Here is a 55,605-nt window from a genome sequence, read left to right as displayed (position 1 = left end):
GGCCCGCTGGCCTGCACCGGATGCGGCACCAGCTCGACCCCGGGCAGGGTGCGGCGCAGCTCCAGCAGGGCGCGGGGCATGTGGAAGGCGGCGGTGACGACGCGCAGCGAGGCGATCTGCCGCGCCTGGACCCATTCCGCAACCTCCGCGCCATTGCCGCGGGTGCTGGTGGCCTGGCGGCCGACGGTGATGCGGGTCTCGATCTCGGTCGCCTGCGGGTCCAGCCCGGCATGGCGCATCAGCTGGTCGAGCGCCGCGTCGCGGCCGACGCCGGAGATGATCAGCCAGCGGCCCTCGCCCTCCTGCAGCAGGCGCAGGCCGGCCTCGACCCGCTGCGGCCCACCGGTGAGGACGGCGATGCCGTCGGTCGGGCGCAGCGGCCGCTCCGGCTGCGCCCGGCTGAGCCCGGCGAACAGCGCGAAGCCGCCGGTGAAGAGCATCAGCGCCAGGACCGGGGCCATCCACAGCCGGCTCCAGGCGCCCTGGCGGCTGCCATCGGGAAGCGGCGGCGTCACGGCAGGCGCTTCAGCCAGCGCCGCACGCTGAGCTGGGCCGTCGCCCAGCCGATCAGCCCGGCGACCGGCGGCAGCAGCGCCAGGTCGAACCAGGGCAGCGCCGTCCAGGGCTGCACCTGGCCGCCGGCCAGCGGCGCCGCCAGGTTGGAGAGCGCCGCCAGCGTCGGCACGGCGATCGCGGCGCCCGCCAGCGCGCCGCCGGCGGCGAGCAGCCCGATGCGGCGGGCGAAGCGGCCGGCGATGTCGCCCTGGGTGGCGCCGAGATCATGCAGGATCTCGATCGCCTGGCGGCGCGAGGCGACGCCGGCCCGCGTCGCCACCGCCACCACCGCGACGGCAACGCCGGCGACCAGGGCGAGCACCGCCAGCGCCACGCCCTGCACGCTGCGCGCCAGCGCCGCCAGGCGGGCGACCCAGATGCCGTGCGATTCCAGCTCGGCGCCGGGGACCGCCTCGGCCAGCCGCTCGCCGATCGGCGCCGGGTCGAGCGCCAGGTTCTTCAGCCGCAGCTCCAGCACCGCGGGCAGGGGGAGGGAGGGCACCTCGCCCAGCCAGGGGCGCAGCAGCTGCCGCATGCGGTCGCTATCGACCGGCTCGGCGCTGGCGACCTCCGGCATGGCGCGCAGCACCTCCAGGGCGCGGTCCATCAGGCCGGCCTGCTCGGGCGGCAGCTGCACGGTGACGGCGGCTGCCGCGCCATGCTGCCAGCGGTCCTTCAGCGCCTCGGCGCCCCGGCTGCCGGCCAGCGCGATCGCGGCCAGCAGCGCCATGGCGGCGACCAGCCCGGGCAGCAGCCGGTCGGACAGCGCCCGCTTCAGGCCGAGCGGGTCGCGGGCATAGCGGCTGCGGCGCTCAGCCATGATGCACCACGCGGCCGCCCTCCAGCACCAGCGAGGGGGCGGGGAACTGCGCCACCAGCTCCTCGCTGTGGGTGGCGACGACCACCGTGGTGCCCAGCCGGTTCATCTGCGTCAGCAGCGCCAGCAGCCGGCGCGCCTGCAGCGAATCGAGATTGCCGGTGGGCTCGTCGGCGACCAGCAGGGCCGGGCGGGTGACGACGGCGCGGGCGATGGCGACGCGCTGCTGCTCGCCGCCCGAGAGCTGCTGCGGCAGCGACAGCTCCTTCCCCTGCAGCCCGACCCAGCGCAGCATTTCCGTCACGTCCGGCCGCAGGCTGGATTCCGAGCGGCCGGCCAGGCGCAGCGGCAGGGCGACATTGTCGAAGGCCGAGAGATAGGGCAGCAGGCGGAAATCCTGGAAGACCACGCCGATGCGGCGGCGCAGCGCCGGCAGCGCGGCACGGCGCTCGGGGCGGACGAGGGTGTCGAGCACCTCCAGCTGGCCGCGCGTCGGCAACTGCGCCAGATGCATCAGGCGCAGCACCGAGGACTTGCCGGCGCCCGAGGCGCCCAGCAGCCAGGTGAAGCTGCCCTCGGGCAGGGTGAAGGTCAGGTCGGACAAGGCCTCGGGTCCCGCCCGCCCATCGGGGGAGGGATAGCGCAGTCCGACCGCGGTGAAACGCACCATGGCCAGCAAATGCCACGGCCGGCCGCAGCCCGCCACCCGCCTTGGTTGACGAACAGTTGCAGCCAGGGCTTGCAGCCCGGCCGCGGCCCCGGCATAGGCGCCGCATGCGCATCGAATGCCCGGATTGTGCCGCCGCCTATGACGTGCCGGAAGCCCTGGTGGCGCCCGGCCGCGAGGTGCGCTGCGTGCGCTGCGCCCATGCCTGGGTGCCGCGGCCCGCTCTGCTGCCGGCGCTCGCCGAGGAGGCCGCGGCGGAACCGGTCGAGGCCCTGCCGCTGCGCAGCGAGGCGCCGCGCCTGCCGCCGGCCCGGGCCGAGGAACAACTGCCGGCGGTGATCCCGCCGCCGCCCCGCGCCTCGCGCGCGCCGGTGGTGGTGGCCTGGATCGCCTCGCTGCTCCTGGTCGCGGGGGGGTGTGTCGCGCTGTGGCACTACCGGCTGGCCATCGTCGCGGCCTGGCCGCCCTCGGCGCGGCTGTTCGGCTGGATCGCCGGGGTGATCGGCTAAGGCTGGGGGCGCCGCCCCCAGACCCCCGCCGGGGTGACAGGGTCACCCCGGACCCCGCCATTCCTTTAAAAATCTTTAGATCAGCGCCTGCCACAGCCAGACCGCCGCGACCCCGGCCAGGATCGAGACGCTGAGATTCCGGGTCTTCCACTGCACCAGGACCACCGCCGTGGTGCCGAAGACGCCGGCCGGGCCGATGCGGTCCAGCGCCAGGGCGACATAGGCGATGAAGATCGGCCCCGGCAGGTTGCGCAGCATGGCGTCGATGAAGGGCGGCGGACGCACGGCGCGCAGCACCGCATAGCCGCCGGCACGGCAGAGATAGGTCACCAGCGCCATGCCGATGATCGCGGCGAGGACGTCCCAGCGCAGGCTCATCGCGTCTCACGCCAGGCGGCCAGCGCCGCCCCCGACAGGGCGCCGGCCAGCAGCGGCAGCGGCGCCGGCACGGTCAAATGCTGCGCCGCCAGCGCCACCGCCGCGGCCAGTGCCCAGGGTGCCAGGTCGCGCCCCGGCCCGCGCCACAGCGGCACCAGCAGCGCGGAAAAGGCGGCGATCCCGCCGAAATACAGCGGGTGGCCGGCCGGCAGCTGCACCGCGCCGCCCAGGACATGCCCGGCCGCCGAGGCCACCATCCAGCCCACCCAGAGCGACAGCCCCATCCCCAGCAGGAAGCCGGCATCGCGGCCGCCGGCCCGCTGCTCGGCCATGGAGAGGGCAAAGGAATGGTCGACCAGCGTCGCCAGCGATCCCCAGAGCCGCCAGCCGCGCAGCCTGTCCAGCCAGGGCGCCAGCGCCGCGCCCATCGGCGCCATGCGGAGGTTCACCACGCCGGCGGCCAGGATCACCGCCAGCACCGGCACCGGATCGGCCCACATCTCCAGCGCCAGCAGCTGGGCGGCACCGGCATAGACGATGCCCGACATCAGCAGCGTCTCCAGCAGGCTGAGCCCCTTGCCGGCGGAGATCACGCCGACCACCAGGCCGAAGGGCAGCATGCCGATCCACAGCGGCAGCGCCATGCGGGCGCCGCGCCGGATGCCCAGGCGGGTGAAGACCACCGGCTTGTGCGGCGGGGTGGCGGTCATCGGGGTCTCAGCCACCGGGGTCTCAGCCACGGCGGGCCGCGATCAGCCGGTCCTCGGCCTCCTCGCGCGCCATGTCGAGGGCGCGGCTGGCGATGTCCTGGCTGAAGCCGGCCCGCGCCAGCGCGCCCATCGCCTTCATCCGCGCGGCCAGGTCGGGCGGCTCGGCGGCGAAGGGGCCGGCGCGGCGGCGCTTCAATTGCCCCAGCGCCGCGGCCAGCTCGTCGAGCGGGGCTTCCTCCAGCACGCTCTCGGCGGTGTCGGGGGTGACGCCGCGCGCCGCCAGATGGGCGCGGATGGCGCGCTGCGAGCGGCCGGCCTGGTTCAGCCGGCGGGCCCGGCTGGCGGCGAAGGCGGCATCGTCCACCGCGCCGGCCTCGGTCAGCTTCCGGGCGATCTCGGCGATATCGGCGCGGGCCTGGATGATGGCGGCGGCGATCTGTTCGCGGTCCTGGCCCTCGGCCTCGGCGCGGCGGGCCCAGCGGTCGACGCGGCGCGCCAGCACCCGCGCCAGGCCGAGCTCGGTCGCCGCGAAGCGGGCGAGGTGCTGCAGCGCCGCCTCGCGCAGCCGGGCCGCATCGGGCGCGCGTCCGGCCGGAGGCGGCCCGCGTCGTTCCTGCCGTTTCTGCATGACAGGGGGCTTTTGGCACGCGGCCGCGCGCCGGTCAGGGGGCACGCGCAAAAAAAGCCCCGGGAGGATCCTCCCGGGGCGCTTCGTCCGTCCTGTTCCGCTGGCCGGTTACGGCCGCGGATTGCCGTTCTGGGCCGGGCCCGGGATCGGCGTGCTCTGGCTCTGGCCGGTCACCGGCGGGTTGGCGCCGGGGGCGCCCATGCTGGTGGCTTCCGGGGCGCGCGGGCGGTCGATGCCCGGATTGCCGCTCTGCGCCGCGCCGGGCACGCCGGTCATCGGCGAGGCGGGGTTGGCGCCATCGGCACCGCGGGTGGTCGGCACGGTGGCGGCGCCGGAACCCGTGCCAGGCACGCGCTCGCCGGCGACCGGGCCCTGGCCGGTGCCGGGACCGCCGCCGGTGCCGCCGGTGCCCTGCGCCATCGCCGCACCGGACAGACCGATCAGGGCCGCCGCCGTCAGAGCCAGCATCGAGTTCCGCATCTGCATTCCTCCTTCGTGAACGGGGGGCGCCTGGGGGCGCCGCTGGCCTGGATAACGGCGCGGCCAGGGCAGAGTTTCGGAAAATGCGATGGCCGCCTTTGACCGGGGGCGCGGATTGCGGCAGACTTTCCGTTTCCTCAGCCGGCCGCGCGATGGGCGTGCGGCCTGCGGGAAGACCGCCGCGGGCGAGGCCCCGCGGCAATCCGGAGAGCGATAAGCGTGATCCCCGCCCTGATGCCGACCTACAACCGTGCCGACCTCGCTTTCGAGCGGGGCGAGGGCGCCTGGCTGTGGACGACGGACGGGCGACGAATGCTGGATTTCGGGTCGGGCATCGCCACCACCAGCATCGGGCATGCGCATCCGCACCTGGTGCAGACCGTCGCCGAGCAGGCGGCCAAGGTGATGCACGTCTCCAACCTCTACCGCGTGCCGCAGGCCGAGCGCCTGGCGGCCCGGCTGGTCGAGAACTCCTTCGCCGACAGCGTCTTCTTCTGCAATTCGGGCGCCGAGGCGAACGAGGGCATGATGAAGGCCGTCCGCAAGTACCATGCCGAGAACGGCCACCCCGAGCGGTTCCGCTTCGTCTGCTTCGAGGGCGCCTTCCACGGCCGCACCCTGGCGACGCTGGCCGCGACGGGCAATGCCAAGTACCTGGAGGGCTTCGGCCCGCCGGTCGAGGGCTTCGACCACGTCCCCTTCGGCAACATGAACGCGGTGCGCGACGCTATCGGCCCGAACACCGCCGCCATCATGATCGAGCCGATCCAGGGCGAGGGCGGCGTGCGCCCGGCCGACCTGCGCTTCCTGCGCGAGCTGCGCGCCGTCTGCGACGAGTTCGGCATTCTTCTCGCCCTCGACGAGGTGCAGACCGGCATGGGGCGCTCCGGCAAGCTCTGGGCCTACCAGTGGGCCGGGATCGAGCCGGATGTGATGTCCTCGGCCAAGGGCATCGGCGGCGGCTTCCCGCTCGGCGCCATCCTGGCCAAGGAGAAGGTCGCCCAGTACCTGAAGCCGGGCACCCATGGCACCACCTATGGCGGCAATCCGCTGGCCTGCGCCGCCGGCAATGCCGTGCTCGACGTCATCCTGGCGCCGGGCTTCCTGGACCGCGTCGACCGCGTCGCCCGCTACCTGTGGCAGGGCATGGTGGCGCTGGCCGCGCGCCATCCGGAGGTCGCCAGCGGCGTCCGCGGCGCCGGGCTGCTGCTCGGCCTGCAGCTGACGCCGGCGGTGTCGAATGCCGCGCTGCAGGCGGCCGCGGTGGATGAGGGGCTGCTGACCGTCGCCGCCGGGCAGAACGTGCTGCGCGTGGCGCCCTCGCTGATCATCACCGAGGCCGAGGTGGATGCGGCGCTGGCCATGCTGGACCGCGCCGCCGCGAAGCTGACGCCGGCGGCCGCTCCGGTGGCAGCGCAATGAGTGCCGCGCTGAAGCCGGTGGGTCGCGTCGATGCGAAGGGGGAGGGGGCTGCGAAGCCCCCTCGCCACTTCCTGGAGCTGTCGGATTTCGACCCGGCGACGCTGCGCCACATGCTGGACCTGGCGGTCAGCACCAAGCGGGGCGAACTGAAAGAAAAGCCGCTGGCGGGGAAGAGCATCGCGCTCATCTTCGAGAAGCCCTCGACCCGCACCCGCGTCTCCTTCGAGGTGGGCATCCGCCAGCTCGGCGGCGATCCGCTGGTGCTCTCGGCCAAGGACATGCAGCTCGGCCGCGGCGAGAGCGTGGCGGACACCGCCCGTGTCCTCTCCCGCTACGTCGACGCCATCATGCTGCGCACCGACAGCGTGGCCAAGCTGCGCGGCCTCGCCGAGCATGCCACCGTGCCGGTGATCAACGGCCTGACCGACGTCTCGCATCCCTGCCAGCTGATGGCCGATATCCTCACCTTCGAGGAGCATCGCGGCCCGATTGCCGGCAAGGTGGTGGCCTGGACCGGCGACGGCAACAACGTGGCCCAAAGCTTCATCCAGGCGGCCGCGCGCTTCAACTTCACCCTGCGCCTGGCCACCCCGCCGGAGCTCGCCCCGCCGGCCCAGCTGGTCGACTGGGCGCGGCGCGAGGGTGCCACGATCGAGCTGCATGCCGATCCGGTCGCCGCCGTGCAGGGCGCCGACTGCGTGGTGACCGATACCTGGGTCAGCATGTCGGACGAGAAGGAGGGCGGCCCCACCGCCCGCCACAACATGCTGATGCCCTACCAGCTCAACGCTGGCCTGCTGCAGCACGCGGCGAAGGATGCGCTGGTGATGCATTGCCTGCCGGCGCATCGCGGCGAGGAGATCACCGAGGAGGTGATCGAGGGGCCGCAGAGCGTCGTCTTCGACGAGGCCGAGAACCGGCTGCACGCGCAGAAGGGCGTGTTGCTCTGGGCCCTGGCCGGGCTGTGAGCTGACGGCCCTTCGGGGTTCCTGACGGCCGCGAAGGGCGCCCGGCGGAAGCCGGGCGCCCTTTTGCATGGCGCCGCGCCGGCTCCGCGGGCAACGGCCCGGTCAGCGATGCGTGCCGATTCTCTCCTCCTTCATCCCGCTGCGGCAGATTGGCACCGGTGGGCGCGGCGATGCGTGGGCTCCGCCCGTCCTCCGCTGCCCTGTCCGCCCTTTCAGCCGGGAAGCTCCGATGGTCCTGCTCCGCCTGCTCGCCGCCCTGCCGCGACGCCTGGGTGTCGTGACCTGCCTGCTGGCGGTGACGCTCTGCGCGGTGCTGATCACCGCCGAGGTGGTCTCCACCGCCCTGGTCGCCGAGGTCCGCCGCGACACGCTGCAGGACGCCCAAGCACGGCTGGAGAGCAATCTCGGCACCCTGAAGGCGCTGCTGGCGCAGCAGGGCCGGGAATGGTCGCTGCGCGACGGCCAGCTGCTGCTCGACGGCCGGCCGCAGAACGACCGCCACGAGCTGGTCGACACCGTCAAGCAGGTGGCCGGCGGCGTCGCCACCCTCTTCGCCGGCGACACCCGCATCGCCACCAACGTGCTGACGCCGCAGGGCGGCCGCGCGGTCGGCACCAGGCTGGCGGCCGGTCCGGCGCGCGACGCCGTGTTCGGCCGCGGCGAGACCTATCGCGGCACCGCCACCATCCTGGGCACGCCGCACCAGACCATCTACGAGCCGATCCGCGACGCCGCCGGCCAGGTCATCGGCCTGCTCTTCGTCGGCCAGCCGCTGGCCGCGGTCGAGGCGCGCCTCGAGAAGCTGGAGCGGCAGCGCCTGCTGATCGGCGGCGGCATCGCCGTGGTGATCGGCCTGGCCGCCTGGCTGCTGACCCGGCTGGCGCTGCGCCCGCTGAAGGGGCTGGCCGCCGCCGTGCATGCCATCGCCGAGGGCCGGCTGGATCTGGAGCCGCCCTGCACCGACCGCCGCGACCTGCTGGGCGAGATCGGCCGCGCCGTGCAGCGCCTGGCCGAGGATGGCCGCCAGGCCCGCCGGCTGGAGGAGGCCGCCGCCGCCAGCCGTGTCCGCGCCGGCGAGGAACGCCGCGCCCTGCAGGAGGGCCTGGCCGGCGAGGTCGAGCGGGCGGTCGGCGGCATCGCCACCGGCCTGGCGGAGGAGGTGGCGCGGCTGAACGGCGCCGCCGCGCTGCTGGCCCAGGGCACCGCACAGGCCGAGCGCGATGCCGGGATGGTCGCCGAGCGGGCGCGCAGCGCCACCGAGAATGTCGGCGCCGTCGCCGCCGCCGCCGAGGAACTGGCCGCCAGCATCACCGAGATCAGCCGCCGGGTGGCCGAGGGCGCCGGCGTGGCGCGCGAGGCGGTGGTCGCCGCCCGCGCCTCGGACGCCACCGTGGCCGGCCTCTCGGCCGCCGCCGACCGGATCGGCGATGTCGTCCGGCTGATCGCCGATATCGCCGGCCAGACCAATCTGCTGGCGCTGAACGCGACGATCGAGGCGGCGCGCGCCGGCGAGGCCGGCAAGGGCTTCGCCGTCGTCGCCTCCGAGGTGAAGACCCTGGCCAGCCAGACCGCCAAGGCCACCGAGGAGATCGCCACCCAGATCGGCGCCATGCGGGGCGCCACCAGCCAGGCGGTGCAGGCGGTGCGCGGCATCGCCGCCGCGGTCGGCCGGATGGACGAGGTGAGCGCCGCCATCGCCGCCGCCGTCGAGGAGCAGGGGGCGGCGACCCAGGAGATCGCCCGCAATGCCGCCGCCGCCGCCGCCGGCACCGAGGGCGCGGCGCAGAGCACGGTGGCGCTGAGCGAGCATGTCGCCGCCGCCGCCGCCGCGCTGGAGGGGCTGCGCGGCGCGACCGGCGCGGTCGGCCAGCAGGGCGAGGCGCTGCAGCAGGAGCTGTCCGGTGTGGTCCGCCGGCTGCGCGCCGCCTGAGCCTGCCGCGCCGGCGTTTTTTGCGGCCCTGGCCCCCCTCGGCGACCGCCGCTAGAGACACCATCTAGAGCGTGATGGCTTGAGGCGGAATCGCCGATAAGCCTGAATCACGCGATCAGACAAAGCGCTGGAGCAGATTGCCTGGCTCCTTTCGCAGGCAATCTGCTCCGGTGGCCGGACAGGAAGAGGGTCAGGATCGATGCGGGTCGATGTGGCGATCGTGGGCGGCGGGCCGGCGGGGCTGGCCCTGGCGACCTCGCTGGGCGGCAGCGGCCTTGCCGTCGCCGTCATCGAGCAGCAGCCCGAGGCGGCGCTCGCCGAGGCCGGCTTCGACGGGCGTGAGATCGCGCTGACCTATCATTCGCTGGCCATCCTGAAGGCGCTCGGCGCCTGGGACCTGCTGCCGGCCGAGAGCATCTCGCCGCTGCGCGAGGCGCGGGTGCTGAATGGCGGCTCCGGCTATGCGCTGCGCTTCGACACCAGCGGGCGTGCCGAGAGCGAGCTCGGCAAGCTCGTCTCCAACCACAGCCTGCGCCGCGCGCTCTACCGCACGGCGGTGGACCGGCCGGGCGTCACCCTGCTGGCCGGCCGCCGGGTGGCCTCGCTCTCCACCGAGCTGGAAGGCGCCAACATCGTCCTGGAGAACGGCGAGACGATCACGGCGCGGCTGCTGGTGGCGGCCGACAGCCGCTTCTCGCGCGCGCGGGAGGCGCTCGGCATCGCCGCCGAGCGCCGCGACTTCGGCAAGCGGATGATGGTCTGCCGGCTGCGCCACGAGGCGCCGCATGACGGCATCGCCACCGAATGGTTCGACTATGGCCAGACCATCGCCATGCTGCCGCTGAACGGCCGGGAATCCTCCGCCGTCATCACCCTGCCGCCGGACGAGATGGCGGTGCTCGAGGCGATGGACGAGGCGGCCTTCGGGCAGGAGGTGGCGCGGCGCTACCGCCAGCGCCTGGGGGCGATGCAGCTGATCAGCAGCCGCCATGTCTATCCGCTGGTTGCGGTCTATGCCGAGCGGTTCTGCGCGCCGCGGGCCGCGCTGGTCGGCGACGCCGCGGTGGGGATGCATCCGGTCACCGCGCATGGCTTCAATTTCGGCCTGCGCGGCCAGGCGGCGCTGGCCGGGCTGGTGCTGGCGGCGCACCGCGCCGGTGGCGATATCGGCGCCGCGCATCTGCTGCGCCGCTATGCCGCTGAGCACCGCCAGGCGACCCGGCCGCTCTACCTCGCCACCAATGCGACGGCGCTGATCTTCACCCAGGAAGGCCCGGGCGCGCGGCTGCTGCGCAACGCGGCGCTGCGGCTCGGCAACCACCTGCGGCCGGTGCAGCAGCGCATCGTCTCGCAGCTGATGGAGACCCGCACCGCGTGAGCGGCCCTGGGGTGAGGGCGCCCCGCCTGACGGCGCCCCGGGTGACGGTGCGGTGCATGCAGGGCAGGGTGGCGCGGCAGGCATCGAAGGCAGCGCCCTGCTGCACTATCTATGCCGCTGCACTGAACCAGGCCCCTGCCGCGTGAACGACCCGACCTCCCCCTCCGCCACCCCCGATTTCCTCAACCATGACCGCCCGCCGGTGCCGTCGCTGACGGTGCCGCGCGGCGTGCAGCCCTTCCACCTGGACAACAAGCCGGTGCGTGGGCGGCTGGTGCGGCTCGGCCCGCTGGCCGATGCGCTGCTGTCGCGCCACGACTATGCCCCGGCCGTCGCGGCGCTGCTCGGCCAGGGGCTGGCGCTGACCGCCGGCCTCGCCGCCGCGCTGAAGTTCCAGGGCAGCTTCAGCCTGCAGGCCAAGGGCGATGGGCCGGTCGGCATGCTGCTGGCCGATTGCACCGAGGCCGGCGCGCTGCGCGGCTATGCCCGCGCCGAGGCGCTGCCGGAGGGCGAGGCGCCGCTCGACGCCAAGGCCATGCTGGGCCAGGGCTACCTGGCCTTCACCTGCGACCAGGGGCCGGGGATGGACCGCTACCAGGGCATCGTCGCCATCGAGGGCGACAGCCTGGCGGCGATGACCGGCGCCTATTTCGAGACCTCCGAGCAGCTCGACGCCCGGGTCTGGCTGCATGCGGCGAAGACGCCGGCCGGCTGGCGCGCCGCCGCGCTGATCCTGGAGCGGGTGGCGGGTGCCGGCGGCATCGGCCTCGACCTCGACGCGGCGGCGCAGCAGGATGCCTGGGAGACGGCGCTGGCCCTGGCCTCGACGGTGACCGAGGCGGAGATGCTGGACGATGCCCTGGCCCCCGACCGGCTGCTCTACCGGCTGTTCCATGCCGAGGGGCTGATGCTCGACCGGCCGCGGCCGCTCTCCTATGGCTGCCGCTGCTCGCGCGCCAAGCTGGCCTCGGTGCTGGCCGGCTTCGGCACCGACGACCTCGACCACATGGCCGAGCAGGGGGTCATCACCATGACCTGCGAGTTCTGCAATGTCGGCTTCCGCTTCCAGCGCGAGGACATGCAGCCCGCGGCGGAAGGCTGAGGGCCTGCCGGCCGGGCGTGACAGGGAACGTCCCGGCCGATAGGAGCAGCAGGGACAATCTGCAGCCAGGGGTGGGCGAGGCCGCACCACCCGCGACGGGGGAGTTTCGGGTATGACCAAGCTGATCGGCGATGGCGAAGCCGGGGCTCCCCCGGCGCTGACGCGGCGGCGCGGGCTGCTGGCCGGGATGGCGCTGCTGCCGCTGCTGGCCGCCTGCGCCGGTGGCGATGCCCAGCCGGCGCTGCAGCCGCCGCCGGGCTATCGCCACCTGACGCCGCTGCAGCTCAACGTGCTGGACATCGAGGTGGTCGAGCCGGGGCCGATGCGCGCTGACCCGCCGGCGCCGCTGCTGCCGGCGGAGCTGGCGGCGCGGATGGGGCGCGAGCGCCTGGTCCCGGTCGGCACCAGCGGCCGCGCCCGCTTCCTGGTCGACAGCGCAACGCTGATCCGCGAGCGGGCCAGCGCCGGCGGGCTGTTCAGCCAGGCCACCGAGCGGCTGACCGTCGCCATCCGCATCCGCGTCGAGGTGCTGGGCAATGACGGCCGCCGCGTCGGCTTCGCCGAGGCCGAGGTGCGCCGCAACGCCACGGTGATCGACGAGGGGCCGGCCAGCCGGGCGCGCGCCGCCGACACCATCGTGCGCCAGGCGCTGGACGACCTGAATGTCGAGTTCGAGTTCCAGCTGCGCCGCAACCTGCGCGACTGGATCATGAGCGGCGCCCCCGCCGCCCCGCTGCCCGGCCCGGTGCAGCAGGAGAGCCTGGTCCGCCCCGGCACCTGACCGGCGCCTCTCCCTCCGGCATCGCGGGTTTGCGATGCCGGGGAAGGAGCGGCCGCATGCTAGCCAGCGCCGACGGAGGAGCCGGCATGCGCAGCAGGATTGTTCTCGGTTTTCTGGGCGCCCTGGGCGGGGTCAGCGCGGCCGCCGCCGCCGATCCCCGGCCCGTCCCCGCCCCGCCGGCGCCAGAGCGCCTGGTGCGCCATGCCGGCACCGGCCTGGCCGTGGCGCTGCCGCCGGGCTTCACCGGCGAGGTGGTGGAGCCGATGTCCGGCGACGTGCAGATCAACATCGCCTTCGAGGGTCGCGCGGCCTGCCGGGTGGTCTATGCCGCGCGCCGCGGCGCCCGCCCCTCGGCCGAGGCGCTGCGCGCGACGGTCGATACCGAGGCTTGGCGGACAGAGCTCGGGCGTCGCCTGCCGCAGGGCAATGGCGCCCCGGCCCGGCGGTTCGCGCTGGGCGAGGCGGTGGGCGGCAGCGCCACCACCGAGGGTGCGATGCCGATGTCGCTCTATGTGCTGGAGACGCCGCCGGGGCGGACGACGCTGTTCTGCCAGTCGCTGGAGACTCCGGCGCCGCGGCAGCGCTGGGCGACGCTGGCGGCCGGGCTGCGCCCGCCGCGCTAACGGGCGCCCCTGCAGGGCGGGGTCCGGGGTGACACCGTCACCCCGGCGGGGTCGAGGGGCAGCGCCCCTCGCCTCAGGCCTCCGGGGCCGGTGCCCCGTTCTTCACCAGCGCCAGGAATTCGCGGCGCAGCCCGGCATCCTCGCGGAATTCGCCCAGCATCCGGCTGGTCATCATGGTGACGCCCGGCTTGTGCACGCCGCGGGTGGTCATGCACTGGTGCGCCGCCTCGATCACCACGGCGACGCCGCGCGGCTGCAGCGTCTCCTGGATGCAATTGGCGATCTGCGCCGTCAGCTTCTCCTGGATCTGCAGGCGGCGGGCATAGGCCTCGACCACGCGGGCCAGCTTGCTGATGCCGACGACGCGCTCCTGCGGCAGGTAGGCAACATGCACGCGGCCGATGATTGGCACCATGTGGTGCTCGCAATGGCTCTCCAGCCGGATGTCGCGCAGCACGACCATCTCGTCATAGCCGTCCGTCTCCTCGAAGGAGCGGGCGAGCAGGGCGACGGGATCCTCCTTGTAGCCGGAGAAGAATTCCTCGTAGGCGCGGGCGACGCGGGCCGGGGTGTCGAGCAGCCCCTCGCGTTCCGGATCGTCGCCGGCCCAGAGCAGCAGGGTGCGCACCGCCGCTTCCGCCTCGGCGCGCGACGGGCGCTCGGCGGTGAGGTCAGGCTTGGCCAGCTTGGCGGCGGTCGGCAAGGGCAGGTTCACGGGCAGTGTTCCGATTGGTTCCGGGGCGGGCACGCGCCGCATGACATGGCGCATCCCCCGGTTTCATCAATGGGCAAAGCTGCAGCCCTGTATCGGCAGATTTGCAGAAGCCGGTGCTAATGCACCGCGCCGGCCTGGTGCGGGCTGTCCAGGCTGAAGGCGGGGATGGCGATGTCGAAGGGCTCGCCGCTGTCGCGCTCCACCATGTGATAGGCGCCGCGCATGAAGCCGGAGGGCGTCGAGAGCGGCGTGCCGGAGGTGTATTCGAAGCTCTCGCCCGGCTCCAGCACCGGCTGCTCGCCGACCACGCCGGGGCCGTGCACCTGCTGCATCCGGCCATGCGCGTCGGTGATCTGCCAGCTGCGCTTCAGCAGCTGCACCGTCAGGCTGCCGAGATTCTCGATGGTCACCCGGTAGGCCCAGACGAAATGCGACTGCTCCGGGTTGGACTGGTCCTCGAGGAAGAAGGCGCGCACCGAGACGCGGATGTCGCGCGTGGTGGCGGTGAAGACGGGCGGATGGCTCATCGGCGTCAGCCCGCCCGGCGCATGGCCGCGGTGGCGAGGCCGGCGCCGACCAGCATGCCGCCGCCGGTGCGGTTCAGGATGCGGCGCACCGAGGGCCGCTGCACGGCGCCCGAGAGCCGGCCGGCGGCCAGGGCATAGAGCAGCGCGTTCAGCGCCGCGAGGGTCACGAAGCTGGCCACCAGCACCGCCGCCTGCGGCAGGAAGGGCAGGGCGGGGTCGATGAACTGCGGCACGAAGGCGACGAAGAAGGCGATCGACTTCGGGTTCAGCGCGGTGACCAGGAAGGCCTGGCGCCAGGCCTGGCGGGCACCGAGCGGCACGCTGGCGCCCTCGACCGGGGCGCGCCACAGCTTGACGCCGAGCCAGACGAGATAGGCGGCGCCGGCCCATTTCAGCACGGTGAACAGCGCCGCCGAGGTCGCCAGCAGCGCGCCGAGCCCGGCCAGCGACAGGGTCATGGCGGTCAGGTCGCCGGCGGCGACGCCGGCCACCAGCGGCAGCGCGGCGCGGCGGCCGCCGCCCAGCGACTGGCCGATCACCAGCAGGATGGTCGGGCCGGGGATGGCGAGCACCACCGCGGCCGCGGCGAGAAAGGCGATCCAGGTCTCGAGCGGCATGCGCTGTTTTCCTCCGTCCCCCGGCGGGCGGACCGCCCGCGCGGGCCGGAGAGTTTGCGCCGCCGCCGCCGGGCCGTCGAGAGGCCGGCTGCCTCAGCCGGCGGTTCAGCGCTTCCGGCTGCCCGGCGCCTTGCCGGCGGCGGGCGCGGCGAAGAGGTCGGGCTCGGCCGGCCGGGACGGCTTCGCCTTGGGCTTCGCAGTGGCCTTCGCGGCGGCGGCCGGCTTCTTCGGCGCGGGCTTCGCCGCGACAGGCTTCGGCGGCGCTGCCTTCAGCGGCGCTTCCTTCGCCGGCGCGGCCTTCGCCCTGGCCGCCGGCTTGGCGGGGGCGGCGGTCTCCTCGGCCACCATGCGGGCCAGCGGCTTCTTCTTCGGCGCCGGATTGCCGGCCACCGCGTCGAGGGCGGCGGCGAGGTCGTCGACCAGATCCTCGACATCCTCGAGCCCGACCGAGAGCCGCACCGCGCCCTCGCCGATGCCGAGGCGCGCGCGCTCCTCCGCCGGCACGCGCATATGCGTGGTGGTGGCGGGGTGGGTGATCATGCTCTTCGAGTCACCCAGGTTGTTCGAGATGTCGATCACCCGCAGCGCGTCCATGAAGCGGAAGGCCGCCTCCTTGCCGCCCTTCAGCTCGAAGCTGACCAGGGTGCCGCCGGCCGACATCTGCTGCTTGGCGAGCGCGTATTGCGGATGGCTCGGCAGATAGGGGTAGCAGACGCGGGCGACCTCGGCGCGCTCCTCCAGCATCTGGGCGATGGCATTGGCGCTGCGGCACATCGCCTGGACGCGCAGGTGCAGCGTCTCCAGCCCCTTCAGGATGACCCAGGCGTTGAACGGCGAGATCGAGGCGCCGGTGTTGCGCAGGAAGGGCTGCAGCACCTCCTCCACCCACTTCTTCGAGCCCAGCACGGCGCCGCCCAGCACCCGGCCCTGGCCGTCAAAATGCTTGGTGGCCGAATAGACCACGACATCGGCGCCGGACTTCATCGGCTTCTGCAGCAGCGGCGTGGCGAAGACATTGTCGACCACGACGATGGCGCCGGCCTCGTGCGCCAGGTCGCAGACCGCCTTCAGGTCGACCAGCTCGAGCATCGGGTTGGAGGGCGTCTCCAGCAGCACCAGCTGGCAGGGGCGGCGGAAGGCGGCCTTCCAGGCCTCCAGATCGGCGCCGTCGACGAATTCGGTCTCGATGCCGTAGCGCGGCAGCAGGGTGGAGATGATCCAGTGGCAGGAGCCGAACAGGGCGCGGGCCGCAACCACCCGGTCGCCGGTCTTCAGGTGCGACAGCAGGGCGCCATGCACGGCCGCCATGCCGGTCGGCGTCGCGCGGCAGTCCTCGGCGCCTTCGAGGGCGGCCAGCCGCGCCTCGAGCATCTGCACGGTCGGGTTGCCGAAGCGGGAATACTGGAAGTGGCTGACCTCGCCGGTGAAGGTCTGCTCGGCCTGCTGGGCGCTGTCATAGACGAAGCCCGAGGTGAGGTAGAGCGCCTCCGAGGTCTCGTCGAAATTGCTGCGCATCTGGCCGCCGCGGACAAGCTGGGTGGCGGGGCGCAGCGGGCGGTCGGTTGCGGGCTTGGCCATCGGCGGGACTCTCGGGTCAGAAACCACCCGGCCCGGTCGGGCGGAAAGCAGGCAGGCGCGCGCTTCCGCCACGGCCGTTTAGCGCGGTTGTTTAGGCTCGCCGCAAGCTGGCCGGACAAATCGCGAGCACCCCGTCGCCGGGGCGAGCGGACCTTACGCCCCGCTTGCGACCCTTACAAGGGTGGGCTAAGGAGGGTGGCAACGCGGGCGTAGTTCAGAGGTAGAACGTCAGCTTCCCAAGCTGAATGTCGTGGGTTCAATTCCCATCGCCCGCTCCACCTTCCCCCCTTCAGGCGTCGCTCACCGGACTTCGCGGCTCAGGCCGGCTTGCGTCTTGGCCAATGCGCCTTGCCGGCGCGCGGCGGCGTGGCCGAGCGGCCGAGCACCGACTCGATCGCCGCGCAGAAGGCCTCTGGCTCGACCGTGAAGGGCTGTACGAAATCCTGGAGCTTCGGGTCGTGCTCGAAGCTGACCGCCTCGTCCGGCAGCACGAAATGCGTGCCGCGCCGGGCGGTGGCCGGGGTCCGCATCATCGTCGGCGTGTGATAGGCCAGGGTGCGGATGCCCAGCATGCTGGTGGGCAGCATAGCCGCGGTGCCATGCCGCAGCAGCGCCAGGTCGGCGCCCAGCGCCAGCGGGATCTTTTCTTCCACCGTCAGGCCGAAGAGGCGGGTGCTGCGGGTGTCCTCCGGCAGGGTGGCCAGCAGCCGGGCGGAGAGCGCCTCGGCCTCGGCGACGACGCGCTGGCCGCGCTCGCAGAGCGCCTCGCCGGCCCGGGTCCAGCCATCCCATTGCAGGTGCAGCACGCGGCCGGTGGCGGCGGCGATCGCCTGCAGCCGGGCGAGGCCCGCCCGCAGCACCGCTTCCTGGTTGAGGAACAGCGCCTTCTCCAGGTCGAGCGAGACCAGCACGCGCAGCTCGGCCGCATCGCCCTCCGCCGTGCCGGGCGCCGCCAGCAGCTTCAGCCGGTCGGCCCAGTCGAGCGAACTGTGGCGGGTGTCGCGGTAGAGGCGGAAGGTCGACAGGCCGTGGCGCAGCTGATGGCCGACCAGATGCCGGGATTCCAGCCGCTTGCCTTTCGCCGTGCGCAGCGCCGGGAAGATCTTGGCCGGATCGATGAAGCACCAGTCGGCGACGGTCAGCACCGGGTGGCCGGCGGCGGCGAAGGCGGCGACCGGGGCCTCCAGCGCCTCCAGCGCGCCGAGGCTCTGCAGGTAGTAGTGCAGCGGCCGCATGTCGCCGATCACCAGGGCGCGGCGGGCCGGGTCGGCGCCCTGCTGCAGCCAGGCGTGGAAGCGCTCCGGCTGGCCCAGCATCTCGACCAGGCAGGCATGCACCACGTTGCGGCAGATCTCGCGATGCGTGTGCAGGTTGAGGAAGAGGCCCTCGGCCGGGTGATAGAGGCCGTAGGGGAAGGGGCCGAGCAGCACCAGCACCCGGGCGCGGTCCTCGCCCAGGAAGAGGAACTGCATGCGGTGCTTGGTCAGCGCCGCGCGCAGCGGCAGCCGCCGGTCGTCGAGCGGCGAATAGAAGTCGAGCTGCCGCTCGCCGGCCAGGAAGCCGGTGGTGAAGCGGTCGAAATCGGCCAGCCAAGCCGGCTTGTCATAGGCCTGCAGCAGGCGGTCGCGCAGCGCCGCCTCGGCCGCGTCGGCGGGCGGGTCGCCGGCGGGGAAGCTCAGCAGGCGGCAGGCATCGGCCAGCGGACCGGCGCCGTGCGCCGGCGTGGTGTCCGGCTGGGCTTCCGGCTGGCCGGTCCTGAAATGCGGCAGGGCCAGGCTGGTCCAGCGCGACAGGGAATGCGCCGCGGCGAGGCTCGCGCTGGTGGCGGCGGGATCGGCCGGCATGGGCTCAGGCGTGGCCGGCGACGCCGGAGAGCAGCAGCGGGTCGACGCGCAGCTTGGCCAGGGCCCGGCGCCATTTGTCGTCGGGCGGCTCGTTGAACAGCAGGCTCTCGTCGGCCGGCACGTTCAGCCAGGAATTGCGGTGGATCTCGTCCTCCAGCTGGCCGGGGCCCCAGCCGGCATAGCCCAGCGCCAGCAGGCCGAGGCGCGGGCCGCCGCCGCCGGCGATCGCCTTCAGGATGTCGACGCTGGCGGTCAGCGCCAGCTCGCCGGTGACCTGCAGGCTGCCCTCGCTGGACCAGTCGGTGGTGTGCAGCACGAAGCCGCGGCCGCCCTCGACCGGGCCGCCGGCCATCAGGCGGATCTGCCGCTGCGGCGGGGCCGGGCCGACCTCGAGCTGCTTCAGCAGCTCCTCGAAGGAGAGGTTGTCGAGCGGCTTGTTCAGCACGATGCCCATGGCGCCGTCGGCGGAATGGGCGCAGAGGCAGATCACCGAGCGGGCGAAGCGCGGGTCCTGCAGCCCGGGCATGGCGACGAGCAGCTGCCCGCCGAGGTAGCCGGCCTGGAATCCGCCGCGCAACTCGCCTTTCGGGGGCTGGCGGAAGGCTTCCGGAAATTCGTCCTCGCGTGCGCGGCGTGCCATGATGTCTGCAAGATGGCGGCGGTGCGCGGGGCGCGCAAGCGCCGCGGTTGACAGGGCGTGCAGCGCGTCGGAAAGCGGGAGCCCCAACCGGAGAACGCCCCCATGACCATCCAGGCCGGCGAGACGATTCCCGCCCAGAAGCTGACCCAGGCGACCGCCGAGGGCCCGCGCGAGCTGGCGACCGAGGCCCTGTTCGGCGGCAAGACCGTCGTGCTGTTCGGCGTTCCCGGCGCCTTCACGCCGACCTGCTCGGCCAAGCACATGCCGAGCTACCTGACCAATATCGACGCGCTGAAGGCCAAGGGTGTCGACACCGTTGCCTGCATGTCGGTCAACGACCCCTTCGTGATGCAGGCCTGGGCCAAGGACCAGGGCGTCGAGGACCGGGTGGTGATGCTGGCCGATGGCTCGGCCGCGCTGACCAGGTCGCTGGGCCTGGAGCTGGACCTGACCGCGCGCGGCCTGGGCGTCCGTTGCCAGCGTTTCGCCCTGGTGGCGAAGGACGGCAAGGTCGTGCATGTGGCCGTCGAGGCCCCGGGCGCTTTCGAGGTGTCGGGCGGCGAGGCGATCCTCGCCGCGCTCTGAGTTTTTCTGTTTTAACTGACAGAAAGAGAAGGGGGTCCGGGGGAATTCATTCCCCCGGGCTTTCTTTTTAATTGGGGCTTTCTTGCTTTTTCTCGGTGCGCCGGTTGTCGCGCCCGGCGAACCAGATGAGCTCCCGCTGCTCGCGTTGGTCCGGCGACATCTCCAGCCAGGCGTGGAATTCGGCGAGCACCTTGCCGGTGATCGGCGCGACCGGCAGCGAGCGCAGCATCTCCAGGTCGCGGTATTCCAGCTGCTCGAGCTCGCCGGAGCCGGTGATGCTCCCTTCCGCCGCCTCGGCCGGGGCGATCAGGAAGCGGGCGTTGAAGCGGATCGGGTTGGTGGCCGGCGTCACCGCGCGGCAGAGATAGTCCAGCACGTCCAGCCGCGGCAGCCGCCCGCCGAGGGTGAGCCCGGTCTCCTCCTCCAGCTCCCGCGCCGCGGCGATGGCGAGCGCCCGGGCCAGGCGCGGCGGCGCCCGGCGCTCCAGGAAGGCGCGGGTCTCGGGGCGCAGCTCGGTCGCGGCCGGGGCGGCGCGGTCCTCGAAATCGACGCGGCCGCCGGGGAAGACCAGCCGGTTGGGCATGAAGCGCAGCCCGGCATGGCGCTGCCCGGTCAGGATCTCGACCGTGCCGTCGGTCCGGCGGCGCCACAGGATCAGGGTGGCGGCATCGCGGGGATGGACTCGGGCAGGGGGGCGGAGCGTGGAGAGGGCCATGCGGCGCAGGGTTGCACCGGCCGCGTCGCGCGGAAAGATGGCACGTTCTTGACAAGCCGGGGGCGCGAGAGCATCTGCCGCGAAAGCGGACAACACAGGTCCGAATTGAAGAGAGGTCCGCGTGTTGCGGCTGTCGAAACTGACCGATTACGCCGTCGTCGTGCTGGCGCGGCTGGAGGCCGAGGGGGGTGTGCAGACCGCGCCCGGGCTCGCCGCCAGCAGCGGCATCGCCGAGCCGACGGTGGCCAAGGTGCTGAAGGCGCTGGGCCATGCCGGGCTGGTCGAAGGCCTGCGCGGCGCCCGTGGCGGCTACCGCCTGGCGCGGCCGCTGGCCGGCATCCCGCTCTCCGAGGTGATCGTGGCCATCGACGGCCCGATCGCGCTGACCGCCTGCGTCGACGGCGCCACCGGCGGCTGCGAGGCGGAGACGCTCTGCCCCGTGCGCGGCCGCTGGGACCCGGTGAACCAGGCGATCCGCGCTGCCCTTTCCGCCATCAGCCTGGCCGACCTGGCCGGGCCGCGCAGCGCCAGCTGCGCCGGGCACGCCGCCCCGCGCCCGGCGACGAACGCCACCACGACGAACCCCACCCGCGCCAAGCCGGCGCTTCAGCCTGCTGCCGAGTAGGATCCCCTGCCATGCCTGCCGTCACCGAAACCATCGACGCCGTCCAGTCGGTCACCCAGGGAGCCTACAAGTATGGCTTCGAGACCGAGATCGACATGGAGTTCGCCCCGAAAGGGCTGAACGAGGACATCGTCCGCTTCATCAGCGCGAAGAAGGAAGAGCCGGCCTGGCTGCTCGAATGGCGGCTGAAGGCCTTCGCGCTGTGGAAGACCATGGAGGAGCCGCGCTGGCCGGCGGTGAAGTATCCGCCGATCGACTACCAGGACGCCTTCTACTACGCCGCGCCGGTGAAGAAGGCCGGGCCGAAGTCGCTCGACGAGGTCGATCCCGAGCTGCTGCGCACCTATGAGAAGCTCGGCATCCCGCTGAAGGAACAGGCGATCCTGGCCGGCGTCGAAGGCGCGGGCGATACCCCGGCCGAGGGCGGGCGGATGCCGATCGCGGTGGATGCGGTGTTCGACAGCGTCTCGGTCGCCACCTCCTACAAGGACCGGCTGGCCAAGGAAGGCATTATCTTCTGTGCCATCTCCGAGGCGGTGCGCGAGCATCCGGAGCTGGTGCGGCAGTATCTCGGCTCCGTGGTGCCGCAGGGCGACAATTTCTTCGCCGCGCTGAACTCGGCCGTCTTCACCGATGGCAGCTTCGTCTACATTCCCAAGGGCGTTAAGTGCCCGATGGAATTGTCGACGTATTTCCGGATCAATGCGAAGAGCACCGGCCAGTTCGAGCGCACGCTGATCATCGCCGATGAGCGCGCCAGCGTCTCCTACCTGGAGGGCTGCACGGCGCCGATGCGCGACGAGAACCAGCTGCATGCCGCGGTGGTCGAGCTGGTGGCGCTGGACGATGCCTCGATCAAGTACAGCACGGTGCAGAACTGGTATCCGGGCGACGAGAACGGCAAGGGCGGCATCTACAACTTCGTCACCAAGCGCGGCGCCTGCCGCGGCGCGCGGTCGAAGATCAGCTGGACCCAGGTCGAGACCGGCTCGGCGATCACCTGGAAGTATCCCTCCTGCCTGCTGCTGGGCGAGGATTCGGTCGGCGAATTCTACAGCGTGGCCATCACCAACAACTGGCAGCAGGCCGATACCGGAACCAAGATGTTCCATATCGGGCCGCGCACGCGCTCGACGATCATCTCCAAGGGGATCAGCGCCGGGCAGGGCCAGAACACCTATCGCGGCCTGGTCAAGATCAGCCCGAAGGCGACCGGCGCCCGCAACTTCACCCAGTGCGACTCTCTGCTCATTGGCGACCAGTGCGGGGCGCATACCGTGCCCTACATCGAGAACCGCTGCATGACCGCCAAGGTCGAGCATGAGGCGACGACCAGCCGCATCGCCGAGGACCAGCTGTTCTACTGCCGCCAGCGCGGGCTGTCGGAAGAGGATGCGGTCGGGCTGATCGTCAACGGCTTCTGCCGCGAGGTGCTGAAGGAGCTGCCGATGGAATTCGCCGTCGAGGCCCAGAAGCTGCTGCAGATCAGCCTCGAAGGCTCGGTCGGCTAAGGCCACAGGATTTCGGCGCCCCCTGCGCCGCGGACACAGACGAGACGAATGGCGGCGCCTGCCAGCGCCCCCTCGAGGACGGGTTGGAAAAAGAGATGCTGAAGATTGAAGGGCTGCGGGCCGAGGTCGAGGGCAAGGAGATCCTGAAGGGGATCGACCTCGAGGTGCCGGCCGGCGAGATCCACGCCATCATGGGCCCGAACGGCTCGGGCAAGTCGACGCTGTCCTATGTGCTCGCCGGCCGCGAGGGCTATGAGATCACCGGCGGCAGCGTGACCTTCCACGGCCAGGACCTGCTGGCGATGGAGCCGGAGGAGCGCGCCGCCACCGGCCTGTTCCTGGCCTTCCAGTATCCGGTCGAGCTGCCGGGCGTCGGCAACGCCAATTTCCTGCGCACCGCGCTGAACGCCATCCGCCGCTCCAAGGGCGAGTCGGAGCTCGACGCCATGCAGTTCCTCAAGGCGGCGCGCCTCCGCATGAAGGCGCTGTCGATGCCGGAGGACATGCTCAAGCGCGGCGTCAATGTCGGCTTCTCCGGCGGCGAGAAGAAGCGCAACGAGGTGCTGCAGATGGCGCTCCTCAACCCGAGCCTGGCCATCCTGGACGAGACCGATAGTGGCCTCGACATCGATGCGCTGAAGATCGTGGCCGACGGCGTCAACGCCATGCGCGGCCCGGCCTTCTCCTCGCTGGTGATCACCCACTACCAGCGGCTGCTCGACTATATCGTGCCCGACAAGGTCCACGTCCTGATGGGCGGCCGCATCGTGCAGACCGGCGGGCCGGAGCTGGCGCATCAGCTGGAGGCCTCGGGCTACGGCTCGGTGCAGGCGGCATGAATGCGCTGACCGAAGCAGGCGCCCAGGGCTTCCTGCACCGTTTCGAGGGGCTGCGCGAGCGGCTGCCCGGCCAGGGCCTGCCCTGGCTGGCGGCGCTCCGCGCCCAGGCCGCCGAGGTCTTCCGGGCCCAGGGCTTCCCGACCCGCAAGGTCGAGGCCTGGAAGTACACCGACCTCGCGCCGCTGACCCAGGCCGGCTTCGGCGAGCCGCTGACGCCCGTCGACGGCGCCCTGCTGCTGCCGCGCAGCGCCGCGCCGAAGCGGCTGGTCTTCGTCGACGGCCGCTTCCGCGAGGATCTGTCGGACGAGGGCTCGCCGGCGCGCAGCCTGGCCCGGCACCTGCCGCAGGCCGAGGGGCTGCTCGGCAGCATCGCCCGCCTCGATGATCTTCCCCTGGTCGCGCTGAACACCGCGCTGTTCGAGGACGGGGCGCTGATCGATCTCGGCCCCGGCGTCGATGGCGGGGTGGTGGAAATCCTCTCGGTCACCACCGGCGGCCGGCCGGTCGCGGCCCATCCGCGCCATCTGGTGCGGCTGGCCGCCGGCGCCAGGCTGGTGCTGATCGAGCGCGCCTGGAGCCCTGAGCAGGATCCGGTCGCCGGCGAGGGCCGCTACCTGCACAGCCCGGTCTGGGAATTCCTGGTGGGCGAGGGCGCGCACGTGACGCATGCCCGGCTGCAGCAGGAAGGCCGCGCCGGTCTGCACCTGGCGACCACCTTCGCCCGCGTCGAGGCCGAGGGCACCTATGACAGCTTCCTGCTGCATGCCGGCGCCCGGCTGTCGCGCTCGGAGGCGCATGTGGTGCTGGCCGGGCCCAAGGCCTCCGCGCATCTGAACGGCGCCCAGCTGCTGGGCGACGGGCAGCATGGCGATTGCACCACCTTCCTCGACCATGCGGCGCCGGATTGCCCGAGCCGCCAGACGGTGAAGACGGTGCTGGCCGGCAAGTCGCGCGGCGTCTTCCAGGGCAAGATCCACGTCCATCAGGTCGCCCAGCGCACCGATGGCTACCAGATGAACCAGGCGCTGCTGCTGTCCGACCAGGCCGAGATCGACAGCAAGCCGCAGCTGGAGATCTACGCCGACGATGTGAAGTGCAGCCATGGCGCGACGGTGGGCGAGCTGGATGAGAGCCAGCTCTTCTACCTGCGCGCCCGCGGCATTCCGGAAGGCATCGCCCGCTCCATGCTGATCGAGGCCTTCCTGCTGGAAGCCGTCGAGGGCGTCGCCGACGAGACCGCCCGCGCCGCCCTGGCCGAGGTGGTGGCCGGCTCCTGGGAGCGGCTGGCGTGATGGACGGGGCGGCGGTCACCGGCGAGCGGGCAGGGGTCTTCGACCTCGCCCGCATCCGCGCGGACTTCCCGATCCTGTCGCAGAAGATCCGCGGCAAGGACCTGGTCTTCCTCGATTCCGGCGCCTCCGCCCAGAAGCCGCGCGCGGTGATCGAGGCGATGAGCCGGATGCAGGAGACCGGCTACGCCAATGTCCATCGCGGCGCCTACTTTCTGTCGGAAAGCGCCACGGCCGCCTATGAGGCGGCCCGCGGCGCGGTGGCGAAGTTCCTGAAGGCGGCGTCGGAGCGGGAAATCATCTTCGCGTCGTCCTCGACGGCGGCGATCAACCTGGTCGCGCACAGCTATGGCAGCCTGCTGCAGCGGGGCCAGGCGGTGGTGGTCTCCGAGATGGAGCACCATGCGAACCTCGTGCCCTGGTTCATGCTGCGCGACCGCGCGGGCATCGAGCTGCGCATCTGCCGCGTGACCGATGCCGGCGAGCTCGACCTCGACGACCTCGCCGCCAAGCTCGCCGATGGCAAGGTCGGGCTGGTCGCCGTCACCCACATGTCCAATGTGCTGGGCACGGTGACGCCGGCGGCGCAGATCGCCCGCATGGCGCATGAGGCGGGGGCGAAGCTGCTGCTCGACGGCAGCCAGGCCGCGGTGCACCGCGCCGTCGACATGCAGGCGCTGGACTGCGATTTCTACGTCTTCACCGGTCACAAGCTCTATGGCCCGACCGGGATCGGCGTGCTCTGGGGCCGGCTGGAACTGCTGGAGAAGATGCCGCCCTTCCTGGGCGGCGGCGACATGATCGCCGAGGTGACGCTGGACGGCTTCCTGCCGGCCCCCGTCCCGGCGCGCTTCGAGGCCGGCACGCCGCCGATCGTCGAGGCCATCGGCCTGCATGCCGCCATCGACTATGTCGAGGCGATCGGCATGGCGGCGATCGAGGCGCATGAGCGGCGGCTGGTCGACCATGCCATGGCGCGTTTCTCGACGCTGGACGGCATCACCCTGCTCGGCCGGGCGCAGGATCGCGGCGGCGTCTTCGCCTTCGCCCTCGACAATGCCCATGCGCATGACCTGGCGACATTGCTGGACCGCGTCGGCATCGCGGTCCGCTCGGGCCGCCATTGCGCCGAGCCGCTGCACGCCCGATTTGGGGTGGAGAGCACCTGCCGGGCCTCCTTCGGCCTCTACACGACCGAGGCGGAGGTGGATTTCCTGGCGGAGGCGCTTGGCAAGGCGCGGGAGTTCTTTCGCTGATGTTCGACGATCTGCGCGATCTCTACCAGGAAGTGATCCTGGACCACGGCCGCAAGCCGCGGAACTTCCGCCGCCTCGACGATGCCGACCGGCATGGCCGCGGCGACAACCCGATGTGCGGCGACCGCATGGAGCTCTGGGTCAAGCTGGACCCCGAGGGCCGGCTGGGCGACGTCGCCTTCCAGGGCAAGGGCTGCGCCATCTCCATGGCCAGCGCCAGCCTGATGACCGAGACCGTGCGCGGCAAGACCCAGATGGAAGCGCGCGAGCTGGGCGAAAAGTTCCGCGAGCTGGCGATGACGGGCAGCTGCCCCGATTGCGGCGCCAGCCTCGAGGAGGAGATGGAGCGGCTGCAGGTGCTGGGCGGCGTCTCCGAATTTCCCAGCCGGGTGAAATGCGCGACGCTGGCCTGGCACACGCTGAACACCGCGCTGGACAATGCCGGCAAGGAGGCGAGCAGTGAGTGAAGCCGAGAACCTGCCGCGCGCGACCGTGCCGGTGCCCGATGTCGCCGCACCCGCGGTCCCGCCGGCGCATGGCACCTGGACGCCCGAGGGCGCGACGCCGCCGCCACTGACCGAGGATGCGGTGATCGGCGCGGTCGCCACCGTCTACGATCCCGAGATCCCGGTGAACATCTACGAGCTCGGCCTGATCTACGCGCTGGAGCTCGGCGATGACGGGGTGGTCAAGGTCGAGATGACGCTGACCACGCCCTCCTGCCCCTCGGCGCAGGAACTGCCGAGCCAGGTGGAGGAGGCGATCCGCCTGCTGCCCGGCGTCACCGATGTCGCCGTCGAGATCGTCTGGGATCCGCCCTGGGACCCGTCGCGGATGAGCGAGGACGCCCGGCTGGCGTTGAACATGTACTGAGCCGGCGCCACCTGGAGAGCAGCATGAGCACGACCCACAGCCCCACGCCGCCCGCCCGCCGCGCCCTGCCGCCGCTGATGCAGCTGTCGGAAGCCGCGGCCGAGCGGCTGCGCGCCCTCTATGCCGGCGGCCAAGCGGGCAAGCTGCTGCGCGTCGCGGTGCGCACCCGCGGCTGCTCCGGCATGGCCTATGAGCTGGGCTGGACCGACGCCCCGGCGCCGACCGACGAGGTGGTGACCGACAAGGGCCTGACCCTGCTGGTCGACCGCAAGGCGACGCTGTTCCTGATCGGCACCACGATGGATTACGAGGCCAAGGCCATGTCGGCCGGCTTCACCTTCGTCAATCCGAACGAGAAGGGCCGCTGCGGCTGCGGCGAGAGCTTCCACGTCTGACGTGAGGCCCGGGGCGGCGGCGCCGCCCCGGTCGGTGGATCAGACGGCGCTCGACCAGGGCGCCGGCACCAAGCGGTAGCCCTGGCCCTCCTTCACCACATGGCCATTGGCCGGGAAGGGGAAGTGGTAGCCGATGCAGCGGATGCGGTCGGTGGCCACCTGGTCGAAGACGCGGCGGCGCGTCGCCTCGGCCATCTGCGCATCCATGTCGAAGACCAGGTGCCAGCCTGGATTGGCGAGGTTCAGCTCCGGCCGGTTGGTGACATCGCCCAGCAGCATCACCTGGTCGCTGCCGTCGCTCAGCAGGTAGCTGCTGTGGCCCGGCGTGTGGCCATGCGTCGCCACCGCCTTGATGCCCGGCGCCACCTCGGCATCCGGCGCGATCCGCCGCAGCCGCGACTGGTAGGGGCCGAAGCGGCGGCGCACCCCGGCGAAGGCGCCGCGCATCGCCTCCGGCGCCCGGCTGGCATTGCCGTCATCCATCCAGTAGGCCCATTCGGCCTCCGGCACGACCACCTCGGCATTCGGGAAGAGCGGCTTGCCCTCGGCATCGGTCAGCCCGCTGATATGGTCGGCGTGGAAATGCGTGACCACGATCATCGTCACCTGCTCCGGCGCCAGCCCGGCGGCGCGCATGTTCGCCGGGATGTTGCCCGCCGTCGCGCCCAGCTGCCCGCCGGTGCCGGTGTCGAACAGCACCAGCCCGTCCGGCCCCTGCAGGACGGTCACGGTATAGGGGATGTCCAGGTGCTCGGTGGGCAGGAAGGCGTCGCGCAGCGCCTTTTCCACCGCGGCCGGCTCGGCATTGCGGACGAAGCCCTCGGTCGGATTCGGCCGGCGGCCCTGGCCGTCATTGACCAGCGTCACCATCCGGCCGCCCAGGCGGAAGCGGTAGAAGCCGGGCGCCTGCGCGGTGGCCGCGGGGGCTGGCGCAGGGGCCGGCGTCTGGGGCGCCGTCTGGGCCTGGGCGGCGCGCAGCAGGGCCGGGGCCATCAGCATCGCGCCGGCGGCCGGCAGCAATCCGCGTCGGTCCAGTCTCGTCATCCTCGCCTCCTCCTGGGTCATGAAAGCCTGGCAAGGTTGTTGGGAGCCGCCCGGCCCGGATCAAGGTGGCGGATCAAGGTTGCGCTGGTCGCCTTCGTCCTGCGTCCGGCATCTGCTAATCGGGTGACCAGCCTGTAAGGAAGCCGCGTGTCCCGCCCGCCTGCGCCAGCCCCGACTCCTGCCATCGCCCCGCCCGCCCTGCTGCACGACACCGGCCGCGTCGCCGCCCTCTATCGCGACAAGGGCAGCGAGGCGCTGATCATCGCCCTGGCGCCGCGCCAGCCGGCGCGCGACATCTGGGGCGCGGCCTATCTGGCGCGTTTCGGCGTCTCGGTGCTGGGGCTGACCGACTATTCCGCCGGCTGGTTCCCGCAGGGCGACATGGCCGCGCTGCTGCCGAAGCTGCAGCCGGTGCTGGACCGTCATCGCCGCATCATCCTCTACGGCTTCAGCATGGGCGCCTATGCCGCGCTGAAATACAGCGCCCGGCTGCGCGCCGACGTGGTGCTGGCCTTCTCGCCGCAGGCCTCGGTGCATCCGGACGATGTCGGCGATTTCGACTTCCGCCGCAGCCGCGACTTCTACCGCCCCGAGCTGCATGCCGGCATGCGCATCGCCCCCGGCGACATCGCCGGCCAGGCCCTGCTGTTCCACGACCCGCGCTTCGCCGAGGATGCCCGCCACGCCGCGATGATCGAGGAAGCCGGCGCCGTGCAGCGCGTGCTGACGCCGCTGGTCAACCATGACTCGATCGGCTTCGCGGTGGACACCGGCTGGGTGCGGCCGATGCTGCAGGCGGCGCTCGACACCGGCCATGTGCCGGATGCCGTGCTGCGCCCGCTGATCCGCCCGCGCCGCCTGCTCTGCGCCACCTATGCCCGGCAGCTGGCCGGGCTGATGCGCCGCCGCCATCCCGGCCCGGCCGGCGAGGCGCTGGCGCTGCGCGTGCTGCGCCAGGCGCTGATCGCCGGCAATGCCACGGCGCAGATCCGCCTGGACCTCGCGCATTGCCTGCTCGACCACCACCACCTGCCCGAGGCCCGGGCGGTGGTCCGGGCCGGCTTCGTCCGCCCGCCGCGGCCCTCGCAGATGGCGATGCTGGACGATCTGCACCGCCGGCTGCGGCTGCGCGACGGCCAGGACGACCCCGAGCCCGCCAGCTTCCCGAAGACCGACCGCGCCTGGGCCGAGGTGGTGGATTTCCTGGCCGAGCGCCGGCTGGAGACGGAAAGCCTGCTGGCCCCCGCCGCGCTGGCCGCCGTGCTGCCCCATGCCCGCAGCCGCCCGACCGCCCCGGGCGAGCCGCAGCCCGACTGGGTGGTGGTGCGCAAGGGCGGGCTGGTGCAGCTCGGCCGCGCCTTCCTGCGCCGGCTGAACGCCGAATCCGTCCCCGTCTTCGTCAACGGCCAGTTCGTCGTCTGGTGCCGCGAGCCCAGCTTCGGCCTGGTCGACCAGCGCAGCCACCCCGAGGTCGCCGCCATGCTGCGCGACCTCGACGCCCCCTGGGGGAACGAGGAGTAGCTACTTCCCCTTGGCGAAGACGACGACCGCCTCGAGCTGCGCCGACCACAGGAACTGGTCGATCGGCGTCGCCGCCTCGATCCGCCAGCCGCCGCCCAGCAGCGTCTTGGCATCCCGCGTCAGCGCCGCCGGGTTGCAGGAGACATAGACGATCCTGCCGAGGCTGCTGCGGGCCAGCGCCGGCATCTGCTCGGCCGCCCCGGAGAAGGGCGGGTCGAGCACCAGGGCGGCGAAGGCCTCCAGCTCCTTCGGTGCCAGCGGCTGCCGCACCAGGTCGCGCTTCGTCGCCACCACCCGGCCGCCCGATTTGCGCGCCGCCGCATCCAGCGCGGCCACGGCCTCCGGCGCGCTCTCATAGGCCGCCACCCGCGCCGCGGCCGACAAGGGGAAGGACAGCGTCCCCAGCCCGGCATGCAGCTCGGCGATGCGCGACTTGCCGGTCAGCTTCCTCGGCAGCCCGGCCAGCACGGCACGCACGATGGCGGCCTCGCCCTGCGGCGTCGCCTGCAGGAAGGCCCCCGGCGGCGGCGCCACCGGCACCCCGGCGAAGGCGATCGACACCGGGCCGAGCTGCGCCAGCGTCTCGCTGATCGTGCCCTTCAGGCTGGTCCCGGCGATGCGCGGAATGCCCTGCGCTTTGGCGAAGGCGGCCAGCGTGGCCCGCTCCTGCACCCCCGGCGTCCCGTCCAAACGAAGAAGAAGATCCGGCCCGCTATCCAGCAGGTTCAGCATCGCCGAGCCCTCACGCCGCAGGCTGGGCAGGCTGCGCAGCATCGCCCGCAGCGGCTCGAACAGCGCGACCAGGCGCGGGTCCAGCACGAAGCAGGTGGAGAGATCCTCGATCCGGGCGCTGTCGCCACGGGCATGGAAGCCCAGCGCCACGCTGCCATCGGGCCGCCGCCGCAGCGCCAGGTCGGCGCGGCGCCGCGTCGCCGGCGGGGTGACCTCGGTCGCCGCCACCGACGGGTCGCGGAAGCCGGCGCGCTCCAGCGCCTCGACCAGACGACCGCGCTTCCAGGCCGAATAGGGGCCGAGCGCCAGGTGCTGCGTCACGCAGCCGCCACAGGGGCCGTAATGCGGGCAGGGGGGCTCGACGCGCTCCGGGCTGGGCGACAGCACCACCGGGCCCTCGACCTGCACCCGCTCGCCGGGCAGCACGCCGGGGATGAACAGGCGGGAACCGTCGGGAGCGACCGCCAATCCGTCGCCAGCCGCACCCAAGCCGTCAATCAGCACTTCCACGGAACCAAACCCCTAAAACGAGACAAGGGGGGCTTTGCCCCCCTTGGACCCCTCACCAAGAACCTGAGGTTCTTGGATCTCCCATCAAATCAGAACGCGTTCAGGCCGGTCTGGGCGCGGCCCAGGATCAGGGCATGCACGTCATGCGTGCCCTCATAGGTGTTCACCGCCTCGAGGTTCATGACATGGCGGATCACGTGATACTCGTCGGCAATGCCGTTGCCGCCATGCATGTCACGCGAGGTGCGGGCGATGTCGAGCGCCTTGCCGCAGCTGTTGCGCTTGCACAGCGAGATCATCTCCGGCGCCACGCGGTGCTCGTCGAACAGCCGGCCCAGCCGCAGCACGCTCTGCAGGCCGAGCGTGATCTCGGTCTGCATGTCGGCCAGCTTCTTCTGGATCAGCTGGGTCTGCGCCAGCGGACGGCCGAACATCTTGCGGTCCATGGTGTAGGAACGGGCGGCGTGCCAGCAGAACTCGGCCGCACCCAGCGCACCCCAGGCAATGCCGTAGCGGGCGCGGTTGAGGCAGGAGAACGGCCCCTTCAGCCCCTTCACGTCCAGCTTGTTGCCCTCGGGGACGAAGACCTCTTCCATCATGATCATGCCGGTGGTCGAGGCGCGCAGGCTGAACTTGCCCTCGATCTTCGGCGCGGTCAGGCCCTTCATGCCCTTCTCGAGCACGAAGCCGCGCACGTCGCCGGCCTCGTCCTTGGCCCAGACCACGAAGACATCGGCGATCGGCGAATTGGTGATCCAGGTCTTCGAGCCGGAGACCAGGTAGCCGCCATCGACCTTCTTGGCGCGGGTGCGCATCGAGCCCGGATCGGAGCCGGCATCCGGCTCGGTCAGGCCGAAGCAGCCGATCAGCTCGCCCTTCTGCATGCCCGGCAGCAGCCGGTCCTTCAGCTCGGCCGCGCCATAGGCCCAGATCGGGAACATCGCCAGCGACGACTGCACCGAGAAGGCCGAGCGATAGCCGCTGTCGACCCGCTCCACCTCGCGGGCGATCAGCCCGTAGGAGACGTAGTTGACGCCGGCGCAGCCATGGCTGTCGAGGGTCGCGCCCAGGAAGCCCATCTCGCCGAACTCGTTCATGATCTCGCGGTGGAAGACCTCGTGGCGATTCGCCTCGAGCACGCGCGGGAACAGCTTCTCCTGGCAGTACTGGCGGGCCGCGTCGCGGATCATCCGCTCGTCCTCGGAGAGCTGGTCCTCCAGCAGCAGGGCGTCATCCCACACGAAGCTGGGCTTGGCGGTCTGGGTCACGGCATTCATGGGGTTTCTCTCCTGCAGGCGCCTGGCTGCGGCATGGCACGGGTGGGGGCGCGTCCAGGCAAGCCTGGGGGTCGCCCGCGATCCTCGATGGACGGGGCGGAGATTGGCGTCCCCGCCGCCCCGACGCAATGGGGCCGGCCGGCCCCCGAAACGCCGCCGCCGCCCCGGAAGGCGGCGGCGGATCTTCTCAGGCGGCTTCGGCGCCGAGATCGGCCCCGTTGTTCCCCGACTCGGCCGGCGCGGTATCGCGCTGCGGGCGGGGAATCGGGATCAGCATGAAGGCCGGCACCTGGTCGCCGAAGCCCAGCACGGCCGGGCCCAGATCGTCGCGGTCGCGGCGGCGGTCGTCGCGCCGCTCCTCGCGCCGGTCTTCGCGGCGCGGCTCGCGACGGTCGTCGCGGTCGCGGCGCGGCTCCTCGCGGCGGGCCTCGTCACGGGCACGGCTCTCGCGGCGCGGCTCGTCGCGCGGCCGCTCGTCCCGCACCCGGTCCTCGCGCGGCCGCTCGTCACGCCGGCGCTCGTCCCGGCGCTCCTCGCGACGCTCGGCCGGCTCCTCGCGCGGCGGCGTCTCGCCACCCAGATCCTCGACCTCGTCGCGGCGGTTGACACCCCGGCGGACGATTTCCTTCTCGCCCCGGCGGCCCTCGCCCCGGCCTTCGCCGCGACCCTCGGACCGACCTTCACTGCGGCCCTCGGCGCGGTCGCGCCCGCGGCCGCCCTTGGCGTCCTTGCCGGCCGGCTTGCCGCGGCCACGCCCGCCGCGCGGGGCGCTGGCGGCCTCGGCCAGCTCCTCGGCGGTCACCGTGTCCAGCCCGTCGATCTCGATGCGCGGGATCGGCTTGCCGGTCAGCGCCTCGATGGCGGCGACCAGCTTGACGTCGTCCGAGGTGGCGATGCTGAAGGCATGGCCCTCGCGCCCGGCGCGGCCGGTGCGGCCGATGCGGTGCACGTAATCCTCATCGCGGAACGGCACGTCGAAGTTGAAGACGTGGCTCAGCCCGCCGATGTCGATGCCGCGCGCCGCGACGTCGGAGCAGACCAGCAGCTGCAGCTCGCCGGCCTTGAACTTCTCCAGGGTCGCGAAGCGCACCGACTGGGCCAGGTCGCCATGCAACGCGCCGACCTTGAAGCCGTGCTTGGTCAGGCTCTTGTGCAGCACGTCGACGTCGCGCTTGCGGTTGCAGAAGATCAGCGCGTTCTGCACTTCCTGGCTGCGGATCAGCCGGCGCAGCGCCTCGCGCTTGTCGCGCTCCTGCACATAGACCACGCCCGCCGTGATGGTGGTGGCCACCGAGGCGGGGGCGGAGACCGAGATGGTCTTCGGGTTCTGCAGGAAGGCGTCGGCCAGCTTGCGGATCTCGGTCGCCATGGTGGCGCTGAAGAACAGCGTCTGGCGCAGCGGCGGCAGCAGGCTGACGATCCGCTCGACATCGGGGATGAAGCCCATGTCCAGCATGCGGTCGGCCTCGTCGATGACGAGCACCTTGCAGTCGGCCAGCATGACGCGGCCGCGCTCGAACAGGTCGAGCAACCGGCCCGGCGTCGCGATCAGCACGTCGACGCCCTTGTCGAGCACGTCGCGCTGGTCGGACATGCTCTCCCCGCCGATCAGCAGCGCATGATTGAGCTTCATGTGCGTGCCGTACTTGACGAAGTTCTCGGCCACCTGGAGGGCCAGCTCGCGCGTCGGCTCCAGGATCAGGCTGCGCGGCATGCGCGCCTTGGCCCGGCTGCCGGCCAGGATGTCCATCATCGGCAGCACGAAGCTGGCGGTCTTGCCGGTGCCGGTCTGGGCGCAGCCCATGACGTCGCGGCCCATCAGCACGACCGGGATGGCCTGTTCCTGGATGGGCGTCGGGTGGATGTAGCCGGCCTCGGCGACGCCGCGCAGCAGCGGCTCGGACAGGCCCAGATCGTCGAAGGTGGCGCGCGGCGGCGCATCCTCGGCCGGGCCCTCCATCGGGGCGTCGGGGGTCAGGGCGTCGGAAAGCTCGGTGTCGGCCACGCGGGGCGCGGTCATGTCAGGCTGATCGCTCAAGGGCAGTCGGTTCCTTCGCCGGCAGGCGGCGGGATGTGTGCCGGCCTGCCACGCGAGACCCGCGCGGCCCATCTTCCGGCATCCGAGACCCGCATATGCGCCGCTCGCACCGGCTTGGCAAGGTTTTCCCCTGCGCGACGGGGCTGTTCCGCGCCGGCCGGCCGCCCGTTGCCGGAACGCGACGGCGGGCGTAACCCTCCGGGCCATGCCGAACCCCCATACCCTGCTGCTGCTGCCCGGGCTGCTCTGCGACGCGCGGCTGTGGCGCGACGTCATCGCCGGCCCCGAGGGCGCGGGCCTGCGGGACCTGGCCGAGTGCCGGGTCGCCGACCTGACGCAGGATGACACGCTGCGCGCCATGGCGCTGCGCGTGCTGGACGGGGCGCCGGACCGCTTCGCGCTCGCCGGCCTGTCGATGGGCGGCTATGTCGCCTTCGAGATCCTGCGCCTGGCGCCCGGGCAGGTGACGCATCTGGCGCTGTTCGACACCTCGGCCCGCCCCGACACGCCGGAGGCCGCCCGCCGCCGCCGCGGCCTGATGGCGCTGACCCGCACCGGCCAGTTCCGCGGCGTGACGCCGCGCCTGCTGCCCAGCCTGCTGCACCCGGAGGCGGTCGACGGCCCGCTCGGCCATGAGGTGCGCGCCATGGCCGACCGCGTCGGCCGCGAGGCCTTCCTGCGCCAGCAGCTGGCCATCCTGCAGCGCCCCGACAGCCGCCCGCTGCTGCCCGCCATCGCCTGCCCGACCCTGGTCGCGGTCGGCGAGCAGGACATCCTGACGCCGCCCGAGCTGGCCGAGGAGATCGCCGCCGGCATCCCCGGCGCCCGGCTGGCGCGCATCCCCGGCGCCGCCCACCTGCCGACCATGGAGCAGCCGGCGGCCAGCACCGCCCTGATGCGCGACTGGCTGGCGGCCACCGCCTGAGGCACCCGCCGGGCAGGGTGCCGGATCGCGCCGCCGGGCGCACGGCCGCAAGCTCCCGGTAAATCCTGGCCGCTAGCCTCGGCCCATGCCGGGACTGTCGCGACGCGCATTTCTGGGGGCCGGGACCGTCATGGGCCGGGCGCCGGCCGCTGCCTCCCCGGTTTCCGGCGGGGCGGGCGCGGCGCTGGGCGGCGTGCCGCAGGCGGGGGCGGCGCCCTCGGCGGCGCTGCTCGCCGGCTGGGGGCGGTTCCGGCAGGACTTCCTGCGTCCCGAGGGGCGGGTGGTTGATACCGGCAACCAGAACGTCTCGCATTCCGAGGGGCAGGGCTGGGCCATGTTCTGCGCCGAGCGCGCCGCCGACCGCGCCAGCTTCGAGCTGGCCTGGGGCTGGACCCGGCGCTGGCTGACCCGGCCGCAGGACCGGCTGGCGGCCTGGCGCTACATCCCCGACCAGGGCGACTCGGTGCCCGACCGCAACAATGCCACCGATGGCGACCTCTTCATCGCCGCCGCGCTGCTGCTGGCCGGCCGCCGCTGGCAGCAGCCGGGCTTCACCGAGGCCGGCGCCGCGATCGCCCGCGATATCCTGCGCCTGCTGCTGCGCCAGGTCGCCGGCAGCACCCTGCTGCTGCCGGCGCAGCACGGCTTCGAGACGGCGGACAGCGTCACCGTCAACCCGTCCTACTATGCCTTCCCGATCCTCGGCGTGCTGGCGCGGGCGGTGCCGGACCCGGCCTGGCTGGCGCTGGCCGGCGACGGCCTGCAGCTGCTGCGCCGCGCCCGCTTCGGCCGCTGGGGCCTGCCCCCCGACTGGCTGAGCGTGGCCCGCGCCGATGGCGCGCTGTCGCTGCCCGGCCGCTGGCCGCCCCGCTTCTCCTACGATGCCGTGCGGGTGCCGCTCTATCTCTGCTGGGCCGGCCTGGCCGACGAGCCGGCGGCCCTGGCCACCGCCCGCTTCTGGAGCGATCCGGCGCACCGGCAATGGCCGGCCTGGGTCGATCTGGCGACGGATCGCATCGGTCCCTATGCCGCGACGCCCGGGCTGCGCGGGCTGGCCGGCTATGTGCTGGAGCAGCTCGGCCAGGTGCCGCCGACGCGGCCGGCGGCGTCTTTCGCGCCGGATGATTATTATTCCTCCGTCTTAAGATTGCTGACACTGACCGCTCTGTCGGAAAAAGCGTAGAATCTCAAAATTTGTCCGCGTCAGGCTTGCGAATCTGTGGTTTCGTGCGCCGCGACGAGCAGGCATTCTGTGCTCTCCGAAGGAGTTAAGGCGACTGATGGGCCAGGATATCGACGTCGCCCGCGTTGTGGCTGCGCTGAGGGCGCCGGGCATCCGCTACCGGTCATTCGGTAACCAGCCGGTTCGCGATGAGCAGGCGGGCACGTCGGCCACGCTGCGCGACAGCCTGGCCGCCTTCCAGGCCCAGCAGGCCGCCCCGGAACCGCCGATGGCGCGCGCGGCGGACACCGCGGAGCCGCCCGCGGCGACGGCCGGCCTGCCCAATCCGGTGCTGGCCAGCACCGCCCCGCTGGCCGTCGCGACGGCGGCGCCGGCCTCTCCCTTCGCATCCCCCTCGGCACCCCCGCCAGCTCCTCCGGCCGCGCCGGCCGCCTCCCCGCTCTCGCCCCTGGCGGCGCTGCTGGGCCAGCCGCCCGGCACCCCCGCCGCCAAGGCGGCACCTGTTGAAAAGCCTGCTGAAACCGGTGCCGCCGCCGGGCTGCGCCAGGCACCTCTGTCTGGCGTCCTGGCCTCGCTGATGGCGCCCCCGCCGGCCACGGCCGGGGCTGCGGCCCTGCCTGCCACCATGCCGAAGCCGGGCGCCGGCGCCGTGCCGTCGCTGGCCGCGGTGCTGGCGCCGCTGGCCAGCCGTCCGTCGCTGGCAGCCCCGGAAGCCTCGCCCGCCGCGGCTACCGCTGCCGCCGCGCCGCCCGCCGCCGGCCCCGCGCCGCGCAGCCCCGGCAGCGCCGCGCTGCTGGTCGCCTCGCTCTTTGGCAGCGCCGCCACGGCGCGTCCGGGCCAGACTGCGGCGCCCCCTTCCGGGCCGGAAAAGCCGCAACCAGCGGTTGTCCCGGCGGCCGTCACCCTGGCCGCACCCGCCTTGCAGCCGGCGCAAGTCGCGGCCCTGCTGGCGCCCGCCGCCCTGCCGGCCGCGGCCGCCCCGGCGCCGGTGACGCCGGTGATCCCCATGGCGATGGCGCCGCAGACCCCGCTGATGGCGCGCACCGGCGCCGAGGGGGGGCTGGACGCCGCCACCGCGCTGCTGGCGGCGCTGCAGGTCACTGAGACGCAGCCCGCCGCGGCAGCCCCTGGGGGCCTGCTGGCCCAGCTGACCCCCAGCCTGCCGCCGCCGCAGCAGGCCGCGGCGCCCTCGCTGCTGGCGGTGCTGGCCAGCTCGCACGGTGCCGGGCTGCCGGCGGCCGGGCGGGGCGGGCGACTGGCGCCGCTGCCGCCGCTCGACCTCAGCCAGGTGCCGACCACGCTGGGCCTGATGCCGGCCGCCATGCCCCCGCTCGGGCTGAACGGGCCGGCGCCGGCCGGCCCGGCGGCCGCGCCGCCGCCGAGCTGGCTGCCGCCGGCTGCCGCGCCCGAGACCAGGCCGGGGGCGCCGCCAGAGGCGGGGTCGCCGCCGGTCGCGTCGGCGGCCGCTTCGCCGATGCCGCTCTCCGAGCTGCTGCGCCGCGTCGCCCCGGCGGCCGAGCCCGCCGCGCCGCCCGCCTCGCCCACCGCCGACGTGCTGCGCGGCCTGCGCCTCTTCGGCCGGAGCTGAGGCGGAGATGCCGCTGATCCTTTTCGCCTCGCCCAAGGGGGGCGTCGGCAAGACCACCCTGGTCGCCAATGTCGCCGATGCGCTGCGGCGCGAGGGGCGGCCGGTGCTGGCCCTCGACCTCGACCCGCAGAATTCGCTGCGGCTGCATTTCGGCGTGCCGCTGCAGGATGGCGGCGGCTACATGGCAAACCTGCTGCAGAAGCCGGACTGGCGCGCGGCGCTGCGGCCGACCGTCTCGGGCGTGACGCTGCTGCCGCACGGCGCCATCGAGCTGCGCCAGGTGCTGGAGCAGGCGGTGGCGCTGGAGCGCGACCCGGCGCTGCTGGCCGGGCCGCTGCGCGAGATGCTGGCCGATCCGCGGCTGCTGGTGCTGGCCGACCTGCCGCCCGGGCCGTCGCACACCCTGGCCGTCGCCGCGCCGCTGGCCTCGCTCATCGTCACCGTGCTGCAGTCGGAGGCGATCAGCGCCGCCATGCTCGGCGAGGTGGAGAGCGGCCGCTTCCTCGGCGGCGGCACCCAGGCGGCGCTCCAGGCCGGGCGGCTGCAGTTCCTGCTGAACGGCGTCGATCTCGGCGCCCGCCTGTCGCGCGCCGCGGCCGAGGCGGTGGCGCGGCATCTGGGCCCGCGGCTGCTCGGCGCGGTCAGCCAGGACGTCATGCTGGCCGAGGCGCTGGCGCAGCTGCGGCTGATCTACGACCTGGCGCCCGGCGCCGCCGCGGCCGAGGATCTGCGCCAGATCGCCCGCAGCCTGGCGCAGCTGCTGCCGGCCCCGGCGATCGCCGCCGCCGCGCCGCCCGCCTTCGCCGCGCCGCCCGCCACCCCGATCGCCACCCTGGCCGCCAGGCCCACCGCCGGACCGGCGGCGGCACCCGCCATCGCCGCCGGCGCTACGCCGATCTCCCCGCCGGCCGCCCCGCCGGCGGCGCCCGCGGCGCCTGTCGCCGCTGAACCCCCCGCCGCGCCGCGCTTCGGCCTGGCCCAATCCCCCTTCTGGGGTGGACGGTAACCATGCGTCCGATGCGCAACATCCTCTCGCGGGTGCCGCTGCTGGGGCGGCTGCTGTCGCTGCTCGGCGCGGTGATCGGGCTGACCTTCGTGGTCGCGCCGCTCGAGGCCGAGCAGCAGGCCTGGCTGGCGCTGGGCGGCTTCCTGGCCTTCCTGATCGTCAGCCGCGCCCGCTCGCGCGGCGCGCTGTTCTTCCTGATGGCGCTGTCGACGCTGATCTCGCTGCGCTACATCTACTGGCGGGTGACGGAGACGCTGGATTATACCGGCTTCCTCTCCACCTTCCTCGGCACCGGCCTGCTGCTGGCCGAGATCTATGCCGTCGCCGCCCTGCTGCTGTCCTATTTCCAGCAGCTCTGGCCGCTCGACCGCAAGCCGGTGCCGCTGCCCGCCGACACCGCGCTCTGGCCCACCGTCGACGTCTTCATCCCGACCTATAACGAGCCACTCGAGGTGGTGAAGCCGGCGGTGTTCGGCGCGCTGTCGATGGACTGGCCGCGCGACAGGATGAATGTCTACATCCTCGATGACGGCCGCCGCGAGGAGTTCCGGCAGTTCGCCGCCGAGGTCGGCTGCGGCTACATGATCCGCCCCGACAACAAGGGCGCCAAGGCCGGCAACATCAACCACGCGATGAGCCGGACCTCGGGCGAGTACATCGCCATCTTCGACTGCGACCATGTCGCCACCCGCGCCTTCCTGCAGCTCTCGCTGGGCTGGATGCTGCGCGACAAGGGCATCGGCATGCTGCAGACGCCGCACCATTTCTACTCGCCCGATCCCTTCGAGCGGAACCTGGCCTCGGGCAAGCGCGTCCCCAATGAGGGCCTGCTGTTCTACGGCCTGGTGCAGCCCGGCAATGATTTGTGGAACGCCACCTTCTTCTGCGGCTCCTGCGCGGTGCTGCGGCGCGAGGCGCTGGAGCAGGTCGGCGGCGTGCCGACCCAGACGGTGACCGAGGATTGCCACTGCTCGCTGAAGATGCAGCGGCTGGGCTGGCGCACCGCCTATCTGCGGGTGCCGCTGGCGGCCGGCCTCGCCACCGACCGGCTGATCACCCATATCGGCCAGCGCATGCGCTGGGCGCGCGGCATGATCCAGATCTTCCGGATCGAGAACCCGCTGCTGGGCAAGGGGCTGAAGCTGTACCAGCGGCTCTGCTACCTGAACGCCCAGTGGCACTTCCTGTTCCCGCTGCCGCGCGTCGTCTTCCTGACCGCGCCGCTGGCCTTCCTGCTGTTCGGCCAGAACCTGATCGCCGCCTCGCCGCTGGCGATCGTGGCCTATGCAGGCCCGCATATCGTGCATTCGATCGGCACCAACAGCCGGGTGCAGGGCAGGGTGCGGCACAGCTTCTGGTCGGAGATCTACGAGACGGTGCTGGCGATCTACCTGCTGCCGGTGGTGCTGGTGACGCTGTTCGACCCGAAGCGCGGCAAGTTCAACGTGACCGACAAGGGCGGCACGCTGCAGGAAGGCTTCTTCGACCTGCGCGCCGTCGCCGCCAACTTCGTCATCGCCATCTTCCTGGTGCTCGGCCTGCTGTCGGGCATCTACGGCATGGCGGCGAACTCGCCGGCCAGCCTGGAATTCCAGGCCAATGCGCTGAACACCTTCTGGGTGATCCTGTCGCTGGTCACGGTGATGGCCGGCCTCGCGGTGGGCCGCGAGCGGCGCCAGGTGCGCGAGCGGCACCGCGTCAATGCGCGGCTGCCGACGGCGGTGATCCTGCCCGACGGCACCCGCCTCGAGGGCGAGAGCGCCGACCTGTCGCTGGGCGGCGCCGCGCTCTTCATGGCGGCGCCCGAGCGGGAGCTGGCGGACAACAAGGTGATGATGGAATTCGACCTCGGCCCCGACCGCGTGACGGTGCCGGCCGAGGTGCTGCGCTGGCAGAACGGCCGCATGCAGGCCCGCTTCCTGCCGTCGAAGCTGATCGACGAGGGCAATATCGTGCGCGCCGTGCTCGGCCGTGCCGATGCCTGGATGGACTGGGACGAGGCGCGGCACGACCGACCGCTGCGCGCGCTGCTGGAGGTTGTGGTGAGCATCACGGGTCTGTTCCGCGGCGACAGCCAGCTTTCTTTCCGCGGCCGTCGTGAGCGCCGCGCCCGCGCCCGCGCCGCCGCCGCGCGCCGCGCCCCGGAACGGGCCGCCGGCGCCGCCGCGCCGCAGGCCGGCGCCACGGCCGCGCCGCCGTCGCGCAAGGACAGCGGCAAGGGCCGCCGCGCCGCCAGCATCGCGCTGCTCGCCGGGCTGGGCCTGGCCCTGGCCGGCGGTGCCACGGCGCAGCGCCTGCAGGCGCCGCCGGTGCCGCCGCCGCTGACCCCCTCGCAGTTCGGTGGCCAGCCGGCCGGGGGCGGGGCGCCGGCCCTGCCGTCGCTGGCCCTGCCGCCGGCGCCGGTCGCGGGCGCCTCCAGCACGGCCCTTGGCACTTCCTCTGCCCTGCCGTCCTCCCCGGCGGTGATGGCGCAGGCGACCCCGCCCAATGCGCCGCCCGGCCTGCCCCCGGTGGGCGCCACCCCGGCCCCGGCCGCCGAGATTCCCGGCCTGACGCCGATGGCGCCGCCTGCCGGCCCCTTCGGCGCGCCGCCGTCGAATGCTGGCCCGGTGATGTTCGGCAGCGGCAATGGCAGCGGCGGCAGCAGCGCCAGCAGCGGCTCGCGCATCGAGAGCCGCACGCTGAAGCAGCTCGGCCTGGCCGGCCCGATGCAGCTGCGCGGCACCTCGGACCTGCAGGGCCTGCTGTTCGGCGTGCGCTCGGACGAGGTGGTGACGGCGGCGCGGCTGGTGCTGCAGGGCGCCACCAGCCCGGCGCTGATCCCCGAGCTCAGCCAGATCGCCATCGCGATGAACGAGCAGTTCGTCGGCACCATCACGCCGGAGCGCACCCGCCCCGCCTTCGGCCCGATCGAGTTCCCGATCAACCCGGTCTATTTCGCCGACAGCAACCGGCTGAACTTCCGCTTCACCGGCCGCTATGCGGTGGAATGCAACGACCCGCTCTCGGGCCTGCTGTGGTCGACCATTTCCGACCTCTCGGTGCTGCACCTGACGCTGGAGAAGCTGCCGCTGACCCGCGACCTGGCGCGGCTGCCGGAGCCCTTCTTCGATCCGCGCCTGCGCAACGAGCCGCTGACGCTGCCGGTGGTCATGCCGGATGCCGCCGGCAATGACCTGGTGCGGGCGGCGGCCATCGCCACCTCCTGGTTCGCGGTGCAGGCGGATTACCGCGGCGCCAATTTCCCGGTCAGCGCCAGCGTGCCGCCGCGCGGCCATGCCATGGTGCTGGTCGCCGGCAATGAGGGCGTCCCCGGCGTCACCCTGCCGCGCTTCGAGGGCCCGACCCTGGCCGTGGTGCCGAATCCGGCCGATCCGACCGCGATGCTGCTGGTCGTCGGCGGCCGCACCGGCGCCGAGGCGGCGTCCGCCGCGCAGGCCCTGGCCGTCGGCCGCCAGGCGCTGTCCGGCGAGCTCGCCCAGGTGCAGGCGCCCGAGATCCCGGTGCGCAACGAATACGACGCGCCGCGCTGGGTGCGCACCGACCGTCCCGTCCGCTTCGGCGAGCTGGTCGATCCCTCCGAACTGCAGAGCTACGGCTTTGCCCCCGGCGCCATCGCCATTCCCTTCCGCACCGCCCCCGACCTCTACACCTGGCGCGAGCGCTCGCTGCCGGTCGATGTCCGCTTCCGTGCCCCGCCCGGCCCGGTGATGGATGTCGCCGTGTCGCGGCTCGACGCCTCGCTGAACAATATCTACCTGAAGTCCTTTCCGCTTCGTGAAGTGGAGCCGGGCTGGCCCTGGAGCTGGGTGGCCCGTAACACCGGCCTCGGCGCCCTGCCGGACCGCGGCGAGGGCCAGGTCGGCCTGCCGCCCTACCTGGTCTTCGGCCAGAACGAGCTGCAGATGCGCTTCGACATGCGCCCGCTCAACCGCGGCGACTGCATCTCGATCCCGGGCGACATCCGCGCCTCGATCGACCCCGACAGCACCATCGACCTGACCCGCGGCTACCGCTTCACCGAGATGCCGAACCTGGCGCATTTCGCGGGCTCGGGCTTCCCCTTCACCAAGATGGCGGATTTCTCCACCACCGCCCTGGTGCTGCCGGAGCGCGCCAACACGCTGGAACTGTCGGGCGCCTTCACCCTGCTCGGCAAGCTGGCCGCCAATGTCGGCTACCCCGCCGCGCGCATCGCCGTCGTCCGCCCGGCCGGGCTGGAGACGGTCTCCGACCGCGAGCTGCTGGTGGTCGGCGCGCTCGGCCGCCAGCCGGCTCTGGCCCAGCTGCTCGGCCAGTCCAGCCCGCTGCAGGTTGAGGGCGGCCGCGTCAGCGTGGCGCTGCCGACCGCGCTGGAGAGCTTCCGCAACCTGTTCCTGACCGACGACCGGCAGATGGACCGCCAGCGCCTGGAGGCGGTGCTCGCCACCCCGGGCGAGGCCACCGGCATGCTGATCGGCTTCGAGAGCCCGCTGAAGGGCAACCGCTCGGTGATCGCGCTGACCGGCACCAACCCGCAGGGGATGGAGTCGATGGTCACCGCGCTGCGCGATCCGGAGATGCTGCCGCGCATCCAGGGCGATCTGGCGCTGCTCTCGGGCGGGCGGATGACCTCCTACAAGGTGAATCGGAATTACACGGTGGGTCACCTGCCGGTGCATCTGATGCCGCAATTCTGGCTGGGCAAGCGGCCGGACCTGCTGCTAGGCCTCGTCCTGGTGGCGGCGCTGTGCATCGCCATTCCGACCTACTGGCTGCTGCGCCGTCGCGCCGCCCTTCGGCTGAGGACCAGGACGCAATGATGGCTTTCCGCGCGCATCTGCTGGCCACGGTCTGCTCGCTGGCGCTGCTGCCTTCCCTGGCCTCCCCGGTGGCGGCGCAGGAGGGGGCGATCGCCGTCCTGCTCGACCAGGCCGGCTATTGGCGCGGACAGAACCGCCCCGACCGGGCGGCGGTCACCCTCGACCGGCTGCTGGCGGCCGAGCCCAACCATCTGGACGGTCTGGCGGCCGCTGCCGCGACCCAGGCAGAACTCGGCAATCCGGCGGGCGCCGAGCGGCATCTGGCGCGGCTGCGCGAGCTGGCGCCGGCCGATCCGCGGCTGGCCGAGGCGGCGCTGGCGGTGCGCGGCGCCAGCCTCGACCCGGCGCAGCTTGCCGAGGCGCGGCGCCTCGCCCAGCAGGGCCTCGCCGTCGAATCGGTGGCCCTGTACAGGAAGCTGTTCGGCGGCCCGGTGCCGCCGGCGGCCTTCGCCATCGAATACTACCAGACGCTCGCCGGCACGCCGGACGGCCATGCGGAGGCGCGCGAGGCGGTCGCCGCGCTGGTGGCGAAGAGCCCGACCGATCGCCGGCTGCCGCTGGCACTCGCCCGCATCATGACCTATCGCGAGGCCTCCCGCGCCGAGGGCATCCGCCGGCTGCAGGCGCTGGCCCAGCAGGCCGAGGGCGCCGGCGACGCCCGTGCCGCCTGGCGCGACGCGCTGCAATGGGAGGCGCTGGCCCCCGAGGCCGCTGCCGGCATCGAGGCCTATCTCAAGCTCTATCCGAACGACCCGCTGATGCAGCAGCGGCTGGCCGATGCCCGCCGCGCCGTCGGCGATGGCGGCGCGGCGCGGCTGCGCGGCTTCGCGGCGCTGAATGCCGGCCTGCTGGCCGATGCGGCGCGCGAATTCCAGGCGGTGCTGGTGCTGCGGCCGGAGGATGCCGACGCACGCGGCGGGCTGGGCCTGGCCCGGCTGCGCCAGGGCCGCCGCCTCGAGGCGACCGCGCTGCTGCGCGAGGCGATCGCCGCCGACCCGGCCAACGGCCGCGCCCGCTGGGCCCGCGCGCTGGAGGGCGCCGCCGGCCCGACTTTGGTCGCTCAGGCGCGCCAAGCGGTGCAGCGCAGCCAGTTCGACCAGGCCGAGCAGATCCTGCGCCGCGGGCTGCGCCGTGAGGGCGCCGAGCGGGTCGAGGCCGAGACGCTGCTGGCCGACCTGGCGTTGCGCCGCGGCGACCTGGCCGGCGCCGAGCAGCATTACCGCGCGGCGCTCGCCCGCCGGCCGGAGCTGGCGACGCCGATGGCCGGGCTGTTCGAGGCGCTGCAGCGCCAGGGCCGCTTCGCCGAGGCGCAGCAGCTGGCCGAGCGCCGCAACCGCCTGGTGCTGGGCAGCGCCGCCGCGCAGCGCGCCGAGGCGCTGCGCATCGAGGCGCAGCGCGCCGGCGACGCCGAATCGGCCGTCGCCCTGTTGCGCAACGCCCTGGCGGTGGAGCCCGCCAATCCTTGGCTGCGGCTGGACCTCGCCCGCGCCCTGGCGGCGCAGGGGCAGGGGGTCGAGGCCCGCGCCCTGGTCGACCAGCCGGCCGAGACCGGCAGCGCCGAGGCGGTCTTCGCCGCCGCCCTCTTCGCCAGCGACGAAGGCCGCATGCTGGATGTCGTCGGCCTGCTGGAACGTGTGCCCGACCGGCTGCGCAGCGCCGATATGGGCCGGCTGATGCGCCGCGCCCGGCTGCAGCAGCAGGTCGCCGCCGCGCTGGAGCCCGATGCCTTCGGCCATCGCGGCGAGGCCAAGCGCCGGCTGCTTTCCCTTGCCGCCCGTCCTGAGCCCAGCGGCGAGACGGCCGCCTTGGTGGTCGAGGCGCTGGCCGGGCTGGGCGATGCCCAGGCGGCGACCGAGGCGGCGCAGGCGGCGCTGTCCGCCAACCGCAGCGCGCCGGCCTCCGGGCGGCTGGCCATCGCCATGGCGCTGCAGGAGGCCGGGCTGGACCAGCCGGCCAGCCAGATTGCCGTCGAGCTTGCCCAGGACGGCCGCCTTTCCACCGACGAGCGCCGCCAGCTGGCCGGGCTGCGCGCCGCAGGCAGCCCGGCGCCGGCCGCCGTCGCCCAGCGCCCGGCGCCGCAGCCGGCCGCCCCGCAGCCGGTCGCGACCGCGCCGCAACGGGCGGAAGCGCCGCGCCTCGCCTTCCAGCTCTACCAGGGCGCGCGCGATGCCCGCGAGGCGCAGCGCCTGGCCGAGGGCGTCCTCCGCCGCGACCCGCGCAACCTCGAGGCCCGCGCCGGGGCGGTGGATGCCGCCATCCTGCTCGACCAATGGGCCCGCGCCGAGGGGCTACTGGCCGAGGCCCGGGCGCTGGCGCCGAACGACCCGCGCCTGTCGATGATCGAGGCGCGGCTGGCGCGGGCCGGCGGCGACGAGGCGCGCGCCCGCGGCGCCCTGCTGCTGGCCGCCGAGCAGCGCCGCGGCCAGATCGGCGGCGGCGAGACCTATGCCGAGGCGGGCGGCGAGGGCGCGCGCCGCGTCGCGCTGGCCGGGCAGGGGATGGCCAGCCAGGGCGCGCCGATCATCGGCATGCCGGGCGGCAGCTATCCGGCGACGCCGGAGGCCCAGGCCGCCGCGCCGCAGGCGCCGCTGACCTATCCGCCGGTCGCCCCGCCGCCGGGCAGCCCGAACTATGCCGGCCCGAGCTATGGCGCGGCGCCTGCCGCGCCAGCCCAGCCGACCTATGCCCAGCCGGGCTATGCGCAGCCGAGCTATGCCCAGGGCCGGCCGGTCGCCACCTACCAGGCGCCGCTGACCCTGCCGCCGCAGGCCGCCAACGACCCGCTGCTGAACCAGATCAACCGCGAGCTGGCGGTGGTGCAGGACGAGAACTCTTCCCGCTTCTCGCCGACGGCCAATTTTCGCACCCGCTCGGGCGATGGCGGCTTCGACAAGCTGACCGAATATGGCGGCGGCGCCGAGGTCTCGGCCGCCCTGCCGGAGGTCGGCGGCCGCATCGCGCTGCGCGCCCAGGTGGTCAATATCGATGCCGGCGACATGGACCGCTCGGCCTCTTCGCTCAGCCGCTTCGGCAGCAATGCGCTGAGCATCAACAACGGCTCGGCGCTGAGCGCGGCGCAGGCCGCCGCCGCGGCGCCGCGGCAGACCTCGGCCACCGGCGTGTCGCTCGGCATCGGCTACAGCCAGGGCATCTTCTCGGCCGATATCGGCTCGACGCCGCTCGGCTTCCGCAACCAGAACGTGATCGGCGGCATCGAGGTGGCGCCGCAGCTGAGCGACAGCCTGCGCCTGCGCATGACCGCCGAGCGCCGCGCGGTGACCGACACGCTGCTCTCCTGGGGCGGCATGCGCGATCCCTCGACCGGCCGCTCCTTCGGCGGCGTGGTGCGCAACACCGGCCGCGGCCAGCTCGAATACGGCTACAGCGCCGACACCAACTTCTATGTCGCCGGCGCCTATTCGACGATGGAAGGCGACGGGGTGCGCGACAATTCGCGCTGGGAGGCGGCGGCCGGCGTCAGCACTGCGCTGTATCGCCGCGAGAGCTGGGAGGTCACCACCGGTCTCGACATGCTCTACCAGAGCTATGACCGCAACCTGCGCTACTTCAGCGCCGGGCATGGGGGCTATTTCAGCCCGCAGAGCTTCTTCGCCGCCAGCGTGCCGATCGACTATCGCGCGCGCTCGGGCGATTTCAGCTACCGCCTCGGCGCCAGCGCCGGCATCGCCAGCTTCCGCGAGGACCGCGCGCCCTATTTCCCGAATGACGGGGCGGCGCAGGCCAGTCTCGAGGCGCAGGCGGCGGCCAACAGCAATGTCACCGCCTTCTATCCCGGCCAGTCGCAGACCGGCTTCACCGGCGGCGTGCGCGCCGATGTCGAATATGCGGTGACGCCGAACCTGCGGCTGGGCGCCGCGCTGCGCTACGACCGCTCGGCCGATTGGAGCGAGGCGCGCGGCCTGCTTTACGCCCGCTACAAGCTTGACCAGTAAGATCGCCCATCGAGGGGCCGGAGCGTTCGGATCCGGCCAGCAAAAGGCGGCAGGAGAAGAACAGGCATGACCCAGACCGACCCGGCGCCCGCCACGCTCGCCTATCTGGCGCGGCGCGAGGTCAGCGCCCAGTGGCGCGGCTTCCTGCGCGCCCTGGTGGAGACGCTCGACGCCAATCTGGAGAAGGCCGGCCGCGACGGGCTGCTGCGCGCCGTGGGCGAGAAGCTGGGCGCCAGCCTGCCGCTCGGCGCGGTGGAGACGCTGGACGGGCTGGAGGCGCGGATGAACGACGCGCTGGCGACGCTGTCCTGGGGCTATGTGGCGCTCTCCGTCGACGAGGCCGATCGCAGCCTGCGCCTGACACATCGCCTGGCGCCGCTGGTGGCGACTGCCAGCGACGAGGCCGGCGGCTGGATCGCACCGGTGCTGCAGGGCCTCTACGCCACCTGGCTCGGCACCCAGCAGGGCGGCACCCCGGCGGCCGAGGGCGGCCCGGGCCTGGCCGTGGTCGAGGCTGCGCCCGGCGCCATCGTCTTCCGCTTCGGGTCCTGATTCCGGCGCGCCTCCGGGGGCGCCGCGTCCGCAAAGCGGGGCAGCGTCACGCTGCCGGCACCGCAAAGCTTCTTGTCGGTCGTCACACCACCCGGCAATCTCCCGGCACTATCGGATAGCGATTGTGCCGGGAGGGCCTGATGCGTCTCGCAGTGCTGAAGGAAAGGCGGGCGGGGGAAACCCGTGTCGCCGCGACGCCGGAGACGGCCAGGAAATTCATCGGCCTCGGCATCGATGTGGTGGTGGAGAGCGGGGCGGGCCTCGCCTCCGGCCTGACCGACGACGCCTATCGCGAGGCCGGCGCCGAGATCGCCGCCGATGCCGCCGCGGCGCTGGCCGGGGCGCGGCTGGTGCTGAAGGTGCGCGCGCCGCTGGCGCAGGGCGAGGGCGAGGTGAATGAGCTCGCGCTGATCCCGCGCGGCGCGCTGCTGATCGGCACGCTGGAGGCGCTGTCCAACCCGGCCCGCGCCAGGCTCTATGCCGAGGCCGGGATCGAGGCCTGCAGCATGGAGCTGCTGCCGCGCATCACCCGGGCGCAGAGCATGGACGTGCTCTCCTCCCAGGCCAATCTCGCCGGCTACCGCGCGGTGCTCGAGGGCGCCACCGCCTATGACAAGGGTTTTCCGATGCTGATGACGGCGGCGGGGACCATCCCGGCCGCGAATGTCTTCATCATGGGCGCCGGCGTCGCCGGCCTTCAGGCCATTGCGACGGCGCGGCGCCTCGGCGGCCGCGTCTCGGCGACCGATGTCCGTCCCGCCGCCAAGGAAGAAATCAAGTCGCTGGGCGCCGCCTTCGTCGGCGTCGAGGATGCCGAGATGGCGCAGGCGCAGACCGCCGGCGGCTATGCCAAGGAAATGAGCGAGGACTACAAGCGCCGCCAGGCCGAGGTCATCGCCGCCGCCGTCGCCAAGGCCGATGTCGTGGTCTGCACCGCCCTCGTCCAGGGGCGGAAGGCGCCGACCCTGCTGACCGAGGCCATGGTGGCGAGCATGAAGCCGGGCAGCGTGGTAGTGGATATCGCCGCCGATGCCGGCGGCAATTGCGCGCTGACCGTGCCGGGCGAGCTGACGGTGACCGCGGGCGGGGTGAAGATCCTGGGCTTCCAGAACTGGCCCGGGCGCATCCCGGCCGCCGCCAGCAGCCTCTATGCGCGCAACCTGCTGACCTTCCTCTCGACCTTCTGGGACAAGGAGGCGAAGGCGCCGAAGCTGGACCCAGCGGACGAGATCATCCGCGGCGTCACCCTGACCCGCGACGGCGCGGTCGTGCATGCGCAGCTGGCCGCGGCGGCCTGAGGCGAGGGAGAGGAACCGATGAACCCCACCGATCTGGCCAACCAGGCCAGCGCCACCGCCGAGCGCGCCCTGGCGCTGGCCGCCCAGGCGCGGCAGATGGCCGAGGCCGTCGCCCCCGTCGCCCAGCAGGCTGAGCCCTTCCTGCTGCTGCTCACCATTTTCCTGCTGGCCTGCTTCGTCGGCTACTACGTCGTTTGGAACGTCACCCCGGCGCTGCATTCGCCGCTGATGGGCGTCACCAACGCGATTTCCTCGGTCATCGTCGTCGGCGCCATCCTGGCCACCGGCCTGGGTGACAGCTGGGCCGCCAAGTTCTTCGGCTTCCTGGCGGTGACGCTGGCCTCCGTGAACATCTTCGGCGGCTTCATGGTGACGCGGCGGATGCTCGCCATGTTCAAGAAGAAGGGCTGAGGGCCATGGCGCATACGCTCTCCTCGCTCGCCTATCTGGTCGCCTCGGTCCTCTTCATCCTGGCGCTGCGCGGGCTGTCGCATCCGGAGACCAGCCGGCGCGGCAATCTCTACGGCATGGTCGGCATGGCCATCGCCATTGTCGCGACCCTGGCCCATCCGGGCATGGGCGGCGGCGGGCTCGGGCTGATCCTGGCCGGCATCGTCATCGGCGGCGGCATCGGCACCGTGCTGGCGCAGCGCATCCAGATGACGGCGCTGCCGCAGCTGGTCGCCGCCTTCCACTCGCTGGTCGGCCTCGCCGCGGTCTTCGTCGCGGCGGCGGCCTTCTACAACCCCGAGAGCTTCGGCATCGGCACGCCCGGCCATATCCATGCCGGCAGCCTGGTCGAGATGTCGCTGGGCCTGGCGATCGGCGCCATCACCTTCAGCGGCTCGCTGATCGCCTTTGCCAAGCTGCAGGCGCTGATGTCGGGCGCGCCGATCACCTTCAAGGGCCAGCACTTTCTGAACCTCGGCCTCGGGGTGCTGCTGCTGGTGCTGGTGATCGCCTTCGTCGCCACCGGCAACGGGCTGCTGTTCTGGCTGATCGCGCTGCTGGCCCTCGTGCTCGGCTTCCTGCTGATCATCCCGATCGGCGGCGCCGACATGCCGGTCGTCGTCTCCATGCTGAACAGCTATTCCGGCTGGGCGGCGGCGGGCATCGGCTTCACCGTCGGCAACCTGCTGCTGATCGTCACCGGCGCGCTGGTCGGCGCCTCGGGCGCCATCCTGTCCTACATCATGTGCAAGGGCATGAACCGCAGCATCGTCAACGTGCTGCTGGGCGGCTTCGGCGCCGAGGCGGGCAGTACGGCCTCGGCCGGCAGCGGCGGCCCGGCGCGGCCGGTCAAGGCCGGCAGCCCGGAGGATGCCGCCTATCTGATGAAGAATGCCGGCAAGATCATCATCGTTCCCGGCTATGGCATGGCGGTGGCCCAGGCGCAGCAGGTGCTGCGCGAGATGGCCGACCTGCTGAAGAAGGAGGGCGTCGACATTGCCTACGCCATCCATCCGGTCGCCGGCCGCATGCCCGGCCATATGAACGTGCTGCTGGCCGAGGCCAATGTGCCTTACGACGAGGTGCATGAGCTGGAGGAGATCAACCCGGAATTCGCCGAGGCCGACGTCGCCTATGTCATCGGCGCCAATGACGTCACCAACCCGGCGGCGAAGACCGACAAGTCCAGCGCCATCTACGGCATGCCGATCCTGGATGTGGAGCGCGCCAAGACCGTGTTCTTCGTCAAGCGCGGCATGGCCAGCGGTTATGCCGGCGTGGAGAACGAGCTGTTCTTCCGCGACAACACCATGATGCTGTTCGGCGACGCCAAGAAGATCACCCAGCAGATCGTCCAGGCACTGCAAAAATAGCGTGCCGTGTGCTGCGCGCCGGGCAGGGCCCGGCGCCTTCGCCTCTTCTTTGTGCGATCTTGCTGATAAAAAAGACGTTTCCCAGGCGGAGCGGACGACGACTTGTCGGGCCGCTGCCTGATCGCCGCAAAGGGCTTGGTCCGAGGCCCCCGCGCCCCCTATAACCGAGCCCATGGCCGCCAAACCCGCCTCCCTGACGCCCCTGCCTGGCTCCTGCGCGGCCTGCGCGGTGCGTCCCTTCGCGCTGTTCCGCGTCGTGCCGCAGGCGCGGGTGGGCGAGATCGCGCGCGTCCGCTCGGCCGTCCGCCTGGTGCGCGCCGGCGAGGCGATCCGCGACACCGTCTTCACCCTCTATGCCGGCTGGGCCTTCTCCTGGACCACCACGCCGGACGGGCGGCGGCAGATCCTCGACTTCCACCTGCCCGGCGACCTGGTCGAGCGCAGCGAGGATGGCGCCGAGGTCTCGGCGCTGACCGATGCCAGCTTCTGCGTGCTCGCCCGCGACCGGCTCTGCGAGTTCATGGGGCGCGATCCCGGCCTGGCGCTGTCCTATGCCGACGGGCTGGTGCGCGACCGCACCCGGCTGCGCGAGCGGCTGACCAGCCTCGGCCGCCGCGACGCGCTGGGCCGCGTCGCGCATCTGCTGCTGGAGCTGCACACCCGGCTGACCCATCGCGGCGGCGCCGACCGCAGCGGCGCGCCGCTGCCGCTGAAGCAGGCGCATCTGTCGGACGCGCTGGGCCTGTCGGTCGAGCATGCCAACCGAGCGCTGGCGGTGCTCCGCAAGGATGGCGTGGCCTCGCTGCAGAAGGGGCGCCTGGAGATCCTCGACCGCGCGGCGATGGAGGAGCTTTCGGGCTGGTCCAGCGCGCCGGCCGCGCCGGTGCTGACCCGCATCAAGGCCTGATAAGCCGCGCCGGGGCGGTGCCGGTATCATTGCCCCTTGCGCGGCGGTGGCGGCAGGGCGCAGCCTTGCTGCGCCGCGGCAAGCCTGTTCTACGCGACCCTGCCATTCCACGATCCTGAAAGGGGTAAATGGCCCGGGTGATTGACAGAATCTCACTTTCGCCGCTTGTTGATTTCGAACGACGGAGAGCCGAGACCATGCCCATCACGCGCCGCCATCTGCTGCTGTCCGGGATCGCCCTCGGCTCGGCCGCGAACACCGCCCTGCCGCTGCCCGCGCTCTCCCAGGAGCCGCGCCGCGGCGGCGTGCTGACCATCCATCTGGGCTCCGAGCAGCGCATCCTGAACCCGGCGCTGCGCGCCTCCACCGGCGTCTATGTCATCACCAGCAAGATCATCGAGCCACTGGTCGATCTGGGCGAGGGCGGCAAGATTGTTCCTGTCCTCGCCGAAAGCTGGGACGCCACGCCGGACGGCAAGACCGTCACCTTCAAGCTGCGCAGCGGCGTGCAGTGGCATGACGGCAAGCCCTTCACCGCGGCCGACGTGCAGTACAGCGCGATGGAGCAGTGGAAGAAGCACCTCAACTACGGCACCACGCTGCAGCTCTATCTCGACGCGGTCGAGACGCCGGACCCGCAGACCGCGATCTTCCGCTATTCGCGGCCGATGCCGCTGAACCTGCTGCTGCGCGCGCTCTGCGACCTCGGCTATGTCGTGCCGAAGCATGTCTTCGAGAGCGGCAATGTGCTGGAGAACCCGGCCAATACCGCGCCGATCGGCACCGGCCCCTTCAAGTTCGTCGAGTACCAGCGCGGCCAGTATGTCATCGCCGAGCGCAACCCGAACTACTGGCGCCAGGGCTTCCCGTACCTGGACCGCATCGTCTGGCGCTTCATCACCGACCGCTCGGCGGCCACGGCGGCGCTGGAGACCGGGCAGGTGCAGATCTCGGCCTATAACGGCCTGCCGCTGGCCGATATCGACCGGCTGCGCAAGGACAGCCGCTTCGAGGTCTCGACCCGCGGCGTCGAGGGCAATGTCTTCAACAACACCCTCGAATTCAACACGCGCCGCAAGGAGCTCTCCGACAAGCGGGTGCGCCAGGCGATCGCCCATGCGGTCGATGTCGATTTCTTCCTGGAGAATTTCCTCTACGGCCTCGGCAAGCGGGCGACCGGCCCGATCCCGTCGCTGTCGCCGGAATTCTTCCCGAACAACGCCGTGCCCTACCCCTACGACAAGGCGCGCGCCGAAAAGCTGCTGGACGAGGCGGGCTACAAGCGCGGGGCAGGGGGCATCCGCTTCAGCCTGAAGATCGTCCCGATCATGAATGGCGAGGATGTGCCGTTGCTGGCCACCTTCATCCAGCAATCGCTGCAGCAGGTCGGCATCCGGGTGGAGATCGTCCAGCTCGACATCGCCGGCGCGCTCTCCGCCGTCTATCGCGACTGGAACTTCGATCTCGCCACCGGCTGGCACCAGTATCGCGGCGATCCGGCGGTCTCCACCACCGTCTGGTACCGCTCCGGCAGCCCGAAGGGCTCGCCCTGGACCAACCAGTTCGGCTGGCAGTCCGACAAGGTCGACCAGCTGATCGACCAGGCCGCCACCGAGCTCGACCCGGCCCGCCGCAAGGCGCTCTACGCCGAGTTCGTGGCAGCGGTGAATGACGAGCTGCCGGTGTGGATGCTGACCGAGCGCCCCTTCTACACCGCCACCTCGAAGCGCGTGCAGAACCACCACAACGTGCCGCGCTGGGATTCCGGCGACGCGCACGACACCTGGATCCAAGCCGGCTGAGGATCTGACAGAGAATGCGCATCCTGCTCCTGGCGCTGCGCCGGCTGGCCGCCAGCCTGCCGACGCTGCTGCTGATCCTGGTCGGGCTTTTCCTGCTGCTGCAGCTGGCGCCGGGCGACACGGTCGATGCGCTGGTCGCCCAGATGGGCGGCGGCGACCCGGCGATGATCGAGCAGCTGCGCAGCTTCTACGGGCTGGATGCGCCGGTGCTGGTGCAGCTCGGCCGCTACCTGCTGCGGCTGGTGACGCTCGACCTCGGCTTCTCGGCGATCTACGGCAAGCCGGTGGCCGCCGTCATCCTGGAGCGCCTGCCGGTCACCCTGCTGCTGATGGCGACCGCGCTCAGCTTCGCCTTCGCCGCCGGCATGGGCCTCGGCGTCATCGCCGCGCGGCGGGTCAACCGCTGGCCGGATTCGCTGATCTCGACGCTGGGGCTGGTCTTCTACGCCACCCCCAGCTTCTGGTTCGGCATGATGGGCATCGTGGTCTTCGCCATCCGCCTGTCCTGGCTGCCGGCTGGCGGCTTCGAGGAGATCGGCGCCGGCAATGAGGGGCTGACCCGGGTGCTGGACATCGCCTGGCACCTGGTGCTGCCGGTGGCGACGCTGGCGCTGACCTATCTGGCGACCTATCTGCGCATCATGCGCGCCTCGATGCTGGAGGTGCTGACGCTGGATTTCGTCCGCACCGCCCGCGCCAAGGGGCTCGGCGAGACCGCCGTCGTGCTGCGCCACGTCCTGCGCAACGCCCTGCTGCCCGGCGTCACCCTGATGGGGCTGCAGGCCGGCACCATGCTGGGCGGCTCGGTGGTGGTGGAAAGCGTCTTCGCGCTGCCCGGCCTCGGCCGGCTGGCCTATGAATCGGTGGTGCAGCGCGACGTGAACACCCTGCTCGGCATCGTCTTCGTCTCGGCGCTGCTGGTCATCGCCATCAACTTCATCGTGGACATGCTCTACGCCAAGCTCGATCCGCGCATCGTCTCGGGGTCCTAGGCGCATGGGCTTCCTCAAGCGCTACGCGCGCAATCCCGCCGCCGTCATCGGCCTGCTGCTGGTGCTGGCGGTGATCTTCATGGCGGTCTCGGCCAGCTGGCTGTTCCCGCGCGACCCGCTGTCGCTGGCCGGGCGGCCGCTGCAATGGCCGCTCGACAATCCGCGCTTCTGGCTGGGCACCGACAACACCGGGCGCGACATCGCGGCGCAGATCTTCCACGGCGCGCGCACCTCGCTGCTGATCGGCTTCGTCGCCACCGTCATCGCCATCCTGATCGGCATCCTGGTCGGCGCCATCGCCGGCTATTACGGCGGCTGGGTGGACGACCTGCTGATGCGGATCACCGAGGCCTTCCAGACCCTGCCGAATTTTCTCCTGCTGCTGGTGCTGGTGGCGGTCTTCGGCTCCAACATCAGCTTCGTCACGGTGGCCATCGGCATCGTCTCCTGGCCACCCTCGGCGCGGCTGACGCGGGCCGAGTTCCTGACGCTGCGCAACCGCGAATTCGTCCAGGCCTGCCGGGTGCTCGGCATGCGCGACCGGCAGATCATCTTCCGCGAGATCCTGCCCAATGCCCTGCCGCCGATCATCGTCTATGCCAGCGTCATCATGGCGATCGCCATCCTGCTGGAGAGCGCGCTGGCCTTCCTCAACCTCTCCGACCCGAACATCCCCTCCTGGGGCAATCTGATCG

The 55,605-nt window shown here is 72.5% G+C and carries 49 protein-coding genes, 1 tRNA gene, 1 pseudogene and 1 riboswitch (2 of these 52 cut by a window edge); of the genes and pseudogenes, 33 read left to right on the top strand and 18 right to left on the bottom strand.

Translation table 11 applies throughout. The features are described from left to right. The 3 genes in view from WFI16_RS20335 to WFI16_RS20325 are tightly spaced (each overlapping or abutting the next) and all read right to left on the bottom strand, a layout consistent with a single transcriptional unit that may run on beyond the window. Positions 1 to 515 carry the 5' portion of a YdcF family protein gene (locus WFI16_RS20335; RefSeq protein ID WP_419899685.1) on the bottom strand. The gene continues 91 nt to the left of window position 1, outside the view, so the window shows 515 of its 606 coding nt (coding positions 1-515); it begins with the start codon at positions 513 to 515; its stop codon lies off the left edge, out of view. Beyond that, a complete protein-coding gene (locus WFI16_RS20330) occupies positions 512 to 1,375 on the bottom strand; it encodes a cell division protein FtsX (RefSeq protein WP_419899684.1) in 864 nt (287 codons plus the stop codon). The genes WFI16_RS20335 and WFI16_RS20330 overlap by 4 nt, the downstream gene beginning before the upstream one ends. Next, the gene (locus tag WFI16_RS20325) at positions 1,368 to 2,042 is read right to left on the bottom strand and encodes a cell division ATP-binding protein FtsE (protein WP_419899683.1); all 675 of its coding nucleotides are present in this window, start codon (positions 2,040 to 2,042) and stop codon (positions 1,368 to 1,370) included. The genes WFI16_RS20330 and WFI16_RS20325 overlap by 8 nt, the downstream gene beginning before the upstream one ends. Before the next feature lie 104 nt (positions 2,043 to 2,146). Here WFI16_RS20325 and WFI16_RS20320 point away from each other — a divergent pair, with 104 nt between their 5' ends. Beyond that, positions 2,147 to 2,548 carry a zinc-ribbon domain-containing protein gene (locus WFI16_RS20320; protein WP_419899682.1) on the top strand — a complete coding sequence of 134 codons (402 nt, stop codon included), beginning with the start codon at positions 2,147 to 2,149 and terminating at the stop codon, positions 2,546 to 2,548. Positions 2,549 to 2,623: 75 nt separating this feature from the next. On the opposite strand, the gene WFI16_RS20315 is transcribed toward WFI16_RS20320, so the two are convergent. From WFI16_RS20315 to WFI16_RS20300, 4 genes are all read right to left on the bottom strand, one after another. Beyond that, the gene (locus WFI16_RS20315; protein ID WP_419899681.1) at positions 2,624 to 2,926 is read right to left on the bottom strand and encodes an AzlD family protein; all 303 of its coding nucleotides are present in this window, start codon (positions 2,924 to 2,926) and stop codon (positions 2,624 to 2,626) included. After that, positions 2,923 to 3,651, bottom strand: coding sequence for an AzlC family ABC transporter permease (locus tag WFI16_RS20310; RefSeq protein WP_419899680.1), 729 nt, complete (start codon positions 3,649 to 3,651; stop codon positions 2,923 to 2,925). Before WFI16_RS20310 ends, WFI16_RS20315 begins: the two co-directional genes overlap by 4 nt. Before the next feature lie 7 nt (positions 3,652 to 3,658). Further along, entirely contained in the window at positions 3,659 to 4,264 is a 606-nt protein-coding gene (locus WFI16_RS20305) for a regulatory protein RecX (RefSeq protein WP_419899679.1), read from the bottom strand. 108 nt (positions 4,265 to 4,372) lie between these two features. Then, a complete protein-coding gene (locus tag WFI16_RS20300; RefSeq protein ID WP_419899678.1) occupies positions 4,373 to 4,744 on the bottom strand; it encodes a hypothetical protein in 372 nt (123 codons plus the stop codon). A 219-nt stretch (positions 4,745 to 4,963) separates the two neighbouring features. On the opposite strand from WFI16_RS20300, the gene WFI16_RS20295 reads away from it, so the two are divergent. The 7 genes from WFI16_RS20295 (at position 4,964) to WFI16_RS20265 (ending at position 12,948) form a co-directional block, all read left to right on the top strand. Beyond that, positions 4,964 to 6,166, top strand: a complete 1,203-nt coding sequence (locus tag WFI16_RS20295) for an aspartate aminotransferase family protein (RefSeq protein WP_419899677.1) — start codon at positions 4,964 to 4,966, stop codon at positions 6,164 to 6,166. Continuing rightward, entirely contained in the window at positions 6,163 to 7,134 is a 972-nt protein-coding gene (argF, locus tag WFI16_RS20290) for an ornithine carbamoyltransferase (protein WP_419899676.1), read from the top strand. The genes WFI16_RS20295 and argF overlap by 4 nt, the downstream gene beginning before the upstream one ends. Before the next feature lie 229 nt (positions 7,135 to 7,363). Continuing rightward, positions 7,364 to 9,064 carry a methyl-accepting chemotaxis protein gene (locus WFI16_RS20285; RefSeq protein WP_419899675.1) on the top strand — a complete coding sequence of 567 codons (1,701 nt, stop codon included), beginning with the start codon at positions 7,364 to 7,366 and terminating at the stop codon, positions 9,062 to 9,064. Positions 9,065 to 9,263: 199 nt separating this feature from the next. Then, the gene (gene ubiM / locus WFI16_RS20280; RefSeq protein WP_419899674.1) at positions 9,264 to 10,442 is read left to right on the top strand and encodes a 5-demethoxyubiquinol-8 5-hydroxylase UbiM; all 1,179 of its coding nucleotides are present in this window, start codon (positions 9,264 to 9,266) and stop codon (positions 10,440 to 10,442) included. A gap of 142 nt (positions 10,443 to 10,584) precedes the next feature. Beyond that, complete coding sequence (hslO, locus tag WFI16_RS20275; protein ID WP_419899673.1) at positions 10,585 to 11,544, top strand: Hsp33 family molecular chaperone HslO; 960 nt, start codon at positions 10,585 to 10,587, stop codon at positions 11,542 to 11,544. Between the two features lie 112 nt (positions 11,545 to 11,656). After that, the gene (locus WFI16_RS20270) at positions 11,657 to 12,325 is read left to right on the top strand and encodes a hypothetical protein (protein ID WP_419899672.1); all 669 of its coding nucleotides are present in this window, start codon (positions 11,657 to 11,659) and stop codon (positions 12,323 to 12,325) included. 86 nt (positions 12,326 to 12,411) lie between these two features. Next, the gene (locus WFI16_RS20265) at positions 12,412 to 12,948 is read left to right on the top strand and encodes a hypothetical protein (protein WP_419899671.1); all 537 of its coding nucleotides are present in this window, start codon (positions 12,412 to 12,414) and stop codon (positions 12,946 to 12,948) included. 73 nt (positions 12,949 to 13,021) lie between these two features. Here WFI16_RS20265 and folE read toward each other — a convergent pair whose 3' ends face one another. From folE to metZ, 4 genes and pseudogenes are all read right to left on the bottom strand, one after another. Beyond that, positions 13,022 to 13,705: a GTP cyclohydrolase I FolE gene (folE, locus tag WFI16_RS20260; protein WP_442970715.1), complete on the bottom strand. Its 684-nt coding sequence runs from the start codon at positions 13,703 to 13,705 to the stop codon at positions 13,022 to 13,024. A 74-nt stretch (positions 13,706 to 13,779) separates the two neighbouring features. Next, positions 13,780 to 14,190: a Co2+/Mg2+ efflux protein ApaG gene (gene apaG, locus WFI16_RS20255; protein WP_419899669.1), complete on the bottom strand. Its 411-nt coding sequence runs from the start codon at positions 14,188 to 14,190 to the stop codon at positions 13,780 to 13,782. 5 nt (positions 14,191 to 14,195) lie between these two features. Beyond that, on the bottom strand, positions 14,196 to 14,807 hold the full coding sequence (locus WFI16_RS20250; RefSeq protein ID WP_419899668.1) for a LysE family translocator: 612 nt from the start codon (positions 14,805 to 14,807) through the stop codon (positions 14,196 to 14,198). A 387-nt stretch (positions 14,808 to 15,194) separates the two neighbouring features. Next, positions 15,195 to 16,385, bottom strand: a pseudogene (metZ, locus tag WFI16_RS20245) (O-succinylhomoserine sulfhydrylase); the annotation flags it as partial. A 58-nt stretch (positions 16,386 to 16,443) separates the two neighbouring features. After that, a riboswitch (SAM riboswitch) is annotated at positions 16,444 to 16,522 on the bottom strand. 66 nt (positions 16,523 to 16,588) lie between these two features. Between metZ and WFI16_RS20240 the strand changes: the two are divergent. Then, positions 16,589 to 16,663: transfer RNA gene (locus tag WFI16_RS20240), tRNA-Gly, on the top strand. 39 nt (positions 16,664 to 16,702) lie between these two features. Here WFI16_RS20240 and WFI16_RS20235 read toward each other — a convergent pair. Next, on the bottom strand, positions 16,703 to 18,229 hold the full coding sequence (locus WFI16_RS20235) for a hypothetical protein (protein ID WP_419899667.1): 1,527 nt from the start codon (positions 18,227 to 18,229) through the stop codon (positions 16,703 to 16,705). Between the two features lie 4 nt (positions 18,230 to 18,233). Beyond that, positions 18,234 to 18,869, bottom strand: coding sequence for a YqgE/AlgH family protein (locus tag WFI16_RS20230; protein WP_419899666.1), 636 nt, complete (start codon positions 18,867 to 18,869; stop codon positions 18,234 to 18,236). Between the two features lie 102 nt (positions 18,870 to 18,971). Between WFI16_RS20230 and WFI16_RS20225 the strand changes: the two genes are divergently transcribed. Continuing rightward, positions 18,972 to 19,454 carry a peroxiredoxin gene (locus tag WFI16_RS20225; RefSeq protein ID WP_419899665.1) on the top strand — a complete coding sequence of 161 codons (483 nt, stop codon included), beginning with the start codon at positions 18,972 to 18,974 and terminating at the stop codon, positions 19,452 to 19,454. Positions 19,455 to 19,521: 67 nt separating this feature from the next. On the opposite strand, the gene WFI16_RS20220 is transcribed toward WFI16_RS20225, so the two are convergent. Then, positions 19,522 to 20,169, bottom strand: a complete 648-nt coding sequence (locus WFI16_RS20220) for an NUDIX domain-containing protein (protein ID WP_419899664.1) — start codon at positions 20,167 to 20,169, stop codon at positions 19,522 to 19,524. Between the two features lie 121 nt (positions 20,170 to 20,290). Between WFI16_RS20220 and WFI16_RS20215 the strand changes: the two genes are divergently transcribed. The 8 genes from WFI16_RS20215 (at position 20,291) to WFI16_RS20180 (ending at position 26,957) form a co-directional block, all read left to right on the top strand. Beyond that, entirely contained in the window at positions 20,291 to 20,794 is a 504-nt protein-coding gene (locus WFI16_RS20215) for an SUF system Fe-S cluster assembly regulator (RefSeq protein ID WP_419899663.1), read from the top strand. An 11-nt stretch (positions 20,795 to 20,805) separates the two neighbouring features. Further along, positions 20,806 to 22,305, top strand: coding sequence for a Fe-S cluster assembly protein SufB (gene sufB / locus WFI16_RS20210; protein WP_419899662.1), 1,500 nt, complete (start codon positions 20,806 to 20,808; stop codon positions 22,303 to 22,305). Between the two features lie 95 nt (positions 22,306 to 22,400). Next, positions 22,401 to 23,144, top strand: coding sequence for a Fe-S cluster assembly ATPase SufC (gene sufC, locus WFI16_RS20205; RefSeq protein WP_419899661.1), 744 nt, complete (start codon positions 22,401 to 22,403; stop codon positions 23,142 to 23,144). After that, positions 23,141 to 24,436, top strand: coding sequence for a Fe-S cluster assembly protein SufD (gene sufD, locus WFI16_RS20200; protein ID WP_419899660.1), 1,296 nt, complete (start codon positions 23,141 to 23,143; stop codon positions 24,434 to 24,436). Before sufC ends, sufD begins: the two co-directional genes overlap by 4 nt. Further along, entirely contained in the window at positions 24,436 to 25,689 is a 1,254-nt protein-coding gene (locus tag WFI16_RS20195; RefSeq protein WP_419899659.1) for an aminotransferase class V-fold PLP-dependent enzyme, read from the top strand. The genes sufD and WFI16_RS20195 overlap by 1 nt, the downstream gene beginning before the upstream one ends. Continuing rightward, positions 25,689 to 26,156 (top strand): Fe-S cluster assembly sulfur transfer protein SufU, encoded by a 468-nt coding sequence (gene sufU, locus WFI16_RS20190; protein ID WP_419899658.1) that lies wholly within the window; start codon positions 25,689 to 25,691, stop codon positions 26,154 to 26,156. The genes WFI16_RS20195 and sufU overlap by 1 nt, the downstream gene beginning before the upstream one ends. Then, positions 26,128 to 26,562 (top strand): SUF system Fe-S cluster assembly protein, encoded by a 435-nt coding sequence (locus tag WFI16_RS20185; protein WP_442970714.1) that lies wholly within the window; start codon positions 26,128 to 26,130, stop codon positions 26,560 to 26,562. The genes sufU and WFI16_RS20185 overlap by 29 nt, the downstream gene beginning before the upstream one ends. 23 nt (positions 26,563 to 26,585) lie before the next feature. After that, a complete protein-coding gene (locus tag WFI16_RS20180) occupies positions 26,586 to 26,957 on the top strand; it encodes a HesB/IscA family protein (protein WP_419899657.1) in 372 nt (123 codons plus the stop codon). Positions 26,958 to 26,996: 39 nt separating this feature from the next. On the opposite strand, the gene WFI16_RS20175 is transcribed toward WFI16_RS20180, so the two are convergent. Next, positions 26,997 to 28,001: an MBL fold metallo-hydrolase gene (locus WFI16_RS20175; protein WP_419899656.1), complete on the bottom strand. Its 1,005-nt coding sequence runs from the start codon at positions 27,999 to 28,001 to the stop codon at positions 26,997 to 26,999. A gap of 147 nt (positions 28,002 to 28,148) precedes the next feature. On the opposite strand from WFI16_RS20175, the gene WFI16_RS20170 reads away from it, so the two are divergent. Then, entirely contained in the window at positions 28,149 to 29,522 is a 1,374-nt protein-coding gene (locus WFI16_RS20170; RefSeq protein ID WP_419899655.1) for a hypothetical protein, read from the top strand. Here the strand turns inward: WFI16_RS20170 and WFI16_RS20165 are convergent, their stop codons facing one another. The 3 genes from WFI16_RS20165 to WFI16_RS20155 form a co-directional block, all read right to left on the bottom strand. Then, a complete protein-coding gene (locus tag WFI16_RS20165; protein WP_419899654.1) occupies positions 29,523 to 30,722 on the bottom strand; it encodes a class I SAM-dependent RNA methyltransferase in 1,200 nt (399 codons plus the stop codon). 131 nt (positions 30,723 to 30,853) lie between these two features. After that, positions 30,854 to 32,041 (bottom strand): acyl-CoA dehydrogenase, encoded by a 1,188-nt coding sequence (locus WFI16_RS20160; protein WP_419899653.1) that lies wholly within the window; start codon positions 32,039 to 32,041, stop codon positions 30,854 to 30,856. 187 nt (positions 32,042 to 32,228) lie between these two features. Continuing rightward, the gene (locus WFI16_RS20155) at positions 32,229 to 34,001 is read right to left on the bottom strand and encodes a DEAD/DEAH box helicase (RefSeq protein ID WP_419899874.1); all 1,773 of its coding nucleotides are present in this window, start codon (positions 33,999 to 34,001) and stop codon (positions 32,229 to 32,231) included. Between the two features lie 283 nt (positions 34,002 to 34,284). Between WFI16_RS20155 and WFI16_RS20150 the strand changes: the two genes are divergently transcribed. The 14 genes from WFI16_RS20150 to WFI16_RS20085 all read left to right on the top strand — a co-directional run. Further along, on the top strand, positions 34,285 to 35,004 hold the full coding sequence (locus WFI16_RS20150; protein ID WP_419899652.1) for an alpha/beta fold hydrolase: 720 nt from the start codon (positions 34,285 to 34,287) through the stop codon (positions 35,002 to 35,004). Positions 35,005 to 35,134: 130 nt separating this feature from the next. Then, positions 35,135 to 36,187: a glycosyl hydrolase family 8 gene (locus WFI16_RS20145; RefSeq protein WP_419899651.1), complete on the top strand. Its 1,053-nt coding sequence runs from the start codon at positions 35,135 to 35,137 to the stop codon at positions 36,185 to 36,187. A gap of 97 nt (positions 36,188 to 36,284) precedes the next feature. After that, positions 36,285 to 37,775 (top strand): hypothetical protein, encoded by a 1,491-nt coding sequence (locus WFI16_RS20140; protein ID WP_419899650.1) that lies wholly within the window; start codon positions 36,285 to 36,287, stop codon positions 37,773 to 37,775. Positions 37,776 to 37,782: 7 nt separating this feature from the next. Next, complete coding sequence (locus WFI16_RS20135) at positions 37,783 to 38,781, top strand: cellulose synthase operon protein YhjQ/BcsQ (RefSeq protein ID WP_419899649.1); 999 nt, start codon at positions 37,783 to 37,785, stop codon at positions 38,779 to 38,781. 2 nt (positions 38,782 to 38,783) lie between these two features. Continuing rightward, positions 38,784 to 43,583: a UDP-forming cellulose synthase catalytic subunit gene (bcsA, locus tag WFI16_RS20130; RefSeq protein ID WP_419899648.1), complete on the top strand. Its 4,800-nt coding sequence runs from the start codon at positions 38,784 to 38,786 to the stop codon at positions 43,581 to 43,583. After that, on the top strand, positions 43,583 to 47,536 hold the full coding sequence (locus WFI16_RS20125; protein ID WP_419899647.1) for a cellulose biosynthesis protein BcsC: 3,954 nt from the start codon (positions 43,583 to 43,585) through the stop codon (positions 47,534 to 47,536). Before bcsA ends, WFI16_RS20125 begins: the two co-directional genes overlap by 1 nt. Positions 47,537 to 47,602: 66 nt before the next feature. Continuing rightward, complete coding sequence (bcsD, locus tag WFI16_RS20120) at positions 47,603 to 48,088, top strand: cellulose biosynthesis protein BcsD (RefSeq protein ID WP_419899646.1); 486 nt, start codon at positions 47,603 to 47,605, stop codon at positions 48,086 to 48,088. 140 nt (positions 48,089 to 48,228) lie between these two features. Further along, positions 48,229 to 49,386, top strand: coding sequence for a Re/Si-specific NAD(P)(+) transhydrogenase subunit alpha (locus WFI16_RS20115; protein WP_419899645.1), 1,158 nt, complete (start codon positions 48,229 to 48,231; stop codon positions 49,384 to 49,386). A gap of 18 nt (positions 49,387 to 49,404) precedes the next feature. Beyond that, positions 49,405 to 49,797: an NAD(P) transhydrogenase subunit alpha gene (locus WFI16_RS20110; RefSeq protein WP_419899644.1), complete on the top strand. Its 393-nt coding sequence runs from the start codon at positions 49,405 to 49,407 to the stop codon at positions 49,795 to 49,797. Between the two features lie 5 nt (positions 49,798 to 49,802). Beyond that, complete coding sequence (locus WFI16_RS20105; RefSeq protein WP_419899643.1) at positions 49,803 to 51,209, top strand: NAD(P)(+) transhydrogenase (Re/Si-specific) subunit beta; 1,407 nt, start codon at positions 49,803 to 49,805, stop codon at positions 51,207 to 51,209. 172 nt (positions 51,210 to 51,381) lie between these two features. Beyond that, positions 51,382 to 52,116 (top strand): Crp/Fnr family transcriptional regulator, encoded by a 735-nt coding sequence (locus WFI16_RS20100; protein ID WP_419899642.1) that lies wholly within the window; start codon positions 51,382 to 51,384, stop codon positions 52,114 to 52,116. A gap of 197 nt (positions 52,117 to 52,313) precedes the next feature. After that, complete coding sequence (locus WFI16_RS20095) at positions 52,314 to 53,918, top strand: ABC transporter substrate-binding protein (protein ID WP_419899641.1); 1,605 nt, start codon at positions 52,314 to 52,316, stop codon at positions 53,916 to 53,918. Between the two features lie 14 nt (positions 53,919 to 53,932). Beyond that, complete coding sequence (locus WFI16_RS20090; RefSeq protein WP_419899640.1) at positions 53,933 to 54,910, top strand: ABC transporter permease; 978 nt, start codon at positions 53,933 to 53,935, stop codon at positions 54,908 to 54,910. A gap of 4 nt (positions 54,911 to 54,914) precedes the next feature. Then, positions 54,915 to 55,605: the 5' portion of an ABC transporter permease gene (locus WFI16_RS20085; RefSeq protein WP_419899639.1), read on the top strand. The gene runs 140 nt beyond the window's last position; only the first 691 of its 831 coding nucleotides appear in the window; its start codon is at positions 54,915 to 54,917; the stop codon falls past the right edge of the window.

It is taken from the genome of Roseomonas sp. USHLN139 (assembly GCF_037145735.1).
In the GTDB taxonomy this organism is placed as follows: domain Bacteria; phylum Pseudomonadota; class Alphaproteobacteria; order Acetobacterales; family Acetobacteraceae; genus Pseudoroseomonas.
The sequence above is the reverse complement of the archived record's forward strand: the minus strand, read 5'-3'. Positions and strand labels throughout refer to the sequence as shown.

Excerpts from the sequence above, each read along its gene's own strand:
- WFI16_RS20330 (WP_419899684.1), bottom strand. The coding sequence starts at position 1,375 with ATGGCTGAGCGCCGCAGCCGCTATGCCCGCGACCCGCTCGGCCTGAAG.
- WFI16_RS20325 (WP_419899683.1), bottom strand. The coding sequence starts at position 2,042 with ATGGTGCGTTTCACCGCGGTCGGACTGCGCTATCCCTCCCCCGATGGG.
- WFI16_RS20320 (WP_419899682.1), top strand. The coding sequence starts at position 2,147 with ATGCGCATCGAATGCCCGGATTGTGCCGCCGCCTATGACGTGCCGGAA.
- WFI16_RS20315 (WP_419899681.1), bottom strand. The coding sequence starts at position 2,926 with ATGAGCCTGCGCTGGGACGTCCTCGCCGCGATCATCGGCATGGCGCTG.
- WFI16_RS20305 (WP_419899679.1), bottom strand. The coding sequence starts at position 4,264 with ATGCAGAAACGGCAGGAACGACGCGGGCCGCCTCCGGCCGGACGCGCG.
- WFI16_RS20300 (WP_419899678.1), bottom strand. The coding sequence starts at position 4,744 with ATGCGGAACTCGATGCTGGCTCTGACGGCGGCGGCCCTGATCGGTCTG.
- argF (WP_419899676.1), top strand. The coding sequence starts at position 6,163 with ATGAGTGCCGCGCTGAAGCCGGTGGGTCGCGTCGATGCGAAGGGGGAG.
- WFI16_RS20285 (WP_419899675.1), top strand. The coding sequence starts at position 7,364 with ATGGTCCTGCTCCGCCTGCTCGCCGCCCTGCCGCGACGCCTGGGTGTC.
- ubiM (WP_419899674.1), top strand. The coding sequence starts at position 9,264 with ATGCGGGTCGATGTGGCGATCGTGGGCGGCGGGCCGGCGGGGCTGGCC.
- WFI16_RS20270 (WP_419899672.1), top strand. The coding sequence starts at position 11,657 with ATGACCAAGCTGATCGGCGATGGCGAAGCCGGGGCTCCCCCGGCGCTG.
- WFI16_RS20265 (WP_419899671.1), top strand. The coding sequence starts at position 12,412 with ATGCGCAGCAGGATTGTTCTCGGTTTTCTGGGCGCCCTGGGCGGGGTC.
- folE (WP_442970715.1), bottom strand. The coding sequence starts at position 13,705 with ATGCGGCGCGTGCCCGCCCCGGAACCAATCGGAACACTGCCCGTGAAC.
- apaG (WP_419899669.1), bottom strand. The coding sequence starts at position 14,190 with ATGAGCCATCCGCCCGTCTTCACCGCCACCACGCGCGACATCCGCGTC.
- WFI16_RS20250 (WP_419899668.1), bottom strand. The coding sequence starts at position 14,807 with ATGCCGCTCGAGACCTGGATCGCCTTTCTCGCCGCGGCCGCGGTGGTG.
- WFI16_RS20235 (WP_419899667.1), bottom strand. The coding sequence starts at position 18,229 with ATGCCGGCCGATCCCGCCGCCACCAGCGCGAGCCTCGCCGCGGCGCAT.
- WFI16_RS20230 (WP_419899666.1), bottom strand. The coding sequence starts at position 18,869 with ATGGCACGCCGCGCACGCGAGGACGAATTTCCGGAAGCCTTCCGCCAG.
- WFI16_RS20225 (WP_419899665.1), top strand. The coding sequence starts at position 18,972 with ATGACCATCCAGGCCGGCGAGACGATTCCCGCCCAGAAGCTGACCCAG.
- WFI16_RS20220 (WP_419899664.1), bottom strand. The coding sequence starts at position 20,169 with ATGGCCCTCTCCACGCTCCGCCCCCCTGCCCGAGTCCATCCCCGCGAT.
- sufB (WP_419899662.1), top strand. The coding sequence starts at position 20,806 with ATGCCTGCCGTCACCGAAACCATCGACGCCGTCCAGTCGGTCACCCAG.
- sufC (WP_419899661.1), top strand. The coding sequence starts at position 22,401 with ATGCTGAAGATTGAAGGGCTGCGGGCCGAGGTCGAGGGCAAGGAGATC.
- sufD (WP_419899660.1), top strand. The coding sequence starts at position 23,141 with ATGAATGCGCTGACCGAAGCAGGCGCCCAGGGCTTCCTGCACCGTTTC.
- WFI16_RS20195 (WP_419899659.1), top strand. The coding sequence starts at position 24,436 with ATGGACGGGGCGGCGGTCACCGGCGAGCGGGCAGGGGTCTTCGACCTC.
- sufU (WP_419899658.1), top strand. The coding sequence starts at position 25,689 with ATGTTCGACGATCTGCGCGATCTCTACCAGGAAGTGATCCTGGACCAC.
- WFI16_RS20185 (WP_442970714.1), top strand. The coding sequence starts at position 26,128 with ATGCCGGCAAGGAGGCGAGCAGTGAGTGAAGCCGAGAACCTGCCGCGC.
- WFI16_RS20180 (WP_419899657.1), top strand. The coding sequence starts at position 26,586 with ATGAGCACGACCCACAGCCCCACGCCGCCCGCCCGCCGCGCCCTGCCG.
- WFI16_RS20175 (WP_419899656.1), bottom strand. The coding sequence starts at position 28,001 with ATGACGAGACTGGACCGACGCGGATTGCTGCCGGCCGCCGGCGCGATG.
- WFI16_RS20160 (WP_419899653.1), bottom strand. The coding sequence starts at position 32,041 with ATGAATGCCGTGACCCAGACCGCCAAGCCCAGCTTCGTGTGGGATGAC.
- WFI16_RS20155 (WP_419899874.1), bottom strand. The coding sequence starts at position 34,001 with ATGGAGGGCCCGGCCGAGGATGCGCCGCCGCGCGCCACCTTCGACGAT.
- WFI16_RS20150 (WP_419899652.1), top strand. The coding sequence starts at position 34,285 with ATGCCGAACCCCCATACCCTGCTGCTGCTGCCCGGGCTGCTCTGCGAC.
- WFI16_RS20145 (WP_419899651.1), top strand. The coding sequence starts at position 35,135 with ATGGGCCGGGCGCCGGCCGCTGCCTCCCCGGTTTCCGGCGGGGCGGGC.
- WFI16_RS20140 (WP_419899650.1), top strand. The coding sequence starts at position 36,285 with ATGGGCCAGGATATCGACGTCGCCCGCGTTGTGGCTGCGCTGAGGGCG.
- WFI16_RS20135 (WP_419899649.1), top strand. The coding sequence starts at position 37,783 with ATGCCGCTGATCCTTTTCGCCTCGCCCAAGGGGGGCGTCGGCAAGACC.
- bcsA (WP_419899648.1), top strand. The coding sequence starts at position 38,784 with ATGCGTCCGATGCGCAACATCCTCTCGCGGGTGCCGCTGCTGGGGCGG.
- WFI16_RS20125 (WP_419899647.1), top strand. The coding sequence starts at position 43,583 with ATGGCTTTCCGCGCGCATCTGCTGGCCACGGTCTGCTCGCTGGCGCTG.
- bcsD (WP_419899646.1), top strand. The coding sequence starts at position 47,603 with ATGACCCAGACCGACCCGGCGCCCGCCACGCTCGCCTATCTGGCGCGG.
- WFI16_RS20115 (WP_419899645.1), top strand. The coding sequence starts at position 48,229 with ATGCGTCTCGCAGTGCTGAAGGAAAGGCGGGCGGGGGAAACCCGTGTC.
- WFI16_RS20110 (WP_419899644.1), top strand. The coding sequence starts at position 49,405 with ATGAACCCCACCGATCTGGCCAACCAGGCCAGCGCCACCGCCGAGCGC.
- WFI16_RS20105 (WP_419899643.1), top strand. The coding sequence starts at position 49,803 with ATGGCGCATACGCTCTCCTCGCTCGCCTATCTGGTCGCCTCGGTCCTC.
- WFI16_RS20100 (WP_419899642.1), top strand. The coding sequence starts at position 51,382 with ATGGCCGCCAAACCCGCCTCCCTGACGCCCCTGCCTGGCTCCTGCGCG.
- WFI16_RS20095 (WP_419899641.1), top strand. The coding sequence starts at position 52,314 with ATGCCCATCACGCGCCGCCATCTGCTGCTGTCCGGGATCGCCCTCGGC.
- WFI16_RS20090 (WP_419899640.1), top strand. The coding sequence starts at position 53,933 with ATGCGCATCCTGCTCCTGGCGCTGCGCCGGCTGGCCGCCAGCCTGCCG.